Here is a 45,619-nt window from a genome sequence, read left to right on the forward strand (position 1 = left end):
TGACGCTGACTCAGACGCAGAAGCTGATTCAGAGGCTGACGCTGACTCAGATGCAGAAACTGATTCTGATGTCGATTCCGATTCAGACGTAGACACTGATTCAGAAGTTGACGCTGACTCAGATGCTGAAACCGACTCAGACGCTGAAACTGATTCTGAGGTAGACACTGATTCTGATACAGAAACCGATTCAGACGTTGAGACTGACTCGGACGCAGATGCTGACTCAGACGTTGATACAGATTCTGATGTAGATGCTGACTCTGATGTCGAGACTGATTCAGAAGCAGACACTGATTTAGACGTTGAAACTGACTCAGACGTTGAGACCGATTCAGACGTTGAAACTGATTCAGACGCTGATACCGACTCAGACGCTGACACTGATTCTGATGTTGACACCGATTCAGAAGTAGACACTGATTCTGATACAGAAATCGACTCAGATGCTGAAACCGACTCTGATGTCGAGATTGATTCGGACGTTGAAACTGACTCAGACGCAGAAGCTGATTCTGATGTAGATGCAGACTCGGACGCGGACAATGACTCGGATGTTGATTCAGACTCTGATGTCGACACTGATTCAGACGTTGAAACTGATTCAGATACAGAAACAGACTCAGATGCAGATACTGATTCGGAAGTCGACACCGATTCAGAGGTAGAAACCGACACCGAAGTTGAGGCTGATTGACTCTCTAATACGGAAGTGCTCAACGATGCTGATTTTCTAGCGGACTCACTCAAAGATACTGATGCAGACTCAGATTGCGATTGGCTTACGGATTTTGAAGCCGACTCGCGAGTCGATTGACTTAGTGACTCTGATACCGACTGTGAAAGCGATGCTGATGCTGACTGACTCACTGAAACAGAGGCGCTCGTTGAAGCGGATGTCGAACTTGAGACAGACTGGCTAACCACTTTGGATACACTTGCTGATACCGAAGCAGACTGCAAGTCACTGACACTTGCGGATGCTGATTCCGAAACTTTCACAGATTCAGATTTTCTTGTCGATACAGATTGACTCGTTGAAGCGGATTGAGATTGAGAAACCTCCTTGCTCAACGATTGACTGCGAGATAAACTAGCTTGAGCTGAGACACTTGCAGAAGTTGATTGGCTTAGTGAAGCTGACAAACTTTGTGAGCGAACCGAGCTCAGTAACTGGCTCAATGAAACGCTCTGCTGAGCCGATACGCTCTGTGATTGCTTCGCACTTAAAGACTGACTGATCGATTGCGAAGTCTTCGTAGATGCACTCTGACTGTTTGATACAGACTGACTGTGATCGCTATCTGACAGTTTCACCGCTACAACATTGGTCGTACTATCTTTATAAGTAATGGTGACTGTACCATCACTATTAACCGTATAGGACTTAATCCGGTTGGCCACCTCTGGGTTGACTGCCGATACAGCAGCAATCACCTTGCTCTTATCTGCATCTGTCAATGCAGTTAGACTCGTCACCTGAATAGTGCTTGTCGGCGCCACACCTGGCGTACGATCAGCGAGACGCCCCTGGGTAATCCGAATCTCACCCAAACCGTTTGGACGGTTCATATTGGAGGCATTGTCAATAGCCGCGACGTTGCGTTGCCATGTATTTCGGTAGGTATGGTAAAGATCATCCTTCAAATGAATGGTCGTTGTGATGGTTGCAGGGTTTGCACTGGTAGCCGTAATATCTCCCGTGATAGGAGCAATATCACCTGTCCCATACTGGCTACTACCAAAGAAATTGCCGTTCAAGGCATTGTCATTCAAATCGGCTCTTGCAACGACTTTCATTTCTTTAAGCTTGCCACTGTCATCCGTTGCCGTGAAAGTCACAACCGCATCATCACCAGCGTAAATAGTATAATTCTTCCCACCACCTTCAAGAGGGGTTGATTTCGGTTCCACACCATTGACGGTCAACTTAGCCGTCACTTCAGGACGCGTTCCGTCAGTTACAGCTACGGAATTACTGGCATCTGAATACACCGCATAATCACCATACATGATGCGAGCTTTGGCTGTTACTCCACCCGTTTGCAAGGGAGCATTCGGTGTTACGATCGCTTGTCCAGAAGCATCCGCTACTGCTGTTCCGATTTCATCATCATTGTTATACAAGACAACGGTCGATCCAGGCTCAGCACCGGTCACTGTTACAGGCGTTTGAGTGTAAGCTTTCTCCAGCAAGCGTGTCTCTACAGTAGGAGCTGCAAGACGTTGCACAGGCATGGTCACATCATTAGAAGTATTGTCCTTATAAGTAATGGTCACCACACCAGATGATGAAACGGAATAAGATTTAAAATCCTTTGAAGTGGCAATATTAGGGTTAGCAGTCTTAAACGCTTCCCAAATCTTCTCTTTTTCAGCCTGGGCCAAGTTAGTAGTATCATTGACAAAAGTCGCTGTCGTCACAGCCGTAATCGGATTACGAATGCCATCATTTTGCGGCAAAACCTGAATGCGTAGCGTTCGTGTCACTGACTGCCTAGCCGTATTGGTCACTACAAAAGAAACATTATAAATTTTCCCAGGCGTTACGACCTCTGTCTGCCCAACAGTTCCCATGATATTAAAGGCCACTGCACTATTTTTCAAGGCCGACGTCTGAGGCACATTGATGCCATTCACACGATCACTACCAGAAGCGTAAGCAATGCTTTTAATACTATTTCGTGTAGGAATGGTTTCCACAACATTATAAGCATAATTGAGGTAATCTGAATTATAGACAGAAATCAAAGTATTATTAGCTGGGCCTAAATTATACTGAGGCGCACGGAGACTGGTATCAGCATCTATACGATTCCCGTTACGCGGATCCCGTTGACCTGAAGTAGCACGAAGCACCGCATTAACCAAGCGATTGCGAGCACTCTTAGCCTGGCTTTCCACGGCATCCATTTGGATTGCCGGATTGGATAAGCCTGTACGAATAGCTTCTAAAGCCAGATCTCCACTTTCAATAGCAGATTCTGTCCCAGGGATTTCCAAAGCCTGCGCACGATAGGTGTATAAATCCAAAGCCAAAACTTGCAGACGCTTCACCTGGTCTTCCGAGCGATTGTTTTGAGCCTCTGCTACTTTCTCACTCGTTTCAGAAGTAGCTACATGAATAGTATCATTCTCTGAGAGAGTGCTACTAGCAATTTCTGAAGTGGACGGACTCATTGATGCACTGACAACATGAGATTCGCTCAAAGATACCGATTGAGACAGAGAAAGGCTGTCACTAGCTGACTCTGAAAATGAGATGGATTCACTTATGGAGTGACTCGCTGACACAGAGTCTGTGGTAGACGTCGTCCCCAAGACAAGACTATCCGAACCCGCTACACCGGTCGACGGACTGATTTCTGATCCAACAGTCGCATTCATTTCATTTTCCTCAGCAAATACTGGATTGGCAACCGTTGTCGCCCCAGCCAGAGCCCCTAGCACAACCATCCCTTTGACCAGATCCGTAGGCATAGAGTGTGATGATGCTTCATATTGAACCACGATGTTTTCATCTACACCACCCCGCATGACACGAAATAGGCCTAACCGCGAGACAGATGCCCGCACCCAATTCTTTCCTGATTTGATTAATTTATAACGTGTGATTCGCTCCGTTTCGCGAAAATCCCCCTTCGAACGTTTAAAAAACATGTCCGCTCCTTAAAAATAAGATATCGAGTTATTATACACTAATTTTCCCCAAAAGTAACTAATTAAGACTAGTTTTTAACATAAAAAACAGCACACAAAAAGAGAACCCGGAGGTTCTCTTTTTGGATCCTTTTTCATTTCCCACATACATGAAATGACCGAATCAAATTAGGATAGAAGATTATTTTTCATCTTCTTTTTTGCGGCTTCCAAGTGCTGCAACCCCTGCAACCCCTGCAACTGCTCCAAGAAGAGCTGAAGCTACAGATCCTGTTTCACCAGTATTTGGAAGTTGTTCAAGAGCTGGAGCTGGTTTAGCTGGTTGCTCAGGAACTGGGTTCACTGGTGTATTAGGTGTTGGATCTACCGGTGTGTTTGGTGTTGGATCCATTGGTTTATTAGGTGTTGGATCTACCGGAGTATTTGGTGTTGGTGTTGGTGGCACTGGAGTATTTGGTGTTGGAGTTGGTGGCACTGGAGTGTTTGGTGTTGGAACGTTTGGAGTCTTCACAAGTTTGTAAACATAAGTAACGTTCTTATCACCTTCGATAACTTTACCAGTTGTTGGGTCAGTTGTTGTCAAGTGACCTTCACCGTCAACGTTACCTACTGGGTAGTTACCTTGTGGTACCAATTCATAGACTTTACCATCTGCAGTTGTGATTGTCTTAGGACGGTTATCCACAACTGTATCGTAGTCTTTACCTACTGGTTGGTCTTTTTCATCCACTACTGAAGTCTTGATCGTGTTACCATTTTCATCTACATAGTGAACATATACATTACCCTTAGGTTGTACAGGTTCTTCGACAAGTTTGTAGATGTAAGTAACGTCTTTACGTCCTTCAACCACTTTACCAGTTGTTGGGTCTGTTGATTCAAGGTGACCTTGAGTATCTACTTTACCAACTGTGTAGTTTCCGACTGGTACGATTTCGTAAGTTTTACCTTCGAATCTAATGTATTGTGGACGGTTGTCTTCAACAGTGTTGTAGTCTTTACCTACTGGTTGGTCTAACTCATCTGTTACTGATTCTTTAATGGTGTTACCTTCAGTATCTTTGTAGTGTACGTATACGCTACCCTTAGGTTGAGTTGGTTGTTCTTTAAGTTTGTAGATATAAGTAACGTCTTTACGTCCTTCGATCACTTTACCAGTTGTAGCATCTGATGACTCAAGGTGACCTTGTCCATCAACTTTACCTACTGGGTAGTTACCAGCTGGTACCAATTCATATGTCTTACCATTGTATTGGATTTCATTTGGACGGTTGTCTACTACTGTATCGTAGTCTTTATCAACTGGTTGATCTTTTTCATCAACAACTGAAGTCTTAATTGTGTTACCTTCAGTGTCTTTATAGTGAACGTAAACGTCACCCTTCACTTCTTTGTAAACGTAAGTGATGATTGAACGTGGTTTATCAACTTTACCTTTAATTGGATCAGATGATTCCAAGTGTCCATCGCCATCAACTTTACCTACTGGGTAGTCACCTTTCGGTACGATCTTGTATGTCTTACCGTCTGGAGTCTTGATAGTGTTAGGTTTTTCACCTTCCTCAGTTGTGTTATATGGTGTGTCATATGGTGAGTTTGGTGTGTCTTGACGAGGTTTTTGAATTTCTTTACCATTTTCGTCTACGTAAGTGATGATTACGTCACCTTCTTTAGGTTTCGTTGGATCTTCTTTAACCTCTTTATAAACATAAGTAATCTTAGAAACTGGTTTTTCTACTTTACCTTTGATTGGATCAGAAGTTTCAAGATGTCCTTCACTATCAACTTTACCTACCGGATAATCACCAGCCGGTACACGTTCGTATTTCTTACCTTCAAACTCAATGTACTTAGGTTGTTCATCGTTCTCAGTAGTGTCATAAGGCGTGTTGTAGTCTGACTTAGGAGTATCTTGACGTTGGACTTTAATTTCCTTACCATCATTCTCACGGATATAAGTAATAATAACTTCACCTTGAGGTTTTTCACTTTCAGAATTTGATGAAGAGTTAGATGCTGATTGTGATACAGATGTAGAAAGTGATGTTGAAGCTGATGTGCTCAATGATGCTGATTGGCTCGCTGATACTGATGCTGATGCTGAAGCCGATGTACTCAATGACGCTGATTGGCTCGCTGATACTGATGCTGATTCAGACGCTGATGTACTCAATGACGCTGATTGGCTCGCTGATACTGATGCTGATGCTGATGCCGATGTGCTCAATGATGCTGATTGGCTCGCAGATACTGATGCTGATGCTGATGCCGATGTGCTCAATGATGCTGATTGGCTCGCAGATACTGATGCTGATTCAGACGCTGATGTGCTCAATGACGCTGATTGACTCGCAGATACTGATGCTGACTCAGATGCTGATGCGCTCAATGATGCTGAAGCTGACTCAGATGCTGAAACAGATTCAGACGTTGATGTTGAAGCTGATTCTGATGCTGACTCAGACGCTGATGTTGATTCAGAAACTGATTGGCTTGTTGAAGCTGATTGTGATTCTGAAATAGATTGCGATGCTGATTCAGATGCTGAAGCCGATGTGCTCAATGATGCTGATTGGCTTGCTGATACTGATGCTGATTCAGACGCTGACGTGCTCAATGACGCTGATTGGCTTGCAGATACTGATGCTGATTCAGACGCTGATGTGCTCAATGATGCTGATTGGCTTGCTGATACTGATGCTGATGCTGAAGCTGATGTGCTCAATGATGCTGATTGGCTCGCTGATACGCTTGCTGACTCAGATGCTGATGTGCTCAATGACGCTGATTGGCTCGCTGATACGCTTGCTGATGCTGAAGCCGATGTGCTCAATGATGCTGATTGGCTTGCTGATACGCTTGCTGACTCTTGTGCTGACGTACTCAACGATGCTGATTGACTCGCTGACACACTTGCTGATTCAACAGTTGATTGGCTCAATGATGCTGATGCTGATTCAGACGCTGACTTAGAAGCTTGTTCTGATACAGACTGTGAGTTAGATACAACTTCTGATAATGATTGTGAAGCTGATGCTGATGCTGAATTTGAACCGGAATCTGATTGAGATTCGTCTTTCAACTTATAGATATAAGTAACATTCTTCTCACCTGAAGCCACTTTACCAGTCGTATCATCATCACCTGTCCAGTGACCTTGGCTGTCAACTTGACCTACTGGGTAATTACCAGCTTCTACAAGTTCGTAAGTTTTACCTTCAAATTTAATTTCTTTAGGACGATTATCTACTACTGTATCATAATCCTTCTCAAGTGGTTGATCTTGCTCATCAATAACAGATCCCATGATCGTATTTCCGTTAATATCTTTATAATGAACGAAGACACTTCCAACTTCCTCATAAACGTAAGTAATGGTTGATTTTGGTTTGTCAACTTTACCAGTAATAGGGTCTGAAGACTTCAAATGACCGTTTTCATCAACATCTCCTACTGGGTAATCACCTTTAGGTACAATCTTATATGTCTTACCATCAGTGGTCTTGATGATATTTGGTTTTTCACCTTTTTCAGTTGTATCATATGGTGTATCATATGGAGATTTAGGTGTATCTTGACGAGATTTTTGGATTTCGTTACCTTTCGTATCTACATAAGTGATAACAACTTCACCTTCTTTTGGTGTTTCTTTCACTTTATAGATATACGTTACATTTTTATCTTCTTTAGCAACTGAACCTTTAACATCATCTGAAGTTGTAAGGTGACCATCTGAGTCGACTTGACCAACAGTATATGTACCTGCTGGTACCAACTCATAAGTTTTACCGTTGTACTCAATTGTAGCTGGACGGTTATCTACTACTGTGTCATATGCTTTGTTGATAGGTTGTTTATCTTCATCTGTTACTGAAGCTTTAATAGTTGTTCCTTCAGTATCTTTATAGTGAACGTAAACATTCCCTTTTTCATCTGTCTTCTTGTAGTAGTGCACTGTATCACCAGATGGTTTTTCATTTGCTGATGGAATAGAGAATTGGTTACCAAAGTTTCCTGAGTTTTGTCCACCAACTACGTTTTCTTTATTTCCTCCTGGTGTTGAGCTTTCAGTTCCTTTTGGATGCTCCAAGAACATATAGGCTTTTTCACCATGATGACCCGCTGTATACCAACCTGATAGATAAACTAGACCTTCTTCTGGTTTATCAGGATTATGCCATGGAGAAACTTGGATTTGATAATCACCATTCTTGCTTGAAACAAGGACTTTATCTGTATCCATACTTGTTGCAGATGGAATATATTTTTCGCCTGGTTTAATTACTGGAGTTGTGTAAACAAGGGTATAGCCAGTTGTATCTGTGTTATTTCCCATTGTTGCTTCATTATATGTTGAAACAGATGATGGGTCCAAAACATAGAGTTTAGTTACAGTTGAACCATCGTTGGCAACTACTTCACGAATACGTTTCACGTAGTAGTGTTGACGCGTACCCTTAAGTTCCGCATACTTGGTCCCTACAGAGTTACCAAGTTCACCAGACATGGTTGAAGCGTCTGCTTGTTGGTACAAAACATACCCCTCAAATGAACGTGGGTTAGAAGCTGTATAGTTTTGACCTTGAATACCTGTTTGGGTATATGAAGCAAGTTCTGTTTCATTACCAGTTGGTTTGTAGCTTTGAGTTGTTGTATCTGCTGTTGAACGGTTTGCATTATAAGTTGAAGATGCAGTATCAACTACTTTATAGTGAGTTGTTTGGCTCATCTTAGTTGATGGAACACCAATTTCAACGTTTGGTTTGCTTTCAGTTTGGTTAGCTGGTGTCAAGTAGTCATACACTTGTTCAGTCGTTTTGGCGAATGAAACATTTCCGTTGTTTTTAATAATGATATCCACACTTGCAGAACCACTATCAGTTGATGCATTATATACAAGGTATGGATAATAAGTCTTAGATGAAAGGTTTCCAAGATTTACTTCTTTACCAGCGTTGGCTGAAGACAAAGTTGTACTTGCAACTTCACTTCCTGTATTCTTATCTACCAAGCGTACATAAACATCAGGATTGTTTGTGCTAGTTGTCTTATCAACTGACAATGTCACATAATAGTTTGTGTTGTAATCTTGGTTATATGATTTAAGATTCCAAACACCAAATGTCATACGATTTGCTGCTGGGTCAGCTGCGTATCCAGAAGGAATGCTTGTCGCTTTGTCTGTAAGTGTTGCACCATTAGCATCGTCCATACCTGGAGTTGCGTCAACACCTGCTGCAAGTGTATTTGAAGTAGCGATTGGTGCCAACTGAGCTGAAATTGCTGGAGCACCGTTCACTGTTGTGTTTCCAGTAAATCCTGCTGCAGTCAAGGTTGCCATCATGTCATCTACTGACTTGCTCAAACGTTCGCGTTGGTCTGCGTATGATTGAGCTGAAGCATTAGCGTTGATTAAGCTGTTGCTTGCTGTCAATTCTGTTTGAACTTTAGCGATGGCCGCATCAAGTGCTGCTTTCTTTTCTGGAGCTGAAACAGTTGCTGAGTAGTCTCCTGCAATCTTGTTCAACAACGCTGCTTCTGAAGTGTTTTGTTCCAAAACAACTTTATCTTCAGCTTTCGCTACTGTTGTAGTGCTTTCTACACTTGCTTCAGAGCCAGCTGCTACAGTTGATTCGCTTGAAGCTGCTGAAAGTTCTGCTGAACCTTGTTCGCTCAATGAAGCTGAGTGAGATACAGATACGCTTGTAGAGGTTGAAGCACTTGCAGATGCAGAAGCGCTAGCTGATTCTGTTGTTGATTGAGATTGAGATTCAGTAGTTGACTCAGTTGTTGATGCTGTTGTTGATTCAGATTGAGATTCAGTTGTTGAAGTTGTACCAAGTACAGTACTTCCTTGCACTACAAGAGCTTCACTTGAAAGCTCAGATGCAGTCGCAACGTCTGATCCTGTTTCATCTGCTTTTGCAGTATTCGCTACTGTAGCTGCACCAAAAACAGCCCCAGCTGCTACGATCCCTTTGAGCAAGCCACGGCTTGTCATTTCTTTCACTGATACTGCGTCTTCACGCACTTCAGCTACAACAGTCTCTTCGACTTGACCACGAATGACTTTCAAAAGACCAAAGTTAGAAGTCGCAGCACGCAACCAGTTTTTACCTGATTTGATCAATTTGAAACGAGTCACACGATCCGTTTCACGGAATTCACCGTTCGAACGTTTAAAAAACATTTCTGTCTCCTTATTACATTTTTTATTTCCCTTACATTATAGACTAATGTGTCGATTTTTGGAAGCAATTATCCTTAATTATTGCTATTTTTTTATAATTTTTGTTTTAGATAGTAATAAAATCGTTTTCAGTAGGATCAATTTGTCAAACCGGGGCAATTTTTTGAAAAAATCCTATAATACTTTTACTTTAGAGGTAAAACAAAAAGCCCCATTTAATAGGGACTTTTCTGATAATTATCTGATTTTTTCCAACATGTTTTCAATGTGTTGGATGGATTTTTCGCGTCCAAGTAAGTAGATGGTATCTGGCAATTCAGGACCATGCATTTCACCTGAAACGGCAATACGGATTGGCATAAAGAGATTCTTCCCTTTGATCCCAGTTTCTTTTTGAACCGCTTTGATTTGTGGGAAGATATTTTCTGCCACAAACTCATCGTCTGACATGGCTTCCAATTTCGCTTTGAAGGCTTCAAGTACAGTCGGAACCGTTTCACCAGCCATGACTTCTTTTTCTTCATCTGTCAACTCTGGGAAGTCTGAGAAGAAGAGGTCTGTCAATGGAACGATTTCGTCCACCGACTTCATTTGTGGCTTGTAGAGTTCTACAAACTTCTCAGCCTTGTCTGTCAAACGACCTGCTTCTTCGAGGAATGGCTTGGCCATTTCAAAGATAGTCGCAAGATCCGCATTCTTGATATACTCATTGCTCATCCAGTCCATTTTCTTCTGGTCGAAAGCAGCTGGAGACTTGCTGAGACGATGTTCATCAAAGAGCTTGATGAGTTCTTCGCGAGAGAAGATTTCGTCTTCCCCACCAGGGTTCCAACCAAGAAGAGCGATGAAGTTAAAGACTGCTTCTGGAAGGTAGCCCTTCTTACGGTAATCTTCGATAAATTGAAGGGTATTGGTGTCCCGTTTAGACAATTTCTTACCAGTTTCAGAGTTGATGATCAAAGTCATGTGACCGAACTCTGGTGCTTCCCATCCAAGCGCTTCATAAACCATGAGCTGTTTTGGTGTGTTGGCAATGTGGTCATCTCCACGGATAACGTGAGAGATTTGCATATCGTGGTCATCAATGACAACGGCAAAGTTGTAAGTTGGGTAGCCATCTTTCTTTTGGATGACCCAGTCACCACCGATATTGCCACCTTCAAACTCGATATCGCCTTTGACCATGTCATGCCATTTGTAGATACCTGACTCATTCACTGCCAAACGAACCGTTGGAATCACACCTGCTGCTTCACGTTCTGCGATATAAGCTGCTTTTTCTTCTTCGCTCATACCAAGGTATTCATTGATATAGCGAGGTGTTTCACCTGCTGCTTCTTGGCGTTCACGTTCCGCTGCCAACTCTTCTTCTGTAACGTAAGATTTGTAAGCTTTTCCTTCGGCCAAGAGTTGGTCAATGTATTTTTGATAGAGTTCCAAACGTTCAGACTGGCGGTAGTTTTCATGCGTCTCTGGGCTTTCATCCCAGTCCATGCCCAACCAACGAAGGTTTTCAAGCTGGGAACGTTCGCCGTCTTCGACGTGACGTTTGCGGTCTGTATCCTCGATACGGATGATAAAGGTTCCACCATGGTGACGCGCATACAAGTAGTTAAACAATGCTGTACGAGCATTTCCGATGTGTAGTAGCCCTGTTGGACTTGGTGCATAACGCACACGAATATCTTTTGCCATATTTCTCTCCTCTTATCTTGTTCGCTATTTCTAGCTCATTTTTCAATCGTTCCTATTATACCACAAAGAAAGCAGGACTGAAATGAATAAGTGACCTTTCTAGCCTTTCTTGCTATATATATGAAAAAAGCCAGAACAAATGCTCTGACTTATATTCAATCTATTGGTATCTTATTTTAAACGTTCTTCTAATTCAAAGTCGATTGGTAGGGTTTGTAAAAAGTTCTCCAACTCACGTTCCCAGTAGAACCATTCGTGCTTGCCCGGGCTGTGGGTATAGGTGACATCCAAACCTAACTTTTCTAGTTCCTTGACTTCAAAATTATTGGCCTCATAGAGGAAATCCTGCTCCCCACACCAGATCCAGAGCTTGGTCTTCTTATCTGAAAACTTCTTGGCAGCAGTCTCTAGCGAATAGGGACTGGTCGTCCAATCCTCAATCTCTCCAAAGATCCCCTTCCAAAAAGCTGGTTGTTCCAAGTCATTGTTTTCAAAGTCCCGATCGTGGAAACTTAGAGCACCGGAAAAACTAGCCGCATGGGAGAAACGATTTGTCTTGAGAGCCAAGAGCATCGATCCATAGCCGCCCATGGATAGGCCAGCAATAAAGGTCTTCTCCCGTTTCTTGGTCATATTAGGGAAGAAGCGAGAAAGAGTCTCTGGCAATTCCTCTGCAATGGCCGTGTAGTAGTTGTAGCCATACTGGGTATCTGTGTAAAAGCCATTATTGGTATTGGGGAGGACCACGATTAGATTGGTATTGCGCAAAATGCGTTCCACATTAGTCCGCTTCAACCAGGAATGGTGGTTGCCATTCATCCCGTGTAAGAGATAAAGGACTGGGATATCCGTATCCGCTGGATCTTCCACGCGCGATGCATCAGGATAAAGGACGGACACGCCCCACTCCATCTTCAAGGCTTCTGAATAATACTCAATCTGCATAACTGCCATTTGATTTCCTCTTTCTACTGTTAAAAACACTCGGCAAGCCTCTGGCTGCCAAGCGTTTCCATTTCTTCTATTATTTCACTTCCATCACGACTGGTAGGATGGCTGGACGGCGTTTGGTTTGTTCAAATAAGAACTTAGACAAGTTGTCACGCACCAAACCTTTCAATTCCCCCCAGTCAAAGCTGTCTTGTGCCAAATAGTCTTCAACACTTTGGTTGACCAATTCGCAACTTTCACGAAGAATATCCCGACTCTTCTTGACATAGACAAAACCACGGGTGTGCACGCGCGCTTTGGAAATAATCTTCTTCTCTTTGCGATTCACGGTGAGCGCCACGATAAAGATCCCGTCTTCTGACAAGACCTTGCGGTCACGAAGGACGATATTGCCCACATCACCAATGGCATTCCCATCGATCATGACATCTCCAGCTGAGACGCTACCGGCAGGGACGAAGTCCCCCTTTTCGTACTCCATCACAGTGCCGCGTTTTGGAATAAAGATATTTTCAGGCAAGATACCGACTTCCATCGCTACTCGTGCATGGGCATCCAATTCGCGGTATTCCCCTTGGATCGGGAAGAGGTATTTAGGACGAAGAAGGTTGATCATCAACTGCAAGTCCCGTGCGTTTCCGTGACCAGACACGCGCAAGCTTGACGTGATCAATTTGACAATGCCACCTGCTTGGTAGATCATGTTTTCCACACGAGCCACCACAGCTTCTTTAGCAATAGATGGTGTTGTGACGACGTAGACCAAGTCCCCATCTTTGATTTCCACATAACGGTGACGACCAATCGACATCTTGCGCAAACCGTTGATCGGCTCACCCATCCGGCCTGTTTCCAAAATGATCAATTCATGATCTTCAAAACGGCTCATTTCTTTTGGCTTGATCAAGAGTTTTTCGTTGGCAAGAGACAATTTGTTCAAGCGAATAGCTGTGCGGACGATGTTTTCCACATCAAACCCTGTCAAGACCACTCGACGGCCAGTCTCAGCCGCAGCGTCAAAGACCTGCTGGATCCGAGAAAGGTTGCTGGCTACCGCCGCCACGATGACACGACCATCCCAGTCTGCAATCGTATCTAAGATAGCATCGCCCACTTCTTGCTCACTGGCAACTTGAATATTACTATCCGCATTAGCCGAATCACTCAAGAGGGCAAGCACACCTTCGCGTCCAATCTCAGCTAGGCGAGCAAAGTCTGTCGCGTACGACTCGCTGGCAGTTTGGTCAAATTTAAAGTCTCCTGTGTAGACGATATTGCCCTCAGGAGTGCCAATCACAATCCCGATACTTTCAGGGATGGAGTGGGTTGTTTGAAAGAAAGATACGACGGCATCACCAAAATCAATCTCAGAATTCTGATCGATGACATGGAAGTCGTTGAATTTCTTCACACTGTCATTGCTTTTGACAAAGAGTTTAGCCAACTCAATGGTCAACTCTGTCCCGAATACAGGGACTTTCGCTTCCGCCAAAAGATAAGGCAAGGCCCCAATCGCATCCGCATGACCGTGGGTCAAGAAAACACCCGCAATGCGGTCCTTGTTTTCAAATAGATAATCCATGTTGGGGATAACGACATCCACCCCAAGTTGCTCATTTTCTGGATACTTCAAACCTGCATCCAAGACAAAAATCGAATCGTTCACTTCGGCAACGTAGAGATTTTTCCCATTTTCTCGAACACCGCCAAGAGTGACTAATTTAATACTACTCACTGTTGTCTCCTTTAGTGTGATTATTTTAATACTTACGGTCCTTGGTCGCCCAAGTCGAATTACAGCTTTGCAAATACTTGCATATCCACTCTATTATACAATTTTTTTCTCTTTTTTTCAAAAAGCTTTCCACAGCAAAAAAGTCCTCTCATCTGAAGTAGATGAGAGGGCTTCTAGGCGCCTATTTTTAGGGGGAAAAGACCCTAAAGATGGTAATCTCCCCGTTTATTTTCAATGATCCGCATAGCTGCCTTGATCACATGAAACTTGCCTAACAATTCCTCTAGGCGCTTACTATTTCGCTCGCTCAATTGGCCGTTCTTGACCGCTTGGGACAGGCGATAAAAATCATCCAAGTCCTCCCCAATGTTTTCAAACAGCTCTTTGGCTTCCTTGAGTCGGTAGCGATTGACTAGGTGGTTCACATCTTTTTTGAAGGAAGCGACATTGTTTTCGTGAATGTCCGTATAAGCTTCCTCTTCTTCCTTAGATTCTTGGTAATTAACCGCCTTAAAACAGGTGATAAACTCCCGACTTTTGATATTGCAGACAAAGATGACGCCATCACTGGCTACATAGGCTTCTGTGTTGGCGGGTTGAACCACATTACTATCATAAGGAGAGAGGGAGGAGAGGTGTTGGTTGATCCACTTATTCAAGTGCTGATCATCTACGCCAAAGCGCTCAAAAGCTCTTTGCCGGAAATGGTCCCGGCAACTATACTCTTGCGCATACGACAATCCCATACTCTCACCTCCTCCTGAGTATCTTATAAAAATAGCCTCCAGTCTTACGGGACTAGAGGCCTGGTCTGCTTCACTGACTTGGTGCAATTAACCTTTTGGCTAACAAAACAATGTTTATGATGTTGATTTCATTTAATAGTATTTGTGTAAAATACCAGAGGTTTTCTTTGCTATCCTAAATCCAAATGATTAGTTTTTCGACTGGACGCATCGAAGTTTGAAAACCTTTACAAAAAGCTTCTACCTACTATTTCCACGTTTTCTTATGTCTCCGGACAAACTAAGCAGGTTTGCCCGACCGTCCAACCGATCCGACACACACGACATGACTGCTCTTTTACGATAAGAGCATGAACAGATATCAGCAAAACAGGCCTAAAACGAAGTAACCTAAATTTTAACTCGATAAGGCATTGGTATCAATCCCTTCTTTATCTTTCTAACTATATTATACTCAGTAACCTAAGTAATTGCAAGCGATTTCAGCTGAAACTAGTTCCAATTTTTATGCGGTTTTATAGATAATTTTTAAAAAAGAAAAAGCTAGAGAGCAAGTCTCTAGCTTAGCATGCAGACAAACTTCTTCTCCATCAAACAACCTAAGTGTTACTAAAAAATTAAAATCAATCGATTCTATTAGGCTCATACAAACATACTCTAAAACTTCCCGCCGTGAGAAACGTTTCTAAAATGAGTTTGTATCTTAGTGAAGCGCCTAGGCAAGACACAGTAGCTGATTGAACTCTTCTCTCGCTTAATCAGCTCGGAAGAATTCTAATCAGCCTTGTGGGGGTGGGACGACGAAGCGCCATGAAGGATATCGCTTCTGTCCTACTCCCATTTTACGCCCTTTGTATCTTAGTCTTTCTCAAACAATTGATAGTAGTCTGCGATGGTCATTTGGGCTTTTTCTTCTTGATTGAGATCTTGGACGATGTGTCCGTCTTTCATCACAATCAAGCGATTTCCATATTTCAAAGCATCTTCCATATGGTGAGTGATCATAAGAGCTGTGAGGGCATCTTGTTTCACAAACTCATTCGTCAAGGTCATGAGAGCCTGACTAGTTTTTGGATCCAAGGCAGCAGTATGTTCATCTAAAAGCAAGAGTTCTGGACGTTTCAGTGTCGCCATCAACAGACTCAAGGCTTGGCGTTGCCCACCTGATAGAAACTCAACTGCTGTGTCGATATGATTTTCCAAGCCATTACCGATCTTAGCAAGGACTGTTTGAAACTCTTCTTTATAGCTGGCCAGGTGACGCGGAATCAAACCACGTTTTTCTCCGCGAAACTTCGCTACCAAGAGGTTTTCCGCTACTGTCATGCGAGGCGCCGTGCCCATTTTAGGATCTTGAAAGACCCGCGATAGGTACTTGGCTCTCTTTTCAGGAGAATAGTTGGTTACATCTTCTCCCAAAATATAAATCTTTCCACTGCTCACCGGAAGCGTCCCAGCAATGGTATTAAAGAGGGTTGACTTTCCAGCTCCATTGCCCCCCAAAATCGTGATAAAATCATGCTCTCGAATTTCCAAGGAAACATCATCCAGAATGACTTTTTCTTCGTTCATCCCATTGCTCACGGCTTTGGTTACATTTTTTAATTCTACAATTGCTGTCATTTACTGAGTTTCGCTCCTTTCATGATTTTTCCCTTAAAGGTTGGAATCATCAGGCAGATAGCCAAGATCAAGGCACTGAAGATTCGGATATAGCTGGTATTGATGCCAAGGGCAATCACAGCCCAAATCAAAAATTGGTAGGCGATCGATCCGATCGCAATACTGAGCAAGCGCTCTGTCAAAGTGACATTTGAAAAGAGCACCTCTCCAATAATGAGGCTGGCAAGCCCAATAACAATGACACCAATCCCACGTGAAGCATCCGCATAGCCTTCTTGCTGGGCCATCAGTGCACCAGAAAGAGCAATAATCCCATTTGAAATGACCAAGCCCATCAATTCCATCCGGTCGGTGTTGATCCCAAAGCTCTTGGCCATATCTGGATTGTCCCCTGTCGCAATATAGGCTTGACCCAAGCGTGTATCCAAGAAAAAGATCAAACCAAGGATCACAAGCGTTACGAAAATCAAGCCAATCAGAATCTCATTGAACCCACTGGCAAAAGGAAGAAATTCCTGAATTTTTTTATAGCCCAGAAGTCCCAAATTAGCCCGCTGCATGACAAAGAGAATAACCGAGTTACAAGACGTCATTACAAGGATCCCTGACAAGAGTGTGGGGATTCTTCCTTTTGTATAGAGAAGACCCGTCGCAAGTCCCGCCAAGCACCCTGCACCAATAGCAGCCAGCGTCGCAAGGAGTGGATTGACCCCTTTGGTAATCAAGGTCACCGCCACCGCTCCTCCAAGCGGGAAGGACCCTTCTGTCGTCATATCTGGAAAATCTAGAATTCGGAACGTCATAAAGATTCCTAACCCTAAAATGGCCCAAATCAAACCTTGTGAAACAATTGAATTAATCATAGTTTCTCCCTTCGATAATAGTAGTTTAATTGTATCACAAATATGGAGGAGAACCTATAGGAAATTGTTATCAATTCCCTTTTCATGCTTCATAAAAAAAAAACCAAAAGGATGTGCCTTCTGGTTTTTAATCGTGATATTTTTTAAAGGATTAAAAGAAAATCTTAGTCTTCTTTTTTCTTTTGAGCAAGACAAAAGCCTGTTGCGATCACACCAAGCAAGCCAAGGCTCGTAAGAGCTGTTGCTGATTCTGTACCTGTGTGTGGCAATACTTCTTTCACCTTCACAACATCTGAGACCAAATTTTCTTCAACCTTTTGCTCTACCATTGGCGCAGGTGTATGGTAGCCAATAGTTGGTTTAGGCTCTGGCTTAGGTGTTGGTGTTGGTTGTGGTTCCGGTTGTGGTTCTGGCTGTGGCTCCGGTTGTGGTTCCGGTTGTGGTTCCGGTTGCGGCTCCGGTTGCGGCTCCGGTTGTGGTTCCGGTTGCGGCTCCGGTTGCGGTTCCGGTTGCGGCTCTTCTTTTGTAACAAGAATATTATTTTTATGCCATTCTACAGTTGGTTTTACAGTTTCTTTTAGCACCGGATCCTTTTCCAATTCAGGGGCGGTTGGTTTCACTGGTTGTTCAGGAACTTTTGGTTCTACCTTGTAAAGTGGACAAGCTGGCTGAACAGGAACTTCCTTTTCAGCTGGAACGTCTTTGATTTCAGGTTTTTCAGGGGCGGTTGGAGCGGTTGGAGCGGTTGGTTTCACCGGTTCATCTCCTGGATCTTGTGGAAAGGCAACATTTGAATTGATTGAGAACCAATAGAGGGTTGCTTCATCCGTAGCATTCGCTCCCTTAGCAGTGAACTCAAGATGACCGTCTTTCAAGATAACTGCACCACCACCATAGTAGAGATACGGACTTTTGGGATCATCCCATCCCTTAGTTGAACTTGAAGGATCCGCATTAAAAGTTGCACCTTCGTTCATATACTGGTTTTGTTCCTTGGCAAATACTTCTTTTGTAATTGGATCTTGGTCAACACTAGAATTTGGCAATTTAATAAATTCTTTATTTCCAATATTTACAGACTCTACGTGAGGTGTATTTTGGTGTTTCATCCGTGGAGTATAGGTCAAAATCCCTGATCCCTCATCAACTGAATAAGTACCGACAATATCAGAATTATCCCCAAATTTATAGTCTTCTGTTCCGATAGAATGACCATTTCCTCCACCTGAAGCATTGACTGTCGTCACATCAAGGACAGTTTCTTCACTGACTGAGAAACCATTCCCATCCCAAGTTGCTTTTTGACCAACGATCTTCAATGGATTGTCAGCATCATTAAAGACTTGAGCGCTACCGAAGTTTGCATAGCCACGCTTCACAGCGACATCTGCTCCGTCAAGACTAGGGTTGCTACCATCTGAATAAGGATCCCAAGTTCCACGAACAGTGTTTCCATTGATATCTTTAGCTTCTACAAGAAGGGCGCGAGGTTTGTCATTTTCAACATAAGAAGCTCCATTCCAGTGGTTTAAGGAATTCAAAGCCAAAATGGCATTATGGTTAGCTAAATTAATCAATTGATCATTTTCATCATAAAATTCAACATCAACACCAACTGTGACGGGTTGGTCTGTGTCAGTTGAGCTTCCGATCGTCATTGTTACCGCTGGATCATTGTAAATTTGAACGATTCCTCGACCGTCATTAGATGGCAAGCTTTTCACTTCATACTTGTAGACCACTTTAGCGATACGCTTGATATCACGACCTTCTTTGATATTAGCTTGGCGAAGGCCCTTGTATGTGACGTCGAACTTATCTCCAACTTTGACGACTGCCCATTCAATTTCATTATCTGCATATGGGTTCGTTGTTGTCAAATCAGAATCTTGTAGGTTCTTGGTTTCATACATCTTGGTAGCTTTACCGTCCCCATACAAGCGAGATTGACCTTCTTTTGTCAAATACGTAGTAAGACCTATTGTTTGGTGGTAAAGCGTCGTTGTTTCCCCATCTGCCAACTCTTCTGGGAGGAAGGTCAAATCTTGTTTGTACTTCTCAGGGTTTCCACCACGCTCTTTAACCATCTTATTAAAGGCATCTTTAGCATCATCGTATTGCGCTTTTTTCTTCTTGTATAGTTCATTATCAATCAAGTACGCTGCTTGCGCTTCATCATAGAGACGCTTTTTCTCCTTGTAGTCAGCTAATTTGATATCGTAAGCCTTTTGGGCTAAATTGTTTTCTGTCTCAACGGCTTGTTTGGCTTTAACAGACTCAATATAAGCTTTAAAAGCAGTTCGGTATTCTTCAAAGGCTTTTTCATAAGCCGCTTTTGCAGCCTGATTATCTGCTAGGGCTACAGCATTTTCAGCCACTGCTTTTTCGTAAGCAGCTTGCTCTTTGTTATAGGTTTCAACTTCCTTGTCATAAGCTACCTGAGCCGCTGTATTTTTCGCATCTACGGCTGCTTTTTCCTTCTCATAAGTTGCTTGATTCGCTGCAACTTCTGCCTTATAGTCTGCTACAGTTTTATCCATAGCAATGGCTTGCTTCGCATAATCTTGCTCAGCGGTTTTTTCATCTGCTTGGGTCTTTGCTTCTGTTTCTGTAACTTCAAGTCCAGTAGTCGCTGCATCTGTTTTCGCAGTCTCCAAATAATCTGGTACAGCAACTTCTTTAGTCTCAGTTGTCGATCTTGTTGGAGTAGCCGTTGTTGAAGTGACTGTTGTAGTAGCTGAAGCAACTTCATCTGCAGAAACAGATGCAGCACCTGCTACTGCAAGAACCGTAGCGACTGCTACAGAACCAAAAGCGACTGACGTTTTACGCAAGGCATATTTGGTAGTCTTGCTATCTTTAATTAGTGACATATAATTCCTTCTAACCTCTTTTTCAAATTTATCCTTACAAAAATCAACACTTTAAACGCTAGTGTCGATTTTTGCAAAGAGATATTAACACTTACCCCCTTATGTGTCAATATTATTTTTTAATTTTTTTCACATCTCCATTTAAATTTTGCTTCTTTTTTGATAAAACTCCTTGTTTATAAAAGTTTTCTTTTTAGTTTTCTTCTATATATGTCAAACGTTTGATATCTGATTTTTGCCGGTTCATTTTTCTAAAAAAATTTTTTTAACTTTATTTACAGAAATAAAAACAGAATAAACTGCAGAATTTCTTTTACTAATAGGCTTTACAACTTATACAAACGTTTCTCCTTGTTCTGTTTTTATCACTAATTTGTACTATTTTTAAAATGCGGGGAAATTTTGTGTCAAACGTTTTTTAGTTTTTCATTTTTATGAATCAAAAACCCCTATTTAAGGCTATTTTCTAATACTTCCATGAAAATTTTCAAACAGGCTTCCATCCTTAAATTGACACTATCTAGTGAAATGTCGTATACTTATTGGCATCGATAGAACAATTTACTTTAAACTGTTCAACGAACTATACAAACAGTATGTGGGAGAAAAAAATGAAACAACAAAAAAATAGTGTCTCTGAAAAAGGGCACGGCTATTTCCGCAAACGTAACAAGGCATTGGTCTCTATGATTACCCTTTTTGGAGCCTTGATGGTAAGCTCTGTTGCCATGGCTGACGAGGTCAACACCAATCCGACTTCTGAGATCCCAGCAACCGCTCAAGCAGTAGCAACCAACACCAGTGCTCCTACCACTACTAGTGAGGAAGTTGCTACGACGGAAGCAACTTCTTCTCCATCGGAATCAACAGCAACTGTAACTGCCACTCAACCGGTCAGTGCAACTCCAGCAACTACTTATAATACTCCAAAAATCACCAACGACGTCACCTTTGATAAAGCGACTTATAAAAGTGGGGAAGACGTCCGCATCTCTATCAACAACCCTGAAGTGGTTTCATCTGATGTCACTGTCTCTCATTTAGATCAGGTCATTTATGAAAAGAAAAACGTTGAAGGTGGCGAACTGACAATTCCAAGTACTGTCTTTTCACCTAATGCTGGATTTATCGTTGATGTCCTTGGTAAGAAAGCAGATGGCTCCCAAGCCTTTCATAAAGCAGCGGGTCTTGCTGTTGAAGATGACTGGACGATCTACCCACGTTATGGGGTGGTTGCCGGCTCTAAAGACAATCACAACTCCATCACCAATGATCAGGTAGAAGGCTACAAGAACAGTATTGACCAATTGGCCAATATGCACATCAATAACTATTTCTTCTACGATGTCTACAATACACCTGCCAACCCATTCCCAGCAAATGTTGAACGTTTCACTCAAGACTGGGCGACTTTCTTAATTCCAAATAGCGAAACAGATCCTGACAAGCGCAAGTCTTACTTACCTGTCATCGATACAGAAGCAGTCAAAGAGCTGGTGGCTCATGTCCATACAACTGGTGCCAAAGCCATGCTCTATAACATGATTTACGCAGTTTCCCTCGAAGAAGGGGTTCCAAATGAAGTGAAAAGCGCCGTTGTTCGCAATCTAGAAGACCATTTTAACTTTGGTAAAAAGGGGGATGTCACAGCGACCGATATCCAACAATTTCTCGATCCAGGCGATCCAAATTGGCAAAAATTCATCATTGAAGTCATGACCAAAGCCATGAAAGAAGGGAATTTTGATGGATGGCAAGGGGATACCATGGGATCTAACTGGGTGGAAAAAGTCAGTGAACCTGGAAAAGGCTTCTCTTTGAGCGAACACTATCCAGAACTAGCCGCAGCTGCAACAGAGGCCCTCAAAAAAGAAGGCTATGACTTTATGATCAACGATATCTCTACTGGAGATGCTGATCGACTAGGTAAGACCACTGTCTCTGCACCTTATGCGGAAGTTTGGGGAGATAGCATTGCCTATGACTCTACCTACCAAGCCTTGACGCGCCTTACCGAACGGATGCGAGATTTATACAAGGGGAAATCTCCTATCATCGCAGCCTATACCCATCGTGGTAAAAATGCATCAGCCCTCAGCAAAGACAACGAATTGCTGACAGATGCCATCATCGCAGCGAGCGGTGGTTACCATATGACGACTGCAGCCCTCAATACTTCTCAAGATGCTAAAGGTTTTGGGGTGATCCAAGCAGAATGGTATCTCAATCAAAACCTACCAGTCAATGCCGACTTTGCCAATGCAGAATTCAACTACCAAGAATTCATCGTTGCTTATCAAGAACTTCTCCGCGGACGCGACACCTTGGCGCATGATACCCGTCGGATTGTAGACAATACAAATGTACTGGTGAACGGCAACTTCATTGGATCCAACCTGGATAATGCTGACGGGGTTCAACCTGGAACCGTTTATACCATTACAAAAGAAACCAAGACAGGTGATCGAATTTCTCACTTGATCAATTTGGTCGGCATCACTGAAAACAAATGGAACAGCGCTGTGAATACAACCGAAAAATTGACCAATATTCAAGCTTTTGTTCCACTCGGAAAAATTACAAAAGACCAGGCTGAACACGCCAGCATTTACTGGGCAACACCTGATGCTGTTGAAGGAAAATACAACATCAACCTCCGAGAAACAAGCGCAAATGTTTATTATGACGGAGGAGCTGGCCAATGGATGGCTGCTATCGATGTTCCGAGTCTAGATGTATGGGTCATGCTCTATGTCAAACTCAATGAAGCCGCTCATGTTCTTTATCAAGACGAAAACGGAGTTGAGCTCGAACGTTCCAGTGACTTGGTTGGTCATACAGGTGAAAAGATCAACTACTCTACAAAAGAAACCATTGCCAACTATTTGAAGAAAGGCTACGAACTAGTAGAGAATGGCTTCGATGCAGACGGACAACCGAACTTTGACCGCGACGCTAACAACACCAATGATGATGGCGTTCAAGAGTTTATTGTCCGCTTGGCACCAAAAATTGTGGAATTTTCTGCAACACAGCCCATCCAAGCCGGTCAAGTTGTTCCAGGAGATAGCGAAGGTCGTGTCTATCCAACTCCTCTAGCTCCAGCTGGTCAAACAACGGCTGATCTGAATCATTTATCTGAAACAGTGACCCGTACGGTAACCTATGTAACAGAGGACCAGGATGGATCTAACCGCCAGCCTGCAGGAATAGCTGATCAAACTAACACCCTTCATTTCAGTCGCAAAGGTACCATCAATTTGGTGACAGGCGAGACAAGTCTTGAAGACTGGACAGCTCAAGACGGCACAAGCTTTGCAGCTCTTGAAAATCCCGTCAAAAAAGGCTATGTTGTCGTAGCAGAAGAATCGACTGATGCCACCTCTTCTGATCTGACAAAAGCAGGAGAACATACAGGCATTCATGCTGATGCAGCAGACATCACAGATACGGTCATCTATCGCCCAGTCGGTGCCTATAGGATCAGCTATGCTACTGGTAAAGAACCAGCCCATGCTCAAAAAGAGATCACTTATCTAAATGATCTCACAAATCCAACCGCCATTGCATCTCCTACCGCTACCCTTCCTTACGTGGAGGGATTAGAGCCAAAAGATGCTCGTGGACAAGTCTTAAACCTTGTGGATCCACTTGACGAAACCAAAGGCTATCTTCTTCCAAGCCCTGATTCTCCAACAGCTGATACTGCTATTACCTATGCCATCAGCAAAGGATCGGTCAGAGTACGATTCCTCATTGAGGGAGGCGACACTGATCTGCAAGAGGCGCAAGACCTTGCTACAGAGGCAGATTTCGGCACCAAGTACACCAGTGAGGCCCCAACAGAAATCACAAAAGATGGTCGTATCTACCATCTAGTTGGACACCGTGCTGATTCTGCTGATCCAAGTGGCACAGTCACAAAAGGAATGAAAACGGTCATCTATGATTACAAGTTAGCTACAGGAACGGTCATCGCGCGATTTGTCATCCAAGATACTAGCACTCAATTGCAACCAGAGCTTGCCGTTGCAACAAATGTGGACAATGGAACCCATTACGTCGCTAGCGCACCAGATGAGATCTCCTACGACGGCCACATCTACGAACGGATCGGTGCAGCTGAACAAACTGGGAACGTAGAAGTGGGAACAACCATCTTGATCTTTGCCTACAAGGTCAAAGAAATCCCTACTCCACAACCATCCCCAGAAACAGAAAAAGAAGAAACAGTCAGCCCTCTTCCTTCCGTGACAAAAGCAAACACGACTGATGCTCATGAAGAAAAGGGATCAACACTTCTCTCTAACAAAGAAGAGGAGAAACCTCTTGAAACAACAAGCCAAAAAGAGGAACTCCCTGAAGTTGTTCCTAACACCCCTCAAGAAGGAACTCATCTACCTGCAACAGGTGAAGAAACCTCTCAGCTAGCCCTACTTGGACTTGGCCTCTTAGCAGGTTTGTCCAGTCTTATCCCTTACAAAAAGAAACAAGAGTAGATCCCAAACACAAAGAAACTCCCTATGGAATTCTGTTCCAAGGAAGTTTTTTTATATTTATACAACTCATTCAGAGTCTAAATCCCTTTTATGAGGGTGACTGACGACAATAAGGGTGTGAAGTACTACCACTCCAAACCCTACTGTATTCCAATTCAAAGTGGATTCATTCCCCTTGTTGCCGGCAGTTTGAAAGATCAAATTGCTTTACTAGTATACTGTTTTCTCTACTTCAAGTCAATGGAATTTTACTGAAACTAGTAACCGAATGAAATGAATATATAGAATTTTACTGAAACTTTTTCATCACATTTATGCATGTTTTTCTAAGTTTCCAATACCAAACAAAGAGGCCTTGCTCTTTCGAGCAAAGCCTCTTCCTGTTGGATCTAAAATTGTCACCTCATCAACAAGTTTGCTGATGTCACCTCAATTTTAGTCTTCGCGTTTTTTGCGTTTTGCAAGTCCCGCAAGGCCAACCATACCAAGTGCAGCACCTAACAATGCAGCAGATGCTGATTGTTCTTCACCAGTTTCAGGAAGTGCTGGAGCTGGAGGAGTTGTAGGTGTTGGCGGTGTTGGCGGTGTTGGTGGTGTTGGCGGTGTTGGTGGTGTTGGCGGTGTTGGTGGTGTTGGTGGTGTTGGTGGTGTTGGCGGTGTTGGCGGTGTTGGCGGTGTTGGTGGTGTTGGTGGTGTTGGTGGTGTATTAGGCGGTGTTGTTGGTGGTGTTGTTGGTGGTGTTGTTGGCGGAATAACAGTGTTGTTAAACTCTGTATCTTCTGGCAACTTAGTAGTAGCTACTAATACCTTACCTGCTTTATTCACCACGATACCAACAGTTGCAACCATCTTATCGTATACAACGCTAGAATCTGTGCCACGGATTTCTTCTACATGGTAGAGATGAGTTCCTTCTTCACCACGTTTGAATTCAAGATTTGAGAAGGTGATCTTACCAGCCGCATCATTGGTTACGGTTTCGATCACATTTCCTTTTTCGTCCTTAAGAACGAAGCTGAATTCACCAGCCTTCAATGCACGACCTTCCAATTTCTTAGTGAATTGGAATTGAACCTTAACTGGAATGTTGACTACACGTTTTTCAGTTGGTTTTTCTGGTTTTTCTACAGTCTTCTTAGTTGGATCGTATTGGTGTACGATTTGTGAAGCTGTATTTTCAATGTCCACACCATCTTGAGCAGATTGTTTAATTTCTGCAGGAATTTCAAACTTGTAGTAACGTCCAAAGGCCAACTTAGTTGTGTCGATGACTTGTGTATTTTCTGCGTCTCCAAGTGACTTAGTCAAGTCTGCTTTAGAAGTTGCAGTAATCACACCGTTTTCAACCTTGATATCAAACTTAGCTGTTACATCTTCTCCTGTTACAGAGTCGTATGCCTTAATATCAGCTCCGTTGACAGTCAAGTTCGCACTGTCATATTTATCTGTAACACCAACAGATTGAATATTGTGTGCTTCAGTGAATTTAGTTGTATCCAACCATACTTGGTAGTATACTTTATCACCTTTCTTGAGTGTCTTCGTATTGATGTTTTGAGCTTCGTTGTTGGCAGTACCGTCCACATATGGGTTCGCATTTGTTTCCGCAACCTTATCCTTCAACTCTTTATCATCGTCGAGAAGTTTCACACCTGTAAGATCGAATTTAGATTCGTTCAAGATGTATTTCTCTGGATTGAACTCTGGAGTTTCTGGAGGTGTTACACGGTTGTTGAACTCTTTATCCGCTGGATCTGTTACGTTAGTGATGAGAGCTTTCGCTGTTCCGTCATGTTTAACTTCTACAGTTACTACTGCTTTCATCGCATCATAAGTGACCGTTCCGTCAGTACCTTTGACTTCTTCAACTGTGAACTTGTGTTCGCCTACTTGTTCTTTCTTGAATTCAAGTTTAGAGAACTTAACGTTACCAGATGCATCGTTGCTTACAGTTTCAACAACTTTACCTGTTGAATCTTTCAATACGAAGCTGAATTCGTTCGCTTTCAATTCACGTCCTTCTAAACGTTTAGTGAAGTTGAATTCTACTGAAACAGGAATGTTCACAACACGTTTTTCAGTTGGTTTGTTTGGTTTCTTCACTGTCTTGCTTGTTGGATCGTATTGGTGAACGATTTGAGCCGCAGTGTTTTCAATATCCGCACCACCTTTAACAGTATCTTTCACTGTTGCTGGGATGTCGAACTTGTAGTAACGTCCAAACGCAAACTTAGTTGTGTCGATCACTGGAGTATTTTCTGCGTCTCCAAGTGACTTAGTCAAGTCCGCTTTAGAAGTTGCAGAGATAACACCGTTTTCAACCTTGATATCAAATTTAGCAGTCACATCTTCGCCTGTTACAGAGTCGTAAGCTTTGATGTTTGCAACATTAATATCAAGTTTGTCTTCTTCGTAGTCATCAGTAACACCAACAGATTGGATGTTGTGCGCTTCAGTGAACTTAGTTGTATCCAACCATACTTGGTAAACAACCTTATCGCCACGTTTCACTGTCTTAGTATTGATGTTAGCTGCTTCATTATTGTCAGCCTTATCAGCGTAAGGATTTGCGTTTGTTTCCGCAACCTTGTCTGCCAATTCTTTATCATCATCAAGAAGTGATTTACCAGTAAGGTCGAATTTCTCAGCGTTCAAGATGTATTTCTCTGGGTTGAACTCTGGAGTTTCTGGAGGAGTCACCTTGTTGTTAAATTCTTTATCCGCAATGTCGCCAACTTTCGCGATCAGAACTTTAGCTTTTCCGTCGTGTGAAACTGTGACTGTTACATTCGCTTTCATAGTGTCGTATGTAACGGTTGCGTCTGTTCCTTTAACTTCTTCTACTGTGTAGTTGTGTACGCCTTCTTGACCTTTCTTGAACTCAAGTTTAGAGAACTTAACGTTACCATCTTTATCGTTCTTCACAGTTTCAAGAGTCTTACCTTCTGAATCTTTAAGAACGAAGCTGAATTCATTGGCTTTAAGCTCACGACCTTCCATACGTTTAGTAAAGTTGAATTCTACTTCAACTGGCACGCTGTTGACACGTTTTTCAGTTGGTTTTTCAGGTTTTTCAACTTTCTTAGTAGTTGGGTTGTAGTAGTTGACTACTTGAGCAGCAGTGTTTTCGATGTCAACTCCACCTGCAACGTCAGCTTTCACTGTAGCTGGGATATCAAACTTGTAGTAACGTCCGAATTCGAATTTAGTTGTGTCGATCACTTGTGTGTTTTCTGCATCGCCAAGTGACTTAGTGAAGCCATCTTTAAGGGTTGCAGTAATCACACCGTTGTTCACAGTAATATCGAATTTAGCTGTTACATCCGCACCAGTCTTACCGTCATAAGCTTTGATTGCTGAACCATCAACATCAACTTTAGCCTCATCGTAGTCATCTGAGATTCCTACTGATTGGATATGGTCTTTGTTGTTAGCATCAAATTTAGTTGTATCCAACCATACTTGGTAAACAAGTTTTTGACCTGGTTTAACTGATTTAGTATTGATATTCGCTTTTTCGTTATTAGATGCATCGTCCGCATATGGGTTTGCATTGGTATCTGCGTACTTGTCTGCCAACTCTTTATCATCATCTAATAATGAAGTTCCAGTCAAATCAAATTCTTTTTCGTTTAGAACATATTTTTCTGGATTGAATTCTGGAGTTTCAGGAGGTGTTACACGGTTGTTAAATTCTTTATCCGCAATTTTGCCTACAGTCGCTACGAGAATCTTAGCTGTTCCGTCGTGTGAAACTGTGACTGTTACATTCGCTTTCATAGTGTCGTATGTAACGGTTGCGTCAGATCCTTTAACTTCTTCTACTGTGTAGTTGTGTACGCCTTCTTGACCTTTCTTGAATTCAAGAGCTGAGAACTTAACGTTACCAGATGCATCGTTCTTCACAGTTTCAAGAGTCTTACCTGTTGAATCTTTAAGCACGAAGCTGAATTCGTTAGCTTTAAGCTCACGGCCTTCCAAGCGTTTCGTGAAGTTGAATTCCACTTCAACTGGAACGTTGTTGACACGTTTTTCAGTTGGTTTGCTTGGTTTTTCAACTTTCTTAGTTGTTGGGTTGTAGTAGTTTACTACTTGAGCCGCAGTATTTTCGATGTCTACACCACCAGGTACATCAGCTTTCACTGTTGTTGGGATGTCGAACTTGTAGTAACGTCCGAATTCGAATTTAGTTGTGTCGATCACTTGTGTGTTTTCCGCATCGCCAAGTGACTTAGTGAAGCCATCTTTAAGGGTTGCAGTGATCACACCGTTGTTCACAGTGATATCGAATTTATCTGTTACTTCTGCGCCTGTTACTGAATCGTAAGCTTTGATCTTAGTAGAATCAAGTTCCAATTTAGCTTCATCGTAGTCATCTGAGATTCCTACTGATTGGATGTTGTCCTTGTTGTTTGCGTCAAATTTAGTTGTATCCAACCATACTTGATAAACCAACTTATCGCCACGTTTAACAGTCTTGGTATTCAAGTTTTGAGCTTCGTTGTTTGATGCATCGTCCGCATATGGGTTCGCATTGGTATCTGCGTACTTGTCTGCCAACTCTTTATCATCATCAACGAGCTTGTCACCTGTGATATCGAATTTCTCTTCAGAAACAACGTATTTCTCTGGTTGGAACTTAGGTTCTTCTGGAGGTGTTACACGGTTGTTAAATTCTTTATCCGCAATTTCGCCAACAGTCGCGATCAGAACTTTAGCTGTTCCATCGTGTTTCACTGTGACTGTTACATTCGCTTTCATTGTGTCGTATGTAACGGTTGCGTCTGTTCCTTTAACTTCTTCTACTGTGTAGTTGTGTACGCCTTCTTGACCTTTCTTGAATTCCATAGCTGAGAATTTAACATTACCAGCCGCATCATTGCTTACAGTTTCAAGAGTCTTACCTTCTGAATCTTTAAGCACGAAGCTGAATTCGTTAGCTTTAAGCTCACGGCCTTCCAAACGTTTAGTGAAGTTGAATTCCACTTCAACTGGAACGTTGTTTACACGTTTTTCAGTTGGTTTGTTTGGTTTTTCAACTGTCTTGCTTACTGGGTTGTAGTAGTTTACTACTTGAGCCGCAGTATTTTCGATGTCTGCACCACCAGGAACATCGTTCTTAACAGTTGCTGGAATGTCGAACTTGTAGTAACGTCCAAATTCAAATTTAGTTGTGTCGATAACTTGAGTATTTTCTGCATCTCCTAGAGACTTAGTGAAGCCAGCTTTAAGAGTTGCTGTGATTACTCCGTTATTAACTGTAATATCAAATTTATCTGTTACTTCTGCGCCTGTTACTGAATCGTAAGCTTTGATCTTAGTAGAATCAAGTTCCAACTTCGCTTCATCGTAGTCATCTGAGATTCCTACAGATTGGATGTTTTCTTTGTTAGTTGCTGAGAATTTAGTTGTATCCAACCATACTTGGTAAACCAACTTATCTCCACGGTTAACAGTCTTGGTATTGATGTTTTCTGCTTCGTTGTTGGTATCTTTGTCAGCATATGGGTTGGCATTTGTATCTGCATACTCATCTGTCAACTCATCATCATCGTCAGCAAGTTTTGATCCAGTGATATCAAATTTTTCTTTATTAAGAACGAACTTCTCTGGTTGGAACTTAGGTTCTTCTGGAGGAGTTACACGGTTGTTAAATTCTTTATCCGCAATGTCGCCTACAGTTGCCACAAGAACTTTAGCTGTTCCGTCGTGTGATACAGTGACTGTTACATTCGCTTTCATTGTGTCGTATGTAACGGTTGCGTCTGAGCCTTTAACTTCTTCTACTGTGTAGTTGTGTACGCCTTCTTGACCCTTCTTGAATTCAAGAGCTTTGAACTTAACGTTACCAGATGCATCATTGCTTACAGTTTCAACTTCTTTACCAGTTGAATCTTTAAGCACGAAGCTGAATTCGTTAGCTTTAAGCTCCCGACCTTCCAAGCGTTTCGTGAAGTTGAATCCTACTTCAACTGGAACGTTATTTACACGTTTTTCAGTTGGTTTGCTTGGTTTTTCAACTTTCTTAGTTGTTGGGTTGTAGTAGTTTACAACTTGAGCCGCAGTATTTTCAATATCTACACCACCAGGTACATCAGCTTTCACTGTTGTTGGGATGTCGAACTTGTAGTAACGGCCGAATTCGAATTTAGTTGTGTCGATCACTTGTGTGTTTTCTGCGTCGCCAAGTGACTTCGTGAAGCCATCTTTAAGGGTTGCAGTAATCACACCGTTGTTCACAGCGATATCGAATTTATCTGTTACTTCTGCGCCTGTTACTGAATCGTAAGCTTTGATCTTAGTAGAATCAAGTTCCAACTTAGCTTCATCGTAGTCATCTGAGATTCCTACTGATTGGATGTTGTCCTTGTTAGCTGCGTCGAATTTAGTTGTATCCAACCATACTTGGTAAACCAACTTGTCGCCACGTTTCACAGTCTTGGTATTCAAGTTTTGTTTTTCGTTGTTTGATGCATCGTCCGCATATGGGTTCGCATTGGTATCTGCGTACTTGTCTGCCAACTCTTTATCATCATCAACGAGTTTGTCACCTGTGATATCGAATTTCTCTTCAGAAACAACGTATTTCTCTGGTTGGAACTTAGGTTCTTCTGGAGGACGAACAGTATTGTTGAACTCTTTATCAGCAGGATCTGTCACGTTTGTGATCAAGGCTTTCGCTGTACCATCATGACGAACTTCAACTGTAACGACAGCTTTCATTGTATCGTATGTAACGGTTGCGTCTGAGCCTTTAACTTCTTCTACTGTGTACTTGTAGGTACCTTCTTGACCCTTCTTGTATTTAAGGGCAGTGACTGTTTTACCAGCTTTATTTGTGTAATCCACTGGAGCAAACTTGATCTTACCAGCTTTGTCGTTGGTTGCCGTTGCGATCACAACATTGTCGCTGTCTTTCAACTCGAATGTGAATTCGCCAGCTTTAAGGTCGCGACCTTCCAATTTCTTAGTGAAGTTGAATTCTACTGAGATTGGAACACTGTTGACACGTTTTTCAGTTGGTTTGTTTGGTTTTTCAACAGTCTTGCTTACTGGGTTGTAGTAGTTCACAACTTGAGCTGCTTTGTTTTCAATATCGGCACCAGCTACCACATCGTCTTTCACTGTTGCTGGGATATCAAATTTATAGTAGCGTCCAAATTCAAACTTAGTCGTGTCAATGATTTGAGTGTTTTCAGCGTCGCCAAGTGACTTAGTGAAGCCATCCTTAAGGTTAGCTGTCAGAACACCATTGTTATCAGCGATATCGAATTTAGTCGTAACATCTGCACCAGTAACTGAATCGTAAACCTTGATATCTGAAGCATTAACAGTCAATTTATCCTTGTCGTAGTTATCTGTGATACCTACTGTTTGGATATTATCTTTGTTGTTTGCGTCAAATTTAGTTGTATCCAACCATACTTGGTAGTAAAGTTTTTGACCACGTTCAACTGTCTTAGTATTCAAGTTTTCATCTTCGTTGTTGGCAGTTGTATCGACATATGGATTGGTGTTTGTTTCACCATATTTATCTGTCAATTCAGAATCGTCATCAACGAGCTTCGTACCTGTGATATCGAATTTCGCTTTAGAAACAACGTATTTCTCTGGTTGGAACTTAGGTTCTGTTGGTGGAGTGACACGGTTGTTGAATTCTTTATCCGCAGGTTCTGTCACGTTTGTGATCAAGGCTTTCGCAGTACCATCATGACTTACTTTAACAGTTACAACTGCAGCCATTGGGTCGTAAGTAACAGTTGAGTCTGTACCTTTCACCTCTGTTACAGTGTAAGTGTAAGTACCTTCTTGACCCTTCTGGTATTTAAGGGCAGTGACAGTTTTACCAGCTTTGTTTGTGTAGTCAACTGGAGTGAACTTGAAGTTACCGTCTGCGTCGTTGGTTGCAGTCGCAATCACAACATTGTCGCTGTCTTTCAACTCGAATGTGAATTCGTTAGCTTTAAGCTCACGACCTTCCAATTTCTTAGTGAAGTTAAATTCAACTGAGATTGGAACATTGTTGACACGTTTTTCAGTTGGTTTTTCAGGTTTTTCAACTTTCTTAGTCGTTGGGTTGTAGTAGTTTACAACTTGAGCCGCAGTATTTTCGATATCCGCACCAGCTACCACATCGTCTTTCACTGTTGTTGGGATGTCGAACTTGTAGTAACGTCCAAATGCGAATTTAGTTGTGTCGATCACTTGTGTGTTTTCTGCATCGCCAAGTGACTTCGTGAAGCCAGCTTTCAAGTTAGCAGTGATCACACCGTTGTTGACAGCGATATCGAATTTATCTGTTACTTCTGCGCCTGTTACAGAGTCATAGGCTTTGATGTCAGCTTTATTAAGATTTAATTTAGCTTCATCATAGTTATCTGAGATACCAACTGTTTGGATGTTGTCCTTGTTAGCTGCATCAAATTTAGTTGTATCCAACCATACTTGGTAAACCAATTTAGAACCACGTTCAACAGTCTTGGTATTCAAGTTTTCTGCTTCGTTGTTTGATGCATCGTCCGCATATGGGTTCGCATTGGTATCTGCGTACTTGTCTGCCAACTCTCTATCATCGTCAACGAGCTTGTCACCAGTGATATCGTATTTTTCTTTAGAAACAACGTATTTCTCTGGTTGGAACTTAGGTTCTTCTGGAGGTGTTACACGGTTGTTGAATTCTTTATCAGCAGCATCTGTTACGTTGGCAACGATCGCTTTCGCTGTACCATCATGTGATACCACAACTTTAACAGTAGCAACCATTGTGTCGTATTTGACAGTTGCATCTGTACCAGGAGTTTCTTCAACTGTGTAGTTGTATGTCTTACCAAGATCATCACGACCGAATTCAAGAGTCTTGAAGACAATCTTACCAGCCGCGTCATTCTTCACGCGTTCTACTTCAACACCGTCTTTCTTCAATACGAATTCGAATTCCTTGGCTTGAAGTTCACGACCTTCCAAACGTTTCGTGAAGTTCATTTCCACTGGAACTGGAACACTGTTGACACGTTTTTGTGTTGGTTTTTCAGGTTTTTCAACTGTCTTGCTTACTGGGTTGTAAACGTGAACTGTTTGGTTGGCTGTATTTTCAATATCAGCACCAGCTTTAACAGATTCTTTCACAGTTGCTGGAATATCAAATTTATAGTAACGTCCAAATTCGAACTTAGTTGTATCGATAACAGGAGCGTTTACTTTGTCTTTGATAAATTCATCTTTAGAAGTTGCAGTGATGGTGCCGTTTTCAACTTTGATGTCGAATTTATTGGTTACTTCTGCACCAGTTACTGAATCGTATGCTTTGATGTCAGCTGCATTGACGTCCAATTTATCAGCGTCGTATGTATCAGATACACCAACGTATTGGATGTTGTTCGCTTCAGTGAATTTAGTCGTATCAAGCCATACTTGGTAAACCAATTTAGAACCACGTTTAACTGTCTTAGTATTCAAGTTTTCTGGTTCGTTGTTGGTTGTCTTATCTACATATGGATCCGCATTTGTTTCAGTGTACTCATTTGTCAACTCATCGTCGTCATCCATCAACTTGTTACCAGTGATGTCATATTTCTCTTTAGAAACGACAAATTTTTCTGGTTGGAATTTTGGAGTTTCTGGAGGAGTAACTTTGTTGTTGAATTCTTTATCTGCAGTACCATCAGTAGCGTTACCATTAGCATCTTTACCACCAGTTGATGTCACGTTTGTAACAGTTGTCAATGAATGACCGTTCTTCGCAACTTCAACAGTCACTGTAGCCTTCATTTGGTCGTAAGTCATTCCAAATTCTTTGTTTGCCGGAATCACTTCTTCTACAGTATATGTGTGGGTACCAACTTTTGTATTGTCAAATGACAATTCTGAGAAGGTAACATTACCGTCAGCATCATTTTTCACTGTTTCAACTTTGTTACCAGCAGCATCTTTCAATACGAAGCTGAATTCGCCTGCAGCCAATTTACGGCCAGCCAACTTCTTAGTGAAGTCAAATTTCGTTACAACTGGAGAAACCACATAGTTGTTAAACTCAGTGTCTTCTGGCATTGTAACAGCTGCGCTCAAGAGACCTGTAGCTGCATTTTTGGTTACATTAACGGTTACGACTGCGTTCATTGAATCGTAGTCGATGTTTGTATCTGTTCCAGCTTTTTCACGCACAGTGTAAGTGTGTTCACCTACAGCGTTGTATTCAATCGCATCAAATGTGATAGATCCATCTGCTGCATTTTTCTTGGTTTGGATCACATTGCCATTTTCAAGCAATTCGAATGTGAAGGCATCCTTTGTAAGTTCTTTCCCTTCAAGACGTTTAGTGAACTTGAATTGAGCTTGAGTTGCAGCAGGTGTGAAGGTATTGTTGAACTCTGTATCTGCAGGAAGAGCATTTGTTGCTTTAAGAACGTGACCTTCTTTCGTAACAGTAATTGTTACTTCAGCTTTCATTGGGTCGTAAGTCATTCCTGCTTCAGAACCTTGGACTTCTTCTACAGTATACTTGTGAACACCTACTTGTGTATTGTCAAAGGTCAAATTATCAAAGGCTACAACACCTTGTTTAGTATTGGTCTTGGTTTGAAGAGTCTTACCATTTGCATCTTTCAATACAAATGTAAATTCGCCTTCTTTCAACTCACGGCCTGCAAGGGCTTTGCTGAAGTCGAAACGAGTCTTAACTGGAGCTACTGCAAAGTTGTTAAACTCTGTATCTTCAGGCATAGTCACCTTAGCAGTCAAGACACCAGATGCAGCATCTTTCGTAACGTTAACTTTTACGACTGCATTCATATCATCGTAGTCGATGTTTGTATCTCTTCCAGCTACTTCACGTACAGTATAAGTGTGAGAACCTTCTTTATCGTAAGAGATCGCGTCGAATTGGATGGTTCCATCAGCCGCATTTTTCTTCGTTTGGATGACATTACCATTTTCAAGCAATTCAAATGTGAAGGCATCCTTCGTGAGCTCTTTCCCTTCCAATTTCTTAGTGAACTTGAATTGAGCTTGTGTAGCAACAGGTGTGAAGGTATTGTTGAACTCTGTATCTGCAGGAAGTGTGTTTGTTGCTTTAAGAACATGACCTTCTTTCGTAACAGTGATTGTTACTTCCGCCTTCATTGTATCGTAAGTCATACCAGTTTCTTTATTTTCTGGGATAACTTCTTCTACAGTGTACTTGTGCTTACCAACTTGTGTATTGTCAAAAGTCAAATCATCAAAGGCTACAACACCTGCCTTAGTATTGGTCTTAGTTTGAAGGGTCTTACCATCTGAATCTTTCAATACAAAGCTGAATTCGCCTTCTTTCAACTCACGACCTGCAAGAGCTTTACTGAAGTCAAACTTAGTCTTAACTGGAGCCACAACATAGTTGTTGAAGATCTTATCATCTGCACTTGATTTGAATCCACCTTCACCAGTGTACTTAACTGAAGCTTGCAAATCACCATTAGCGTCTTTCGTAACCTTTACAGTCATGGTTACTTCCATAGCATCATAGTCGACATCTTTATCTGCACCTTTTACTTCAGTGATGGTATATGTATAAGTACCTTCTTTTTTAAATGACAATTCTGAGAAGGTTGCCTTACCATCTTTATTTGTGACAGTTTCTTCCACACCAGGTGAAGATGAGTTTTCCTTAATCTTGAAGCTGAACTCACCATCAACAAGCACACGTCCCTCAAGTTGTTTTTCAACTTCTGGTTTTACCTTGATGGTTTCTGTCTTATCATAGTAGTAAATTGGTTGTTTGTAAGGAACTAAGGAGTTGAGCAAGTCAACGTTGGTACCAATACCATTTACCCCACGAACCAATTGTTCATTTGGAGAAAGGTGGCCAATATTATCTCCCAAGAAAGGAACAAAGACTGTCTTATACGGAGTGTAGGCAGCATCCCATTGGAAATCAAATGGAACTTCTTTACCATTTGGATAGTTTACACCTTTACTATCAGTGAAAGCAATGGTGTTAAGAGGAGTTTTCTTAACAACTAATTCTTCTTTGTTATAGTCACCAGGCTTGATTGGTTTGGTTTCCGCTAAAAGCATATAACCATCAGTGTTCAAAGTACCATCTGAACGTTTGCTTTGTTGTTTTGGATCTAGTAGGTAAACACGAACCACTACAGATCCATCTTCACCCACAATTTCCTTGATACGCTTAATTCCTGCACGCTCAGCATCCATGAATTTCGTACCAACTTTGTAGGGACGACTTACATAACCCGAAGTCGTATCTGGATCAGCTGTTTGATATAGTTTATAGGCTGTTTCTCTAGTGATTTTATCTGTGAGTTCTTCAGTCTTTGTAAATTGACGTTCCCCAGAAGCTGTGAAGTTTTGACCCTCCATAGCTTTCAGAGTATATGTAGCTAACTCAGTTTCATTACCATTTTCTTTATAGTCCTGAGTTGTAACAGACTTACCAGTTGCTTTATAAGTAGGGTTTTTCTGATCAACAACTTTATAGTAAGTAGTTTTTTCCACACTAACTGGAATCTTAAAGTTTGTATCCGTAACTCGGCGACCATTGTAAGCAGGTTCAACCGCATTGATGATATCGTTTGAGTTACGTGCGGCGTAAACAGCATCAAAACGAGCTTGCTCAGCCGGAGTCAGATTATGGCCAGCAGCAACTAAAGATTGAATCTCTGATCCAACTTCAAATCCCATTTGAATGAATGGTTGATCTGTCTTACCGGGTCCTTGACCAGCACCTGCTTGGTAATCCACTTGTAGTGTCAACTCTTTATTGGATTTTTGACCTGTTGTAGTGAATTTTTGAACACCACTTGTTGCAGTGACTGTGTGTGTTTCTACTACATTACCCGTATTTTTATCAATCAATTCAACCTTAGTATCTGTTGAAGTGTCAAAGTTCTTGTATGCACGTGCATAGTAGTTTGTATTATAACGGGCATTGAATTCTGTAAGATTCCAGATACCATAAGTATAGAAGTCTCCTTCTTTAGCTTGGTAGCCAGCTGGAATTGTTTGAGAGTGTACAGATGCCCCGTTAGGATCTGTCATGTCTGGATTTGCAGCAACTTTATCAGCTATAGTCGTTACAACATCAAGTGGCGCTACGTTATGGTCTGTCAAAGCACGTTTACCACGACGGCTACGACTTGTTGCCAAAGCACCAGCATTCGTCAAATCAGTTGAAGCTCGATCAAGTACTGCACTACGATCTTCAGTTACTGCCCGATCTTCTGTAGAACCTTCAGTGCCACGAAGTGAAGTTGGCTTCACTGTACGATTGAGAGCCATAGGAGTTTCTCCTGGTGCTTCACTTGCAGCTGGTGCTTCTGAGTTTTCACTCGCGGCAGCACTGGTTGCAGTAGGTTTTGCTGTAGCAGCCGCTGTTGTAGAAGCTGGTTTAGAGCTTGACTCTTGTTTCTTCTCTACAGGTTTGCTGGTTTCTGATGACGCTGTCGTTTTTGGAGCTTCTTCAGATTTTTTAGTTTCAGCTTTTGCTTCTTTTTTAGTCTCAGCTTTTGCTTCCTTGCTTTCTGTAGCAGCTACTTTCTCAGCTACTTCAGATTTTTCAGTCGCTGAAGCTGGTGCTTCCGAAGTTGAAACAGAATTAGAAAGGTCTACTTTTAGTGCAGGTGCTCCCTGACCATAGACTGTGGAAGCAGCTGGTGCTTCTGTTTGACTTGACTCTGTTGGAGCAGGTTGTACTGCTTCTGAAGTTGCTGTTCCTGCAGATTCAGAAGGTGCTGTTGCTTCATCCGCTGACGCAGATTGAGCTCCTGCAGCAAAGAGCGCTGTTCCTAAGAGAACAGAACAAACCCCAATGCTATATTTTCGTAAAGAAAAGCGTTGGCGTCTATTGAAAATATCCTTCATTTATAGGATCTCCTTTTTCATATTTCATGATTCCATGATACAAATAAAATTGTAACACTCTTGACATCCAGAGTCAATCTGTCGAAATAAAAATGTAACATTCTTGTTAAAATGTCATATTATACCACATATTTTTTAATAATTTGTGCTAAATTGTCACATTTTTTCCTATCCGGTTCACTTTTTTTACACCAAAAAAAGAATACAGGAAAACAAAGATCGTTCTTTCTTCCTATACTCTTCTATATAATTATTTCACTTCTGAGATCAATCCGGTGTCCACATCATACACCGCTCCCGAAATAACGACATCCTCTGGAATCAAAGGAGAAGCCTTTAAAAGCTCCATATCTTCACGGACACTCTCCTCAATATCTTGAAAGGGAAGGAAGTCGCGATCTCCTACATCCACACCCAGTTCTTTCTTGAGATGCTGACGGAAACCTTCGTTTTCAAAGGTCTGTGCGCCACAGTCTGTATGGTGCAAGACCACAATTTCACGGGTTCCCATTTGCTGCTGCGAAATGACCAAGGAGCGAATCATATCATCGGTCACGCGCCCTCCAGCATTCCGCAAAATATGGGCATCTCCAAGAGCCAGACCTAGTGCAGGCGCCACGTGAAGACGGGAATCCATACAGGTCACAATGGCGACTTGTGTTTTGGGCTTAATCGGAAGACGGAGGTCTCCATGTAGCGCCACATAAGCTTGGTTAGCTGTTAAAAAATTATCAAAATAAGACATGGTCTCTCCTTTATTCCTTTGAAATTCAAATCATCTATTATTTTACCACATCTCACTATTTCTGTCAGAAAGGATCTCCCGTCATCTGTCACATCTGAAAAAAGAGAGTGGGACAGAAATCGGTAATTCGTTAGAATTCGATTTCGTCGTCCCACCTCCGCACAGTTGAGCAGGGCTGTAAAAGCTGATGAAATCAGCGTAGTAGAGCCCACTCAACCACTGCGTCTTGCTCGATAATCCAAAAACAATTGAGAGGCTAGGACTTTTGTCCCAGCCTCTTTTCTTCTATTAAAATACTTTCTTCAAGACTTCAGCTAGTGTACTCACACCGACCACTTGGATACCTGATGGTGTCGTGATCCCCGTCAGAGAATTTTTAGGCACATAAATCTTGGTGAAACCGAGCTTAGCAGCTTCATTGATCCGTTGTTCGATCCGATTGACTCTGCGGACTTCTCCGGTCAAGCCCAACTCTCCAACGAAACACTCTTGCGGGTTGGTTGGCTTGTCCTTGTAGCTGGAAGCAATGGCTACGGCTACGGCTAGGTCGATAGCTGGCTCATCCAACTTGACACCACCTGCAGACTTGAGGTAGGCATCCTGATTTTGAAGGAGCAAACCCGCTCGTTTTTCTAGCACTGCCATGATGAGACTAGCTCGATTAAAATCAAGCCCCGTTGTCGTCCGCTTGGCATTTCCAAACATAGTTGGCGTCACCAAGGCCTGCACTTCAGCTAGAATTGGACGCGTCCCTTCCATGGTGACCACGATGGACGAGCCAGTCGCGCCATCCAGGCGCTCTTCCAGAAAGACCTGACTAGGATTGAGAACCTCGACCAAGCCACCTGATTGCATTTCGAAGATACCGATCTCATTGGTCGAGCCAAAACGGTTTTTGACCGCTCTCAGAATCCGGAAGGTATGATGGCGTTCTCCCTCAAAGTAGAGCACCGTATCCACCATGTGTTCCAGCATCCGAGGACCCGCCAAGGTTCCTTCCTTGGTCACATGCCCTACGATAAAGATGGCGATGTTATTGGTCTTAGCTAGCTGCATAAGCTCAGCTGTTACCTCGCGTACCTGAGACACAGACCCCTGAACCCCTGAAATTTCAGGAGACATAATCGTCTGAATGGAGTCAATGATGAGGAAGTCAGGCTGGATGCGCTCTACTTCTGCTCGCACGCTCTGCATATTGGTCTCAGCATAAAGATAAAACTCACTGTCGATATCCCCCAAGCGCTCAGCTCGTAACTTAATCTGCTGGGCTGACTCCTCTCCACTAACATAGAGAACTGTTCCCACTTGAGATAGTTGGGTCGATACTTGAAGAAGCAGGGTCGATTTCCCAATTCCTGGATCTCCACCGATAAGGACAAGACTTCCCGGCACCACACCACCACCAAGGACGCGGTTAAATTCCTCCATCTCAGTTTTGGTCCGATGGACATTGATAGAGGTCACGTCCGCCAATTTCATGGGTTTGGTCTTTTCACCCGTCAAGGATACCCGTGCATTCTTGACCTCTGCGACCTCGACCTCCTCGACAAAAGAAGACCAAGATCCACAGTTGGGACAGCGCCCTAGATACTTGGGTGAATTGTAGGCACAATTTTGACAAATAAAAGTCGTTTTTTTCTTAGCTATGATTCTAATCCTCTCATTTTAAAATCTCTTATTAATTTTTCACATCAGTAACTATTTCTTTTCAGAACAATCAATCCACCATCATCCGCATGGACATAATACTCCCCATCAGGACTAAATCCAAAAATATAGGGTAAATAACCTTTATAAATTTGAGTTCTAGTTTCTTTATTCTCTTCCCAATAAATGGTTAAAATCGGATATTCTTCAGATTGGTTTTTATCCATTGTCACTCGAATGTTTTCACCATTGTTCAGAGGGAGACTTCCACCATATTGCCCAGCGATAAGGATAGGAGAATCAGAGCCCTCACACATGGCTACTAACTCTATTTCATCGTAATCACCATCTATTGGAGTAACTTGACCATTTTCACTGTCAATGATGGACATGTAGTCTGAAGAAATGCAAAGAATTTGATGATGGGCCTCAGGGATAAATGCTAGGTAAAGAAATCCTCCAATACTAATCTCAAAAATCTTCTTATACCCTCGACAATTCTCGGCGGTAAAAGCTTGAAAATCTTTATAGCTCATTTCATTGTACTTCTTTCTATATCTCTATCTCACACTCAATCACTTGGCAAAAATCAATCTTCTCATTTGGCACAAACTGGCGCATGAGCATTCCGTGAGTTACAATGATAATAGTTTTATAATTTTTATATTTTTCCAAAGCTGTTAAAAAACGATGACGCATCTCTAGATCAGTTTCATAGCGATAAAGAGAATCTTCAGATAAAGCTCCTTGATGTTTTAGATAATATTCATGAGCTACCAATACACTAGTTAAATCAGAGTTAGTGCCATCTAAGTCTGGACGCCACTCATGAAAAAACGGCTCCACAAACAAGTCCAATCCTGTTTCAACTGCTATATAATGTGCTGTTTCTAAAGCCCTCGTCACAGACGATGAAATAATAATCTCTGCCTTTCCAAAACTTGCAGTTTTAGCAACTTCTTTTGCCAGACTGCGACCTTTTCCTGTCAATGGTGCTAAATCACGACCAAAACCACTATAGAGTTGCGGATTTTCAAGTTTATCAAGCATACTATAATCTGGCTCCCCATGACGAACAAAGATAATCTTCATATTAAGATCCCCATAAAACTATCCAATCTTGATTCCGCAATCTTGCCACTGCTTCAGTGTTTTAGAGAATTTCTTCTGGTTGGCAACTCCGACAGCAGACAAATCGACAGAAACCTGATAATTCTCCTTGACAGCTGCCAAAACGGAAGCCTTGACACAGCCATTGCCATCTACCCCTATAAACTCTATGCTTTTAGCACCGTTTCCCTCTAAAAAATCTTTTAAATCTGGATTAGTAAAGCAAGAAGCCCGACGCTTTTCAAAAATACGAGAAGATACAACCAGCAAGTCGGTCGCAAATTTCTTCTTCCTATCTTTTCTCTCCCAGAAAAAACGATTGAGAATATAGATAACTCGGTCGCTAGGATAGGTAGCAATTTTGTCATTTACAGCTGCAGTCAGTTTTTCATGATATGCTTTTCCTACAGCAACGTAATCTGACTGCATGTCTACAACTAATAAATAGTCTGCCATTTTATTCCTCTATTTTCCCGTACTTCCAAATCCACCGGTCCGCACGCCATCCGCTTCATCCCCATCTGCAATTAAGAACGGCGCAAAGACAGCCTGAACTACACGTTCCCCAACTTCAAGGATGACTTCTTGGTCCGTAATGTTTTTCATCTGAGCAAAGATATGGCCTTCATTTCCTGGATTGCCGTAGTAGTCTCCATCGATAACCCCAACAGAGTTGATCAAGACCAGGCCTTTTTTGCGAGGGTTAGAGGAACGGTCATAGAGATAGAGCACCTCAGTCGGTTGCATATAGGCCTTGACCCCAGTTGGGACGAGGACGATTTCTCCTGGTGCAATGACCGTGCGCTCTGCCACCTTTAAGTCGTAGCCAGCTGCGTGTGCTGTCTCCCGTTTTGGCAACAAGTCCTGATTGGTATAGCTTGATACAAGTTCAAATCCACGAATTTTTGTCATCATGATTCCTCTTTCATTCTAAATAGTTTCTATCTTTTCTATTATACCATCACTTTTCCCTAGCGTCTCCCCTCTACTACTATTCGTATTTTTAAAAAGAATTCTCTTCAATCTGAAAGTTACATTTTGTTTTCATGTTTTTTCTGAAAATAGAACGCTATCATGACTGATATGACATATAATTTGTGCTAAAAAATGCTATTTTAAGCTTGAAGATAAGGGTTATTTTTGCTATAATTCCCTGTGTAGGGAATAATTTTAAAAGTAAAATATTTTACCCTATAAAATTATTTTATGGAGGTCGTGTCTCAGCATTCAATTCTTATTACCAACAGATTGGATTTAAACATCCAGATCTTTAAGAGTAATCAGTCATTGATGATTAGACACTATTTTTTTATGAAAAGGGAAGATAAAATGAAAAAGAAAAGGAATATCAAAATTTTCTCATTTGTCCTTGCTTTATTAACGGTTCTCTTCACTCTCAGCCTGACCAAAACGTCAGCCGAGACACCTGAAATAACCGTTAGCGGTAAATTCGTGGATACGATTAAGAATATTCAAGTATCTAGAGAACAAGGTGGTAGTATTGATAGTCCTATTGGTCAATGGGATCAGTTTAAAATCACTGCGGATTTTGATTTGACAGGAAAGGATGTCAAGGCAGGAGACACAACGGAACTTTACCTATCAGATCCCTTGATTATTGCTAATCAAAGTTTTGATATCAAAGATGGTGATGAAGTAATCGCTCATGGAATTGTAGACAAAGATCAGAAGAAAATTTCATTAACTTATACGGATTATGCTCAAAAACATACTGGTACAAAAGGTGATTTCTTCTTTTATGCTAAAGTAGATTATACGAAGCACCCTGAAGCAGGGGAAATTCCAATACAAGTAACGGTTAATAATAGAACAATCGTTGTAGGAAATATCCCGTATCAAGGTGTTGGAAAATCTGGCCCTGAGCTCTTTCTAAAAACCAGTGAGGTTCATAAGGATGATCCTTCAACTATCAGTTATGTGATTTCTGTCAATCAAACGAAGAAAAATATTAAAGAAGTCACAGTAGAAGATCATATGCAATTCACCAATGCAGAATACGTCAAAGGTAGTATCCGTGTCTTAAAAGGTACATATGTCTATAAAGATGGTGGGTGGCAGTTACCTGATGCAGTAGATGTGACGGATCAACATACCATTACCGTTAGTGAAGATGGTCGATCTTTCGTAGTGAATCTTGGGGATATTACTGAAGCTGATCAATACCGTATCTTATATGATATTCATTTGAATTACAAACCTCAAGATGGTGAAAACTTAGTAAACCAAGCCACCCTCAAAGGGAAGGATGTAATTGTTAATGCAATACCGAACACATCAAAGATCCAACTTCCTGGTGGTTCCGGAAAAGGTTATGTCTTTACCATTCATATCCATAAAGTGGGCGACGCAAATCAACCACTTGCTGGAGCTAAATTCAAAGTGGTACGTCAAGCCAACAACCAATTAATCGGTGAATATGTGACCGATAAAGATGGGAATATCACAGTCAATGGTCTTTTAAAAGATAAATACATCTTAACTGAGTTACAAGCACCTGAAGGTTATACCATTACTACCGCTGATACCCCAGTTAATGCTGAAGACTTTAGCGAAACTGATAATGCAGTGACGAAGACAATCGTCAATCCAAAAGCAAAACCTAAAGCAACTCAAGCTACCATCGAACTAGATAAAACTCTGACAGGACGTGATCTAACAGATGGAGAATTTAGCTTTGAATTGTACGAGGGTGCTAACAAGCTTCAAACTGTTACAAACAAAAACGGAAAAGTAACATTTGCACCAATTGAGTACACCGAAGAAGGTGAACACACCTACACTGTTAAAGAAGCAACTGGAAATACCCCAGGTATTACCTATGACAAGACTGATAAACAAGTAATTGTTAAGGTGAAAAAAGATGGCGACAACCTAAAAGCAGATGTAGTGTATCCAGAAAATAAAACCTTCTCAAATACTTATACGGCTCCTCAACCAGCAAAAGCTAAAATTTCAGCCAGCAAGATTTTAGAAGGTGCTGAATTGAAGAATGGCGAATTCAATTTCCAATTGTTGGATGAAACCGGAAAAGTTCTTCAAACAAAACAAAATGCTGCAGATGGTACGGTAACCTTTGATGACATTTCATATTCATCAGAGGACGCAGGAAAAACTTTCCACTACACGATCAAAGAAGTCATTCCTGAAAGCAAAACAAAAGGAATGACCTACGATGAAGGAAGTATTGATGCGACCGTAACTGTCACAAAAGATGATGCAAGTAATACACTCAAAGCTTCTGTGGCATATGGTGATAAGAAGTCATTCACTAACAAATTGGTAACAACTTCCATTCCACCAACTCCTCCGACTGTTGACAAACCTGAATTGAAGCTTTACAACATTCAATTGCACAAAGCTAACGCAGACGGAAACGCTCTTGCAGGTGCTGTATTCGGGCTTTTTGA

At 42.0% G+C, this 45,619-nt stretch carries 18 protein-coding genes; 2 read left to right on the forward strand and 16 right to left on the reverse strand.

What is annotated here, in order from left to right; all coding sequences use genetic code 11:
* The 9 genes from O3629_RS08600 to O3629_RS08640 all read right to left on the reverse strand — a co-directional run.
* Positions 1-3,660: accessory Sec-dependent serine-rich glycoprotein adhesin (locus O3629_RS08600; protein WP_371609034.1), on the reverse strand; the 3,660-nt coding region annotated here is incomplete at its 3' end.
* A 181-nt stretch (positions 3,661-3,841) separates the two neighbouring features.
* Entirely contained in the window at positions 3,842-9,850 is a 6,009-nt protein-coding gene (locus O3629_RS08605) for an accessory Sec-dependent serine-rich glycoprotein adhesin (protein ID WP_371609035.1), read from the reverse strand.
* 237 nt (positions 9,851-10,087) lie between these two features.
* The gene (gene gltX, locus O3629_RS08610; protein WP_371609036.1) at positions 10,088-11,545 is read right to left on the reverse strand and encodes a glutamate--tRNA ligase; all 1,458 of its coding nucleotides are present in this window, start codon (positions 11,543-11,545) and stop codon (positions 10,088-10,090) included.
* 171 nt (positions 11,546-11,716) lie between these two features.
* Entirely contained in the window at positions 11,717-12,499 is a 783-nt protein-coding gene (locus O3629_RS08615; RefSeq protein ID WP_118096060.1) for an alpha/beta hydrolase family protein, read from the reverse strand.
* A 70-nt stretch (positions 12,500-12,569) separates the two neighbouring features.
* Complete coding sequence (locus O3629_RS08620; protein WP_003008950.1) at positions 12,570-14,231, reverse strand: ribonuclease J; 1,662 nt, start codon at positions 14,229-14,231, stop codon at positions 12,570-12,572.
* A 203-nt stretch (positions 14,232-14,434) separates the two neighbouring features.
* Positions 14,435-14,977: a hypothetical protein gene (locus tag O3629_RS08625; protein ID WP_049473337.1), complete on the reverse strand. Its 543-nt coding sequence runs from the start codon at positions 14,975-14,977 to the stop codon at positions 14,435-14,437.
* 858 nt (positions 14,978-15,835) lie between these two features.
* Positions 15,836-16,600 (reverse strand): ABC transporter ATP-binding protein, encoded by a 765-nt coding sequence (locus O3629_RS08630; protein ID WP_371609037.1) that lies wholly within the window; start codon positions 16,598-16,600, stop codon positions 15,836-15,838.
* A complete protein-coding gene (locus O3629_RS08635; protein WP_003008955.1) occupies positions 16,597-17,463 on the reverse strand; it encodes an ABC transporter permease in 867 nt (288 codons plus the stop codon). Before O3629_RS08635 ends, O3629_RS08630 begins: the two co-directional genes overlap by 4 nt.
* 164 nt (positions 17,464-17,627) lie before the next feature.
* On the reverse strand, positions 17,628-20,336 hold the full coding sequence (locus tag O3629_RS08640; RefSeq protein WP_371609038.1) for a GbpC/Spa domain-containing protein: 2,709 nt from the start codon (positions 20,334-20,336) through the stop codon (positions 17,628-17,630).
* 611 nt (positions 20,337-20,947) lie between these two features.
* On the opposite strand from O3629_RS08640, the gene O3629_RS08645 reads away from it, so the two are divergent.
* Positions 20,948-24,835: a glycoside hydrolase family 66 protein gene (locus tag O3629_RS08645; RefSeq protein WP_371609039.1), complete on the forward strand. Its 3,888-nt coding sequence runs from the start codon at positions 20,948-20,950 to the stop codon at positions 24,833-24,835.
* A gap of 435 nt (positions 24,836-25,270) precedes the next feature.
* Here the strand turns inward: O3629_RS08645 and O3629_RS08650 are convergent, their stop codons facing one another.
* The 7 genes from O3629_RS08650 to O3629_RS08680 all read right to left on the reverse strand — a co-directional run bounded on the left by O3629_RS08650 (position 25,271) and on the right by O3629_RS08680 (position 43,103).
* Positions 25,271-38,689 (reverse strand): SspB-related isopeptide-forming adhesin, encoded by a 13,419-nt coding sequence (locus O3629_RS08650; protein ID WP_371609040.1) that lies wholly within the window; start codon positions 38,687-38,689, stop codon positions 25,271-25,273.
* 250 nt (positions 38,690-38,939) lie between these two features.
* On the reverse strand, positions 38,940-39,434 hold the full coding sequence (locus O3629_RS08655) for a carbonic anhydrase (RefSeq protein WP_003008959.1): 495 nt from the start codon (positions 39,432-39,434) through the stop codon (positions 38,940-38,942).
* A gap of 288 nt (positions 39,435-39,722) precedes the next feature.
* Positions 39,723-41,084 (reverse strand): DNA repair protein RadA, encoded by a 1,362-nt coding sequence (gene radA / locus O3629_RS08660; RefSeq protein WP_345770907.1) that lies wholly within the window; start codon positions 41,082-41,084, stop codon positions 39,723-39,725.
* A 41-nt stretch (positions 41,085-41,125) separates the two neighbouring features.
* Positions 41,126-41,617: a hypothetical protein gene (locus O3629_RS08665; RefSeq protein WP_201089699.1), complete on the reverse strand. Its 492-nt coding sequence runs from the start codon at positions 41,615-41,617 to the stop codon at positions 41,126-41,128.
* A gap of 16 nt (positions 41,618-41,633) precedes the next feature.
* Positions 41,634-42,173, reverse strand: a complete 540-nt coding sequence (locus tag O3629_RS08670) for a histidine phosphatase family protein (RefSeq protein WP_201089697.1) — start codon at positions 42,171-42,173, stop codon at positions 41,634-41,636.
* Positions 42,174-42,191: 18 nt separating this feature from the next.
* Positions 42,192-42,647: an isochorismatase family protein gene (locus O3629_RS08675; RefSeq protein ID WP_201089695.1), complete on the reverse strand. Its 456-nt coding sequence runs from the start codon at positions 42,645-42,647 to the stop codon at positions 42,192-42,194.
* 9 nt (positions 42,648-42,656) lie between these two features.
* Positions 42,657-43,103 carry a dUTP diphosphatase gene (locus O3629_RS08680; protein ID WP_048716720.1) on the reverse strand — a complete coding sequence of 149 codons (447 nt, stop codon included), beginning with the start codon at positions 43,101-43,103 and terminating at the stop codon, positions 42,657-42,659.
* A 417-nt stretch (positions 43,104-43,520) separates the two neighbouring features.
* On the opposite strand from O3629_RS08680, the gene O3629_RS08685 reads away from it, so the two are divergent.
* A partial coding sequence (locus tag O3629_RS08685) for a Spy0128 family protein (protein WP_371609041.1) occupies positions 43,521-45,619 on the forward strand: 2,099 nt, incomplete at its 3' end.

This window comes from Streptococcus sp. 27098_8_12 (genome assembly GCF_041432115.1).
Classification (GTDB): domain Bacteria; phylum Bacillota; class Bacilli; order Lactobacillales; family Streptococcaceae; genus Streptococcus; species Streptococcus parasanguinis_V.

Excerpts from the sequence above, each read along its gene's own strand:
- gltX (WP_371609036.1), bottom strand. The coding sequence starts at position 11,545 with ATGGCAAAAGATATTCGTGTGCGTTATGCACCAAGTCCAACAGGGCTA.
- O3629_RS08655 (WP_003008959.1), bottom strand. The coding sequence starts at position 39,434 with ATGTCTTATTTTGATAATTTTTTAACAGCTAACCAAGCTTATGTGGCG.
- O3629_RS08630 (WP_371609037.1), bottom strand. The coding sequence starts at position 16,600 with ATGACAGCAATTGTAGAATTAAAAAATGTAACCAAAGCCGTGAGCAAT.
- O3629_RS08665 (WP_201089699.1), bottom strand. The coding sequence starts at position 41,617 with ATGAGCTATAAAGATTTTCAAGCTTTTACCGCCGAGAATTGTCGAGGG.
- O3629_RS08680 (WP_048716720.1), bottom strand. The coding sequence starts at position 43,103 with ATGACAAAAATTCGTGGATTTGAACTTGTATCAAGCTATACCAATCAG.
- O3629_RS08675 (WP_201089695.1), bottom strand. The coding sequence starts at position 42,647 with ATGGCAGACTATTTATTAGTTGTAGACATGCAGTCAGATTACGTTGCT.
- O3629_RS08670 (WP_201089697.1), bottom strand. The coding sequence starts at position 42,173 with ATGAAGATTATCTTTGTTCGTCATGGGGAGCCAGATTATAGTATGCTT.
- O3629_RS08650 (WP_371609040.1), bottom strand. The coding sequence starts at position 38,689 with ATGAAGGATATTTTCAATAGACGCCAACGCTTTTCTTTACGAAAATAT.
- O3629_RS08640 (WP_371609038.1), bottom strand. The coding sequence starts at position 20,336 with ATGTCACTAATTAAAGATAGCAAGACTACCAAATATGCCTTGCGTAAA.
- O3629_RS08645 (WP_371609039.1), top strand. The coding sequence starts at position 20,948 with ATGAAACAACAAAAAAATAGTGTCTCTGAAAAAGGGCACGGCTATTTC.
- O3629_RS08615 (WP_118096060.1), bottom strand. The coding sequence starts at position 12,499 with ATGGCAGTTATGCAGATTGAGTATTATTCAGAAGCCTTGAAGATGGAG.
- O3629_RS08635 (WP_003008955.1), bottom strand. The coding sequence starts at position 17,463 with ATGATTAATTCAATTGTTTCACAAGGTTTGATTTGGGCCATTTTAGGG.
- O3629_RS08625 (WP_049473337.1), bottom strand. The coding sequence starts at position 14,977 with ATGGGATTGTCGTATGCGCAAGAGTATAGTTGCCGGGACCATTTCCGG.
- O3629_RS08605 (WP_371609035.1), bottom strand. The coding sequence starts at position 9,850 with ATGTTTTTTAAACGTTCGAACGGTGAATTCCGTGAAACGGATCGTGTG.